Genomic DNA, 56,269 nt, shown 5'->3' on the forward strand with positions numbered 1-56,269 from the left:
TATTCTGTACGTTGCGGCCATATTCCGATAAAATCAAATGGCTACGCGTAGTATTATAATCAAAATTCATGTACAAGATAATTTAATGGATAAATCTTCCGGCGATACGAATTATGAAATAACCAGAGGAGATGAGGTTATGAATTCACCGAAATGTCTATTGCCGGACTTTCGTTATTTATGTTTCAAATATAATTAAATTTACGATTTAAGGGTTACGATTTTAGATTTTTTTTGGAAATGAATGCTCAGTAGTGCTTTTGAATTTTCAGCCCTGCTATCACTTCAAGTCCTCACTCGTTCCTCACTCCGGGCTTTTCGTTCTATCAGGTTTATTTAAGATAAAACTGTGCTTCTTGGTATCGTTTATAATCGGATTTGCTTCAATGACGGCTTCTCATTTCTCCGTGTCTTCCGTGTTTCCGTGGCCAAAAAACTTATCAATTACAAAGATTTCTCCACTTCGGTCGAAACGACGTCCCATTTTTCCGTGTCTTCCGTGTTTCCGTGGCAAAAAATTACATCTCATCACTATTTTTCGGATAATCGAAGAAAACCAGATCTCCTGTCCCTTTACTAACTATCCTCCAAGAATCATAAGGAAAGGAAATTAATACCATTCCAGCGGTTGGAATGTTATAAATATCTGCATTACTTAATTCGTTGGCTAAGTCTGTAAAACCAGGATTATGTCCAAACATAATTACAGTATCGGCCGCATCGTCAAAACCGTTAATAACTTTCAATAGCGTAATGGTATTCGCTTCGTAGATAGATTCTTCATATTTAATTTCGTTAACCTGGTAAGCTTCTGCAAAAAACTTAGCTGTAGATTTTGCCCTCTTTGCCGGACTACTCACAATTAAATCGAAATTGAAACCCCTGTTTATCAAGCGTTCTGCCATTTCGGGCGCATTTTCTTTACCACGTTTATTTAACGGTCGATCGAAATCTTTTAAATCCAGATTCCCCCAATCCGATTTACCGTGACGAACCAATAGTAAGTGCTTAGCCATTTAGTTTTTCGTTAATTTTATTTACAATCGTTTCAGGATTAATTAAATCCATACAACTTTGAACACCGCATAGGCAAGGTTTGTTTCCATAAATAGAATTCGGTCGGGCTGGATGATCGATTTGAATGCAATCACTCTCTGCTTGTCCATAACCTAAGAAACCTGCATAAGGATGTGTTGGACCCCAAACAGAAACTACCGGAACGCCAACTAAAGAAGCCATGTGCATACCTGAAGAATCCATGCTTAACATTAAATCAAGATTTGATATAATGGAAAGTTCTTCAGTTAAATTAAAACTTTCAATTAAATTATGGGTGTTTGAATAAGCTTTTGCCCATTTTTCAGCAATTGCCTGTTCCGTTTTTCCACCACCAAAAATAAAAAGCTCGTAACCTAATTTATTTAACGAAGACACTACGACTTCCATTTTCTCTAATGGATAAACTTTATAAATATGCTGTGCAAAAGGGGAGATGCCGATTTTTTTAATGCTATTCCCAAATAAACTTTCCGCTTTCGAAGGAATTTCTTGTGGAGCTTTATAAATCTGGTGGCTCAGTTTAATATCAAAACCCAAGTGCCGAAATACATCAGCATAACGCTCTACAGTTTGGCGTAAAGGCTTAAATACTTTATTTTCCGAACGTGTTAATGCTTTTTTTTCAGCTCTGCCTTTGTCTATTCTTTTGATTTTCGTTCCTGTTATGCGAAAGAAAGTTGAAATTGCTCTGCTGCGTAAATTATCGTGTAAATCTGCAATTGCGGTAGGTTTATATTTTCGGAGTTCTTGATAAAGCTTGTACAATCCATCGATGCCTTTATGGGTAGTTTTTGGTTTAATGGCATGGAAAGTCAGGTTTTCAATTCCATTAAAAAATGGCTCAAAAGCTTCACGGCTAACCATTATTATTTCTACGGATGGATTTTGTACAGAAAATTCTTTTAAAACAGATGCCACCATTGCCACATCGCCCATAGCCGAAAAACGTAAAACGATAATTTTGCTCGCTTTAATCATTATTCTTTTTAACTAATAGCTGATAGACTTTTAATGTTTTAGTCACTTTGTCTTGATATAAAAAATACACTGCATTAGATTTTCTTATGATTTGAGGGCAAAGCTGTTTAGTATAATCGATCTTTGTGTTAGACGTTATACCTTTAAAATTTATGTCGTAATAATGCATTCGGGTTGCTAAGTCAATATTTCCTTGTGGAAAACCTTCCTTAAAAGTTGGTGATTTTGAAGTCGCTACAACAATCGATTTAAAAGTATTAAATGTTGAATCATTTGAATTAATAAAAAAATTATCATAATCTTTGAAAGCATCCAAAGAATCAATACTAAAGTTCAAACCACCAATCTCGATTGGATTTAAGTAAATTTGACTATCGCTTATTTTAGGAAAAAAAGGTATTTCAGGATATTCATCAGTCTCTATTTCTAAACTGTTACTGGTTTGGCAACTGCTAAAAATTAAGATTAAAGGGGTGATCCAGAGAACCGATTTTTTAATCATATCACAAGATTTTTATGCTTTATTATACAGCACCGGGTTTAAACTCGGGTCGTTGTACATTTTCATTTGCTTATATACTTTCATATATTTTTTACCAGCCTCAATATCTGCTAACAGTTCATTAATACTGGTTGATAAATCTTCGCGTTGCGATAGTAGAACATTTAGTTTGGTTCTGCATAAATCGCGGTGTTCGGCTGATGCGGTTTCTCTTTCAGCCTCTTCCTGCATGTGGTAAATTTTTAAAGCCAAAATCGAAAGCCTGTCTATTGCCCACGCCGGACTCTCCGTATTGATTTTTGCATCAACTGTTGCTGAAATGCCTTGATAGAGATTTAGGAAATAACCATCTATAAATTCAACCATATCCGTACGAACCTGGTTTTGAGCATCGATGCGTCTTTTCCAGCTTAATCCCTCAACCGGGTCGATTTGTGGATTACGAACCACATCTTCCATATGCCATTGCGCCGTATCAATCCAATTCTTGATGTAAAAAAGGTGTTCTAAACTTTCGGCATCGTATGGGTTTTCAACCGGATGGTCGATATCATCAAATTTGTGGTAATCTGTAATTACCTGGTTAAATATGCGGTTGGCAATTTCACTTATCATGGTGACAAAGTTAGGTTTTTTTACCACAGATTTTCACAGATGAACACAGATTAAGGTTTACAAATATCCTAACAGAATATCTGTGTTAATCCTGTTCATCTGTGGTTAATTATATAAATCAAAATGTAATCTGCGTATCTGCGGCTAACCATTTTTAGTCTTAAAATATTCCGTAATCTCTTCCAATGAAAAGGCATTTAGACATTTATCAGCGCTTAAACCACCTTTTCTGGCTACTAAAATACCGTAACGCATATCATGGAAACCCTCTGTTCTATGTGCATCTGGATTTATCGAAAGCAAGACACCTTTTTCTAGAGCATAGCGGTGCCAACGCCAGTCTAAATCTAAACGAAGCGGGTTTGCATTAACTTCTATAACCACCTTGTTAGCAGCACAAGCATCAATAATTTTTTTATAATCAATGGGGTAACCTGCACGGCTTAATAATAAACGCCCAGTTGGATGACCAAGGATAGTTGTGTAAGGATTTTCAATGGCTTTTAATAAGCGGGCAGTTGCCTTGGCTTCATCCATGCGTAAATTGCTGTGCACAGAAGCGACAACGAAATCGAAAGTTCTGAGTATTTCATCGCTATAATCCAAAGAACCATCACTTAAAATATCACTTTCTATTCCTTTAAAAATTTTAAATGGTGCTAATTTTCTGTTCAATTCATCAATTTCCTGATGTTGCCCAAAAACCCTTTGTTCATTCAAACCTTTGGCATAAACTGCCGTCTTTGAGTGGTCGCAAATGCCAAAATACTGTAAGTTCAATGTATCTTTACAATAAAGAGCCATCTGCTCGAGAGTATGAACGCCATCGCTCCAGGTTGAGTGGTTGTGCAAACTTCCTTTCAAATCATTATAAACAATCAACTTTGGAAGTTTATTTTCTTTAGCTAATTCAATTTCATTAAAGCCTTCACGAAGTTCGGGTTCAATAAATGATAGCCCGGCTTTACTATAAATAGCTTCTTCGTTTGAAAAAGGACCATCGCCAGCTAACTTTAAAACTTTTTCAACATGTTCGGTATTTCCAGTAAGCTTGAAATATTCCAAGTAGAAATCTGCTTTATCAACTACATAAATTTTAATTTTTAATCCGGCTGTATTTGTGGTAATAAATGCATCTTCACCGGCAATTAGTGAAAGTGGTTCGAAAAACTCCAAATTCGTTTGCACTTCTTCAATGTTTTCAGCACCGATTACAAATTCGAGTTCATCAATAATCTCACAAGCACGGCGAAATTGACCAGCAAATCCTATTAGTGAGTGATTGTCGACTTTAATTAGCCATCCAGAAATTTGTGTATGTAGCGTGTTGGCATAGCCCTCAACTTGTGCGTAGAGAAATCTTCCATTTGCAGCAAGTTTAAATTCGATAGCATTTTTAATTTCTTCCTGGGTTTTTAAGCCGAAACCTTTTGCTTCAATTAAACGATTTTCGTTACACGCGTAATAAAGTTCGCCAATACTTTCTATACCAAGCGTTCGCCAAATAATTAATATTTTCTTCGGCCCAATTCCTTTTATGCCTAGCATTTCGACAACACCCTCTGGCGTTTGACTAATGATGTCGTTTAGTTCTTTGAGTTCGCCGGTTTGTAATAGCTCAATAATTTTAGCCGCCAGACTTTTACCAATACCTTCAATTTTATCGATTTCCTCAACAGGTTTATCTTTTAACGAAAATGGCAATTTATCAACCTTAAAATAGGCATTTGCCACCGATTTAATTTTGAAAGGATTTTCTTCGTGCAATTCCATTAACTGCGATAAAAAACGTAATGTGCGGGCAATGGTTTTATTTTCCATAAGTTGTAAAATTTGGAAACAATGAATTGAAACTAGAGGGAGGTGGAAGATGTAAAATGGATGAGTTAAGATGGATGAGGCTCTTATTCCATCATCCATCTTGCATTTTCCATAAAAACCTACTTTATTACGGCCTCAAACGGCATTCTTGCTTGAATTCCAGAACTTTCAATAACCTTTTTCATTTGTTGATAAAGGAAATAATTATCACCTAATTCTTGTTTTGTATAGTAAGTTTTAATTCTATCTGTACCTTCATCCATCAACGATTTTAACGGATCTACAACATCAGGATACTCCACCACTTTATATTCTTTGATTTTTGCTTTTTTAGCAGCGGCTTTAATGGCATCGTTAAAACTTCCGATTCTGTCGGCTAAACCAATTTGAACAGCATCGGTTCCAATCCAAACGTGGCCACCACCAATGCTATCAATATAAGCTTTGCTTTTCTTTCTGCCATCTGCAACACGACTTACGAAGCCACTGTAAATTCTGTTTAATTCATTTTGGATAATAAATCTTTCTCCAGCTGTCATCGGGCGGTTCGTTGCCATGATATCGGCATACTTTCCGGTTTTTACACCATCAAATGTAATCCCAAGTTTGTTGGTCATCAAATTTTGAAAATTTGGAATAATACCAAATACACCGATTGAACCTGTTATGGTATTTGGCTGAACGAAAATACTATCAGCGGCGCAACCAATATAATAACCGCCTGATGCTGCAACATCACCAAAAGAAGCAATTACTGGTTTTTCTTTTTTAGTGAGGACAATCTCTCTCCAAATCACATCCGAAGCCAAAGCACTTCCTCCTGGAGAATTCACACGAATTACTACCGCTTTAATATCATCATCTAAACGGGCTTTACGAATGGCCCTAGAAATACGCTCAGAACCAATTTGGTTATCATTACCTTCGCCGCCACTAATTTCGCCATTGGCATAAATTACGGCTACTTTATCTTTACCAGAACCAGATTCAGTATTATTTTTAGCATAATCATTAATCGAAACCGTTCTAACATTTTCTCCTCTGGTGCGGCCAGATAAACCTTTCAATTCCTCCAAAATTTGATCTTTATATTTTAAGGCATCAATCATTTTGAAGTTTACTGCATCTTGCGGCTGTTGAACTCTATAATCATCAGCAATATTATAAAGGCTATCTTTTTGAATATCTCTACTTTTAGCAATATCAGTTAAAAAAGTGTTGTACAATCCGCCAACGTAAGCAGTAACTTGTTTGCGATTATAATCGCTCATTTTATCTAAAATAAAAGGCTCTACAGCACTTTTATAATTACCAACACGAATAACCTGCATTTCTACACCAACTTTTTCCAGCGTTCCTTTAAAGAAAGTAAGTTCGGAGCTGAAGCCCTTAAATTCCAATGCGCCCTCTGGGTTTAAGTAGACTTTATCTGCTGCCGATGCCAAGTAATAAGCACCTTGAGTATAAACTTCGCTATAGGCAATAATTTTTTTATGCGATTTTTTAAAATCAATTAATGCATTTCTAACCTCACGCATGGTGGCAAAACCTGCATTCGGACTGCTCACACTTAAGTAAACACATTTGATGTTATCATCTGTTTTTGCTCTTTGAATAGATTTTAAAAGATCGTTTAAGCCGATGCCGTCTTTTTCTTCGCCTCCAATAATAGGGAGGTTACCAAAAGGGTTTTTAGGAGTTCTCTCAGTGATAGCTTGGTCTAGATTTAAAAATAAAACCGAATTGTTCGATACGGTAATAGTTTTATCACTATCAATAGAAGAAATTGCACCAACAATGATCACAAAGGTGATAATGAAAATAATAACCGTTGAAAGGAAAAACCCTAACATTGAGGCAAATAGATACTTGAAAAAATCTTTCATTTAAATGTTAATTTTGTGGCGTAAAGATATAAAAATACATGACGCTTAATATGGCTTTAGAGTACCAAACTGCTTATTTGTTACTAGGTGGAAATTTGGGGGATAGGGAAGAAAATTTGCGACAAGCGATTGAATTAATTGCCAATAATATTGGCGAACTTGAAGCGATTTCTTCTGTTTATGAAACTGCCGCATGGGGCAAAACCAATCAACCCTCGTTTTTAAACCAAGCCGCAGCCATTAAAACTAATTTGCCAGCCATCGAAGTTTTAAATAAAGGATTAGAAATCGAAGCGTTATTAGGCCGAATCAGAAAAGATAAATGGGGTGAGAGGTTAATTGATATTGATTTGGTTTTGTACGGAAGTGAAATCATCGATATTGAGCATCAACTACAGGTGCCGCATCCGCAAATGCAAAACCGAAAATTCGTGATGGCACCTTTGGCCGAAATTGCACCAAACGTACTACATCCTGTTTTAGGCATAACTATATCGGAAATTCTCAAAAATATTTCAGATGAATTAGAGGTTAAGAAATTGTAAATACCTAGCTTTGCGCTATGCAAGATAATCATGATGATCATCCCTTAGATTTATCATATCTTACAGAAATGGTTGGTCATAATCCAGAGTTTATGATCGAAGTTTTTGATACATTTATTGAACAAACTCCTTTCTATTTGGCTGAATTGGAAGATGCTTTATCAAGCGAAAACTGGGATAAGGTTGGCAATTGTGCTCACAAAATTAAGCCCACTTTCAGTTATGTGGGCAGAAATGATGTGAAAGATTTTATTCAATCCATAGAGCATAATGCTCGAAACCAAATTGCAGTAGAGCAGATTCCTGCAGATATAGAGCATTTAAAGGTGTTTTTGGTGCAAATTTATGCCCAATTGGAATTGGCTAAAAAAGAAATTCAATCAAAATCATAGATTAATTTTTTTGAAAAGCTTCGTTCGGTTTTAGTGGGTTAATGCAGTCCTGCGCTATATCTTTTTTGTAGTGGGGTAAATAATAGTCATCCCGATTAATATTCGCTAGATGGATTATTCATCGGATGAGTAAAATACGGAAAACAAAAAAGTATATCGCTGCAATCAGGTTTATTTACCTTAATCCCTGCAACTATTTCAAAACCTGACTATCGCTGCCGGCAATTCCTCTAAAATGCACTATCGATAGGGTAATATAAAGTACCAATACAAAAGGGATTGCGGCAAATTGTAAAACTGCAATCAAAATAGCCGATAAAATCAGGAAGATAAATTTAATTTTATTCTTTGCCCAGCTTAAATCACTAAATTTTAAAGAGAATATTTTAATCTCACTTACCAATAAGAAACTTGTTATTGCTGTGGTTGCAACAAGTAGGATGGTAGAACCAATAACTTGTGGATAATCAGCTGCTATAAAAGGTAACGAACAAATAAATAAAGTGTTCATTGGTGTATTCAGGCCAATAAAATCCTCGGTTTGCCTTTCATCATTATTAAATTTTGCTAGGCGTAAGGCAGAAAATACAGTGATGAAAAAGCCTAAATATGGTAAATAAGCTGAAGTGTAATCACTTACTTTTAAAAGCTGAAACATAATAACTCCCGGCAGGAAACCAAAGCTTACCATATCTGCCAAAGAATCTAAATCTTTACCAATAGCCGATTTCACATTTAATAAACGGGCTACCATTCCATCAAAAAAATCAAAAATGCCTGAAAGAATTACGAAATATGCTGCAGTTTGTAAATCGCCTCTAAATGCAAAAACGATTCCGATACAACCAGAAAATAGGTTTGCACAGGTAATCGCATTAGGGATATGCCTTTTCATGTTTATGGAGTTGAAAGTATAAAGTTAAAAGTTTAAAGCTTCAGTGTTCCGATTTGAGAACTTTTAACTTTAAACCTTTAACTTTTAACACTCTACTAGCTGTTCATCGAAATTAAAAATTCTTCGTTGCTTTTTGTGCCTTTTATTTGTGCTTGTACAAATTCCATCGCTTCCTGGCTGTTCATATCTGCCAAGTGGTTACGTAAAATCCAAACGCGTTGTAAAATATCTCTATCTAATAATAAATCATCTCTACGAGTGCTCGATGCAGTAATATCGATAGCTGGGAAGATTCGTTTATTTGATAATTTACGGTCTAATTGTAACTCCATGTTACCTGTACCTTTAAATTCTTCGAAGATAACCTCATCCATTTTAGAACCTGTATCAGTTAAAGCGGTTGCTAAGATGGTTAACGAGCCACCATTTTCGATGTTACGGGCCGCACCAAAGAAACGTTTTGGTTTATGTAATGCATTTGCATCAACACCACCCGATAAAATTTTACCAGATGCGGGGGCAGTTGTATTGTAAGCACGAGCTAAACGTGTAATCGAATCTAAAAGAATTACCACATCATGTCCGCTTTCTACCAAACGCTTCGATTTCTCTAAAACGATATTGGCAATTTTTACGTGGCGTTCTGCTGGTTCATCAAAAGTAGAAGCAATAACCTCAGCTCTTACGCTACGAGCCATATCTGTAACCTCTTCCGGACGCTCATCAATTAAAAGGATAATTAAATAAACCTCTGGATGATTTTTGGCAATTGCGTTGGCAACTTCTTTAAGTAAATTGGTTTTACCGGTTTTAGGTTGTGCAACAATTAAACCACGTTGTCCTTTACCAATTGGTGTAAACAAATCCATAATACGGGTAGAGTAATTACTGTTATCCGTAAATAAATTTAATTTTTCGGTAGGGAAAAGTGGGGTTAGATAATCAAAGGGAACACGGTCGCGAACCTCAGCAGGGATTCTGCCGTTAATGGTTTCTACACGAACCAGTGGAAAATATTTTTCGCCCTCTTTTGGTGGGCGGATACTACCTTTTACGGTATCGCCCGTTTTTAAACCAAAAAGTTTGATTTGAGACTGTGATACATAAATATCATCAGGGGAAGTTAAATAGTTGTAATCTGCAGAACGCAAGAAACCGTAACCATCAGGCATAATTTCTAAAACACCCTCATTTGTAATTACATTATCGAAATCTAAATTTGAGTAACTGTTCTCATTTTTATGATGATTGCCACCACCAGGTTGTTTCTGTTGACGATTATCTTCGCGTTGGGGTTTTTCTTGCTTTTCTCTTTGCTCTTGTTTTTGTCTTGGAGCTGCGGGAATAACTTCCGCCGATTCTTCAATTAAAGCAGAGATTGGTTTGCTGCCACCATCCTCTGATTCAACAATTCTGTCGGGTTGTTTTTCAGTTTGTTGTTGGTGTTGAGGTTCATCAAATAGCGTAACAGAATCTCTTCTTCTTTCTACCGGAGCAACAGGTTCATCTTTACTTAATCTGGCTCTTTTTTTAACCGGTTTTTCTGTAGTGGAAGCTGGTGCAGCCGATGCCACAACCTTTGGCGCTTTAGCTGCTTTGGTTTTAGCAACTGGTGTTTCCGTAACTTCTGCTTCTACAGGTTCATCCTGACTATACGGGTCGGCGCCTGCTTTAGCAGCATTTATAATTTCTTGTTGGTGTAATAGTACTTCAACAAGGTCAATTTTTCTTAGGGATTCGGCACCTTCAATGCCATAAGATTTTGCAAGTTCACGTAATTCTGGTGTGAGCTTATCATTTAATTCTGTTTTGCTAAACATTCTAAATATATATGTTTCAAGAAATTTTTCATTTTTTTATAACGGATGTTTCCTGTTATAAATTTCCACAGGCCTAAAAATTTGTGTTAGCGTAAGCCCGACGGTTTCATTGTGTATAATTCTTAAGGCTATAAAACTGAAATGAGTTTGGTTATTTGATATACTCAAAATGTTTCATAAATGTTTACGAGCTGAATAAAAACGATAATTCGTTTTTAAAAAATGGTAACAAAAAACAAGTCTTGATAAAATTTTTCTGGGATATTCAGATAAACGGTTGAGAAATTATGTTGCAATTGTATGTATTTGAAACGTAATCTGCAAGAAAAAGTTTAAAATGTTTATAAAAACTTTAATGTGAGGATTATTTCTTTTTCCTGAAAACTTAAAAAACCTCATATTTGCAGCAAAAAAGCCCTTATATGACTAAGCAACAACTTTTTGAGCAGATACAAAAAAAGCGTTCGTTTTTATGTGTTGGATTAGATTCTTCATTGGATAAAATTCCAAAGCACTTGCTAAAGTACGAAAATCCTATTTTGGAATTCAATAAACAGATTATTGATGCTACTAAAGATTTGTGTGTTGCCTATAAACCAAATACAGCTTTTTATGAGTGTTATGGTAAAAAAGGTTGGGAAACTTTAATTGAAACCTGGAAATATATTCCAACAGATATTTTTTCTATTGCTGATGCCAAGCGTGGCGATATTGGAAACACATCTGCAATGTATGCAGAAACTTTTTTCAATGAACAGTCGTCCGAAATGAGTTTTGATTCTGTTACTGTAGCGCCTTACATGGGTAGCGATTCGGTTACGCCGTTTTTAACTTTTAAAGATAAATGGGTCATTCTGCTGGCACTCACTTCAAATTCTGGTCATTCAGATTTTCAGTTACAAGAAATTGGAGAGGACAGATTATTCGAAAAAGTATTAAAGACTTCGCAACAATGGGCAAGTGATGAACAAATGATGTATGTAGTGGGTGCAACCCGTGGTTCTGCCTTTGCCGATGTGCGTAAGTTAGCTCCCAATCATTTTCTTTTAGTTCCGGGTGTTGGTGCACAGGGCGGCGATTTACAGGAGGTTTGCAAATATGGTTTAAATTCACAGTGTGGATTGTTAATTAATTCTTCACGTGGAATTATTTATGCAAGCCAGGGAGAAGATTTTGCTGAAAGGGCTAGGGAAGAGGCTTTGAAATTGCAAAAAGAAATGGAACAGATTTTAGCAACAGCTGAATTAATTTGATATCATATTTATTATTGCCACGGAAGCACTGAATACACGGAAAAATAAATTACAATTTTCATGAAAATCTGTATTTCCGTAATGAATCCTTTTTTTCTTTGCGTAAAGCTTAGCGCTCTTTGCGGTTAAACTACCTAAATATGAAATCCAAAATAGATTTAAAACTCATCCTTGCTTTAACTGGTGTAGCCTTAATTTGGGGAACAACCTATTTGGGTATTCGAATTGCCGTAGAAAGCATTCCAGCCTGGTATGTTACAGCAATTCGTCAAACAATTGCCTCTTTAATTATTTTAGTAATTTTAATTAAACAAAGGGAACTGAAATGGATTGGCTGGAGCAGTTTCAAGCGGCAAATATTGCTTTCTATATTAATGGTGGTTATTGCAAACGGCATGACAACTGTAGCCGAAAAAACAATTCCAAGCGGATTAACCTCTTTGATTAATGCAACTTCTCCATTATTGGTTTTTCTTGGTTGTGTATTTCTTGGGATTCAAAAACCAAGCTTGAAAGGTTTTATTGGTGTTTTTATCGGTTTCCTGGGTATTGTTTTTATTTTCAGAGATGGAATAAGTGATTTAATGGAACCTAATTATCGCAACGGAATTTTATCTCTGGTTATTGCGGTTTCTGGCTGGACCATAGGAACAATTTATTCTAAAAAACACAGCGGAAAACCTCAATACATTTTCTTAAATCTCTTCTATCAGTTCGTGTTTTCTGCGGTTGTTCAATTTGGTTTAGCTTTAATTTTTTCTGGTAAGGCTGATGTAAGTTCATGGAAAACCGAGAGTATACTTGCAGCAGTTTACCTGGCTATATTCGGTTCTGTTTTAGGTTATTTCTGTTACCATTATGCACTTAAAAAAGTTTCCGCATCGGAAGTATCTATTCTTACCTATTTCAATACAGTTATTGCTATATTTTTGGGATGGCTGGTATTAAACGAACATGTTGATATTGATTTAATTGTAGCAACAATATTGATTATAGCGGGGGTTTTTATTACCAATTATAGGAAGAAAGCAGAAATTGGTTAAAATTCTTGCGCAATTGTTCATTAAAAATTTACTGAAAGTTTTATACTTTGACGAATTTATACAATTAATAATCAATCATATTATAACTTACCTTAAAAGTAATATCACGAATCCGATTTATGCTTTTTTGGTTTTAGAATAGCCACCTCGCAGTGACAACCGCTATTATAATTGTGCTGTTTATCACTTGAACTCCAATTAATAATTATTCTCAAGAAGCAAAAAAATTACAACAAAACTTTTAGGAATATTTATTTATCTTCAAGAATGAATTTTCCAGAAGATTTTCTTCATTACGTTTGGCAATTTCGGTCATTTGAGAATAGTGATCTAAAAACTGCCAATGGAGAAAATTTAAAAATTATTCATCAGGGTTTCCTGAATAAAAATGCCGGACCTGATTTTAATAATTCCAAAATACAAATAGGCGATACGGTTTGGGCAGGCAATGTCGAAATCCATATTAAATCATCAGATTGGTTAAAACACAATCATCAAATCGATACAAGCTACGAGAACGTAATTCTTCATGTAGTTTACGAAAATGATGTAGAAATTAAAAGAATAGATGGCTCGGTTGTACCAGTTCTGGAACTTAAAAATCGAATTGCTAATGAGTTGATTGAGAAATACGAAAATCTATTTTTAACACTTACTGATTTCCCATGTATTGCTCAAATTAAATGGGTAGATAAACTTATTATTGATTCATTTCTATCCAGAACTTTGATAGAAAGGTTTGAGCAAAAAACACAGTTGTAATACAAAGCCTAAATGAATTAAATGGGAATTGGGATGAAACTTTCTATCGTTTCATGGCTCGGAATTTTGGTTTTAAGGTAAATGCTTTGCCTTTCGAGCTTTTTGCAAAGGCAGTTCCACAGCAAATTTATGGTAAACACAAAGATAATCCATTACAAATTGTGGCACTGGTTTTCGGTGCAACAGGTTTTCTGAACGATCAGTTTGAAGAAGAATATCCATCAAGATTAAAACAAGAATTTCAATTTCTACAAAAGAAATATAATATCAAACCCATTGAGGTTTCCATTTGGAAATTTATGCGGATGCGCCCTCAGAACTTTCCAACCTTACGTTTAGCACAATTCGCTGCATTAATCATAAAAGCGAATCATCTATTTTCTAAAGTGATGGAAATAAGTGGTGTTACGGAACTTCGTGGATTGTTTGAAAATTTGCCGGTAAACGATTACTGGAAAACACACTATCATTTTAAAAAAGAAGCAGACGGTGTTAGCACACAAATTGGAAGAACATCAGTCGACAATATTTTATTGAACACAATTGCCTTATTTTTATTTGCTTACGGTAAACATACGGGAACGCAATTTTACATCAGCAGGGCGATAAAATTATTGGAAAGCTTACCCGCAGAACTAAATGCAATAACTGATAAATTTTCTTCAGCAGGTTTGGTTATGGATAACGCATTTGCATCGCAAGGAATATTACAACTGAAAAAACAATATTGCGACCAGAAAAAATGCCTATCTTGTGGTATAGGAATAAAGATTTTGAAACAGGCTTAATTCCTTTACCATTTACCAAACTTTCTACTTTTAAATCAGTTTAACCTATATGGAATTCCCACACGAACTTAAAGAGTTGTACCCTGGTAAAATTATCGAGGTTAGAGGTAATGCTGATGCTTTAACAGTGATTTTGAATGCAGATGTTGATATTGAAAAATTCAAAAATGATCTGAAGAAGAAGTATTTTGGTTTGGAGGAACAGCAGACGCTGTTTATTAAGCATGAAAACAGACAGGATTTTGAGAAATTAATTTTAGAATAATTCAATTTTAGGATTAGACTTTTAACCAGATATTATTGCTAAATTAGATTTGATTAACGATTAACTATTTCGCTTTCTTTGATTTGTATTAAAATTAAGATTTAAATAAGCCTAAAATGTTTCAGAGAATTATCACTTATTTTGAGCAACAGAGTTTTGGGGTTTCTACCTATTTGGCAAACAAGTTGAATATGAGTACGGCGAAGGTTCGTTTGTTTTTTATTTATTCATCTTTTCTGGCTGTTGGTTTCCCGATACTATTTTATTTTCTGGCAGCAGTTGTTCTGGATATCAGAACTTATATGAAAAAAATGAGGTTAAGAATATGGGAGTAATTTTAAGTTCTATGTTTTAAGTTGTACGTTTTAAGTTAATAAAACTTATCGTTTGAACCCTACAACTAATCCTCTCTTAGAATTTCTGCAATTTCATTAAAGCCTTTCTCTGCGGCTAAATCTGCAGGAAGTTTTCCGCCCTCCATGCGTAAACTTACTTCTGCGCCATGCTCCAGCAACAAAATAATTAACTCAATGTTTCCCAATTGTGCTGCGGTGTGTAAAGGCGCCAAGCCTGCTTTCTGACAAACATTTGGGTAGGCGCCATTATCTAAAAGCATTTTGGTAATGCTAATATTATTTGCAGCTACTGCCGAATGGATGGGAAATACATTAAATCCATTTTTTGATGCCAGGTTTACTTCGGCACCTTTTAGTACTAAAAATCTGGCTAGCTCTTCATGCCCGAAATAGCAGGCCAATCCCAGTGGTGTAAAACCATCTTCAGAGAATTGATTTATACCATCAGGATTTTGGAAAATGAGTAATGTAGCGGTATCAAATTTACCTACAGCGCAGGCCTCAAACAAAGTCAAATCATCTGTGAATTCTGAAATTAAATTGGCAATATCCTGCTTTTTGTAATAACAGGCCAGTAATAACGGAGAGATATTATGAGAAGTATCAGTATTTGCTAATTTCGGATTTTGGATCAAAATTTCCTTTACACCTTGTAAATTTCCTGCTTCAATCTGTTCTTCGAGCTGCGCTATACTCATACTTTTGATTTTATTTCAAATAATCGATTTAAATTAACAAAAAATTAATAGTCTTAAGAAATTTTTACTGAAATATATAGATTATAGAGGAATTTATCTAGGACATGAGTTTAGAATAACTTATCGCCTTAGGTATATAAATCAGGAGATATTTTTTAATTCGCAATAGTCATCCGATTAATATCGCAATTTGGCAGCTGTTCATTGGGCCATTATCGAAAAAAAAATCCCGTTTAACCTCTCCAGGTAAAACGGGATAAACCTAAAACAAAATCCGTTTCATTTTGACAAAACGTACAACTTGTGTGTTGTTAAAATAATAGACGAATTTTTCTGTTTAAGGTTTAATGCATGCTTGATAATTTTATTTAATTTGATGTAGCATGTAAAACTCGTAACAGATATTTTATATTTGCTCTTTATATTTACTATAATAGAAAATGGCGGTAAGGGGAAACCAGTTTAAGACCAACACATTCAGAGAAAAAGGTGCCGAAAATGCATCGGGCAGGCCATCTTCGGGTCGCCAGCCGAAAGAAAAAAGAGAATATTTACCAAGCTTCGACTTGCAGGATGGACGTGCAATAAAAATTGTAGGTCTGTTTTTTGTTATACTTTCACTTTACTTTTTAATTGCCTTTACTTCATATTTATTTACCTGGCAAGATGACCAGAGCTATGTAATAGATGCCAATGGCGGTTGGGGCAATTTGTTTAAAACCACTGAAGAACTTAAAGATTCAGGCGTAACTATTCCGGTTGTACAAAACTGGTTAGGCAAATTTGGGGCTTTGTTATCGCATCAGTTTATTTACGAATGGTTCGGTATTGCTTCATTCTTATTTGTTTTGGCATTTTTTATTATCGGATACCGATTATTATTCAAAGTTAAAATCCTTTCTATTTCTAAAACTTTAGGTTACAGTTTTTTCTTTTTGCTATTTATTTCTTTAACCTTAGGTTTTGCACACAGTTTTTGGTCAGAATCACCGCACTACGTAGAGGGCGAATTTGGTTATTGGAGCAACAAATTATTGGCTGCACAAATTGGTGCTGCCGGTGTTGCTGGATTAATTGCTTTTGCAGGATTAACAATTTTAATCATTGCTTATAACATCGATTTTAAATTTCCAGAGCGCAAGGAAAAAGAAGTTTATCTGGATAATGAAACGCCTGACTACGTAAATGAGGTTCGAGAGAAATTTTCGCAAAAGAGAGAAGTTAAAGAGCCATCTGAACCGATTGAATTTCCTGTACGTGATAAACCACCAGTAAACAACGAGCGCAGACAGCAGAACGTTGTTATTCAGCCGAGCCGTTATGAAGGAAAAGAAGAAGAGGATGATGTAATTGCTCCTGTAACGCTATCGCCATTGGCTACAAATTTACCTTTGGCAACTTCAGCGGCAGCATCGGCAATGCCACTAACTGTTGAGCCAACTATCGAGGAAGTAGAAAAAGAGCCTGCTTTTACCATTCAAAAAACAGAGGAAGAGAAAAAATCAGAAGATCTGGTAGAACAGTTTGGTAACTACGACGAAAAGCTGGATTTAGCGGGTTACAAATATCCAACAATTGATTTATTAGAGAATTACGGTACCAATAAGATCTCGGTAAATGCAGAAGAATTAGAAGCTAACAAAAATAAAATTGTAGAAACCCTTAATCACTACAATATTGAAATCGATAAAATTAAGGCTACTATTGGTCCGACGGTTACGCTTTATGAAATTATTCCAGCACCTGGGGTAAGAATTTCGAAAATTAAAAACCTGGAAGATGATATTGCGCTTTCCTTAGCGGCTTTGGGTATTCGTATTATAGCGCCAATGCCCGGGAAGGGGACAATTGGTATCGAGGTTCCCAATCAACACCCTGAAATGGTACCAATGCGTAGCATTTTAAATACCGAAAAATGGACTCAAAATACAATGGATTTGCCTATTGCCTTGGGTAAAACCATTAGTAATGAAGTTTTTATTGCTGATTTGGCTAAAATGCCCCATTTATTGGTGGCGGGTGCAACTGGTCAGGGTAAATCAGTTGGTATTAATGCGATTTTGGTTTCCCTGTTATTTAAAAAGCATCCGGCTCAATTAAAATTTGTACTGGTCGATCCTAAAAAGGTGGAGTTAACTTTATTTAACAGGATTGAGCGCCACTTTTTAGCAAAGCTTCCAGGCGAGGCCGATGCAATTATTACCGATACAAAAAAAGTTGTGAATACGCTTAACTCGTTGTGTATCGAGATGGATCAACGTTACGATTTATTAAAAGATGCGCAGGTTAGGAACTTGAAAGAGTATAACGATAAATTTATCAAGCGCAAGCTTAACCCAAACAACGGACATAGATTTTTACCTTTCATTGTATTGGTGGTGGATGAGTTTGCCGATTTGATGATGACAGCAGGTAAGGAAGTAGAAGCACCCATTGCTCGTTTAGCACAGTTGGCTCGAGCCATCGGAATTCACTTGGTTTTAGCTACACAGCGTCCATCAGTAAACATTATTACCGGTACAATTAAAGCCAATTTCCCTGCAAGGTTAGCTTTTAGGGTTTTATCAAAAATCGACTCAAGAACGATTTTGGATAGCGGAGGTGCCGACCAGCTGATCGGTCGCGGAGATATGCTTTTATCTACAGGGAGCGACTTAATCAGGCTACAGTGTGCTTTCGTTGATACACCAGAGGTAGATAGAATTTCTGAATATATTGGCAACCAACGAGGGTATTCTGATGCTTATCAATTGCCTGAGTATGTAGATGAAGCAGGAGAGGGAAGTAAAGCAGATTTCGACCCAAATGAGCGTGATAAGTTTTTTGAAGATGCTGCCAGACTGATTGTTATGCATCAACAAGGTTCTACTTCCTTAATACAACGAAAATTGAAATTGGGTTACAACCGGGCAGGTAGAATTATAGATCAGTTAGAGGCTGCGGGAATCGTTGGACCATTTGAAGGAAGTAAGGCCCGTGAAGTTTTATATCCTGATGAATATTCTTTGGAACAATTCTTGAATAGCATGAACGACAAGAATTAGATTAAACTAATAAGTAAAAATCTACTCTATCGTTTCAAAAGAATATTAAAATACACAAGATGAAAAAATTAATTTCAGCATTAATGGTTGTGGTTGCATTTACAACATCAACCTATGCTCAAACTGATGCGAAAGCTAAAGCAATTTTAGCCGATGTAAGTAAAAAATATAAGTCGTATAATATTGTTAAAACCGATTTTACTTTCACTTTAGATAATCCGAAAGCAAAGGTTAAAGAAACCCAACAAGGTACTTTGTATGTAAAAGCCAACTCGAATAAATACAAAGTGGCCATGACCAATCAAGAATTATTTAGTGATGGCAAAAGCCAATGGACTTATCTAAAAAAAGATAAAGAAGTTCAGGTAAGTAATGTAGATAATAGTGGTGATGCCATTAATCCGGCCAAAATTTTCACCGTGTATGAAAAAGGTTTCAAATACATTTACACGGGAGAACAAAAGGTGGGTGCCAAAACTTATCAAATGATAGATTTAACACCAGTTGATGCAAAAAAATCAATCTTTAAAGTGCGTTTAAGTATTGATAAAGCGGCTAAACAAATTGCAAACGTTGTTTTATTTGATAAAAACGGAAACAAGTACACTTACAACGTGAAAACATTTTCACCTAATGTAAATGTACCAGAAACAACTTTCGCATTCGATGCCAAAAAATATCCTGGTGTTGAAGTGGTAGATTTAAGATAATTCTCTTCTCCGCTTTGCGGGATAAGATTTTAAAAGGTTCGGTTATAAACAGCTGAACCTTTTTTGTTTAGGGTTTATTTGATTTTGCCACGGAAACACTGAATTCATGGAAGGTATGTTGCCGTCATGTCGAGCGAAGCCGAGAAATCTTTGTAATTAATTTAGTGTTTGCCACTGAATTTACGTAAGGTATGCTATCGTCATTTCGGGCGAAGCCAAAAACCACGAAATGCTCACCGAAGCAAAAATCTTTGAAGTTTGTATGTAGTACAGCAATTTTAAAAGTTCTCTCCATTACGCTGCGCTTCAGTCGGGATGACGGATATAGTTCAATATTGGTAAACCTTTGTATTTTAAAATTCGTTTTTGGTAAAAAGATTATTTGAATGCTGTATAGATTTCTCTAAGTTTGTTCCAATGTCGTTGCCGCTAACAAACCATACCTTAGAGAAATTAGAGCAATTGCTTTTTGCGATGGGTTTTAAGGTTCGTTACGAAAAAGGGAATTTTAAAACAGGTTCTTGTTTGCTAGAGCATAATAAAATCATCGTGGTAAATAAATTCTCTAACTTAGAGGGCAAAATAGCTGCTTTAGTTACTTTGGTTAAACAAACCAATCCTGATGAGAATGTTCTGGATGACAAGCAGCGACAATTTTTTCACTCTTTACAACAAACCAAGTTATTTTAATGAAGATACAAACTGCAGACAGCGTTAGAAAGGAAAGTTTTTTAAGATGAGGGTTACTTTTTTAGGCACTGGTACATCACAAGGCGTTCCTGTAATTGCATGTAACTGCGAAGTTTGTACATCTACTGATCAGCATAACAACAGGTTGCGAACATCTATCTTAATTGAAACTGATGATAAAACCATTGTTATAGATAGCGGACCCGATTTTCGTTATCAGCTATTGCGGGAAAAAGTTAAGGATTTGGATGCTGTTTTATTTACCCACGAGCATAAAGACCACATCGCCGGACTGGATGATATTCGGCCATTTAATTATTTGCTACATAAGGTGATTGATGTTTATGCCACGGAACGGGTTCAAACCGCTTTAAAGCGAGAATTCTATTATATTTTTGCTGAAACCAAATATCATGGTCTGCCACAAATTAATTTACATACCATCACCAATGGCGAGGATTTTAAAATAGGCGAGAATACCATTGTCCCATTTGAAGTGATGCATCATTTGTTACCGATTACAGGTTATCGAATAGGCGATTTTACTTATATTACCGATGCCAAAACCATTTCAGATCCCAGTTTCGAGCGCATTAAAGGAACTAAAATATTGGTTATAAATGCTTTGCAAAAGGAACCGCATATTTCACATTTTACGTTACAGGAAGCCATTGTGTTTGCAGAAAAGGTTGGTGCAGCAACCACTTACCTTACACACATCAGCCACAATTTAGGTTTGCATGAAGCTGTAGAAAAACATTTGCCATCAAATATCAGGCTGGCTTATGACGGATTAAAAATTGAATTGTAAATCGCTGTTTCTTAAATCCAAAATTAAATTATATTTGCACTCCACTTACCCAGGTGGCGAAATTGGTAGACGCACCAGCTTGAGGGGCTGGCGCCCTTAAGGGTGTGGGAGTTCGAATCTCCTCTTGGGTACTTAAAGAAAATTTCATTAATTTTTAAAGCCCTGTTCATTTATGAACAGGGCTTTTTTTATTTTTAAAATGATACCAAAAATAAAGCTGATCCAAGAGTTGACTCATTAAGTAAAAATGAGAATATTATGAATTGCGTTCAGCATAACTACAGCCCAAGCTTTAAATTACAAAGGTAAGCTTACTTACATAATAGTTCATTAGTAATGAGAGATTTAAGGCAGAAATGAAGTTTGGAGGCTACAAGAAATAGCAACTTAAATCAAACTCTTCCCAAGCCATATTTTATTTACAAAAGTGATCAACAAATGGTGAGAAACTATGCGATCTTTTCAGGATTGTATTGGATTTAATTTTTTTTATTTATCAAAGGTTCTATGATAATCAAGTATTCTAATTAACAATGCTTCTAAAGATTGCCTGAAATATTTTTACCACACTATAGTTTTACAGCGGCAGGGTAAACCAAAATGTAGAGCCTTCGCCGATTGTACTTTCCACACCGATTTTACCTCCATGTCGTTCGATTATTTCTGTACAGATGGAAAGACCAAGACCAAGCCCGGTGTAGCTGCTGGATGATTTGTCGGCCTGCCAGTAGCGGTCAAAAAGCTTTGGGATTTGCTGCTGTGAAATGCCAGGACCAAAATCCCTGACCGATATTTTGGCAAACTGTTCTACTTTCTCTACGTTCAGATTGATCTTTTTTGACTCTGGTGCGTATTTAACCGCATTGTTGACAAGATTGACCAAAACCTGTTCTATGCGGTGTTCATCTGCAAATATCTTTAGGTGTTTTTCTCCCGTAACGATTAACTCGTGACTGCCTTCAATGCGAACATGGTTGCAACAGGTTTCAAGAATCTGTGGGATATCGAACCAGTTCTTCTGAAGTTCGAGTCTGCCTCCGGAATGCTTGCTCATATTGAGCAAATCCTCAACCAAAATATTCACTTTTGCCATCGACATGCTTGCACCCTCTATCAGCTGCTTTACTTTAGGATTTTCGAGTTGTGATTTAATGCGCTCTAGCAATTGGAGGTTAGCCTTTAATACTGTAATAGGTGTTTTAAGTTCATGGGCTGCAACTGATAGAAAATCATCCCTTCTTTGCTCATACGCCTTTCGTTGGGTGATATCTAGCGTAACGCCAACCATCCTTACCGGATTATTCTGGGAGTCGTAGCGTGGGCTGCCAGAGGCATGGATCCAGCGTTGTTCACCTGTAGCGAGCTGGATTTGGTACTCTGCTTCGTAGATACCTTTGTTTGCAATGGCATCAGTAATTGCCTTTTCAACGGTATCCCTATATTGTGGAAGGATGGCTTCCATAAGATCTGGGAAATTAAATTCTTCCGCAATGTTTCTCCCGAAGTTCAGTTTGCAGCGGTCACTGCATTCCATTTTACCTGTCGACAATTCTAAGTCATAAGAACCTAAATTCGCTGCTCCGAGTGCGACTGAAAGCCTGTCGGATATATCTTGAGAGGTGTGGATGGCCTTTACTTGCAGTGTTACCTCTCCCGCAACGATCATGATCGAATGGGTGAACCCTTTTTTATCCTTGATGGGCTTGTAGATAAAATTAAAAAAGCAGTCCTCCAGTTTGCCATCCCGTTTAAGTACCACTTTTTCACCGGTGCCATAAGCAAATTTTCCTGTGCTATATACGTTGTGAAGAATTTCGGAAAAAGGCTGTCCTTTAAGTTCCGGAAGCGCTTCATCCAATGGTTTTTCGAGGATAGCTCCGGTTTTTCCCCATAATCTAAGAAGTTCTGGATTGGCTGAAATGATGGATAATTCGGGGCCTGAAAGTAGTCCGATGGCGACAGGAGCATCGAAGAAAAGTTCCAATGCCCGCTTTTCGCTGTATGCCAAAGCGATATTGCGTTTTTTTAGCTCTATGTTTAGCGAACTGAGTTCGATGTTTTCCTTGTTACCTAATATTCCTGCTGCCGTAAGTATTTGGTTCGCGGCATTTAGCTCCTCATTTGTTACGGTATATTCTTCATTGAGCTGTGCAAGCTCCTCATTGGTAGCCTGGTATTCTTCATTTACCTGAGCAAGTTCTTCATTGGTGGTTTGCAATTTCTCGGAGAGCATTTGCAATTGTTCATTGGAAGCGTTAAGTTCTTCGTTTGCGGCGTTGAGTTCTTCATTGGTAGCGTGGTATTCTTCAGTAATTACCTGAAGTTCTTCATTTGCCGCATTAAGCTCTTCATTCGTGGCCTGGTATTCTTCATTGATTGCCTGTAGCTGCTCATAGGCCTGTTGTTCGCCAAGTTCTTTTTCGCGGGCAAGCTGAATAGCATGAATCCGGTCGGATACTTCGGTTGCCGTATGAAGGATACAGATGATTTTGCCAGAATTATCCTTAATTGGGCGGTAGCTAAAGTCAAAGTAATAGGTTTTTATCTGGCCATCAACATTTAGTTGGGCAGGAATATCCTTCGCCTTATAGATTTGTCCCGTTTGATAGGCATCCTTTAATGTTTGGAAAAAAGGCTGTCCTTTTAATTCCTCAAATGCCTGCTCAAATGGCATGCCTTGTACAGATTTGTCCTTTCGAAAAATATCAAGCATACCCTGATTGATGGCCTCGATCCTTAGATCTGCTCCGGTGTAGATGGCTGTTGCATCATTCGAAAGCAGCAGGATGTCGAGTAGGGCAGTATTACCCAGGGAATTTACAAAATCTGTCATTAATGGCGGTAATGGGAACTGGTAATATTATCCCTTAAACAAAAATAAAAAAAGCAATGAAATATATGCATTATATTGATCGAATGTTTAGAGCTATGGGTTGATTTATTCTGGAATGTATTTGTATCAATATCTATTGAAATTAATTGATTTGATTATTCCACTTCTATATTTTAATGAAGAATTTATGGTACAATTATATTCTTTGATTCGCTGCCCCCAAGCATTTTGGCGATTTGTTGCGAAAGGTATTCAATATCGAAAGGTTTTGGAATAAATACTGTTTCCGGGCAAGCCGTGATTACTTTTTTAATATCCTCATGGGCCGATACCATGATAACGGGGATATTTGTGGAATCTTTGCTAGCTTTTAGCCTTTGGCATACGTCAATTCCATTTCCATCAGGCAACATTACATCGAGTAGGTAGAGATCTGGAAACTCATCAGATTTTTGCATGAATTCGCCAACCGTTGCAAATCCTGTAATCGCATAATCTTCTCCTTCGAGGATTAGTGAATAAAGGTCTCTCAGGTCGTCGTTATCTTCAAGTATAAATATCTTCTTTGACATGGCTTAGCTATATTTTGATGAACAAGCGCCTGGTTCTTATGTTTGAAAAATGTGTAATAAGGCTATAGATTTTAAAGTTATAGTAAGCTCTTTGCAGAACTCACTAACATCTTTTGTAAAATCCACCGGTGAGTGCTGCTGCCGCACATTCAAATATAGATTGATTATAGCAACTGGAGAATTGAGAGAAATGTTATTTTGCCCACTTTGGAAGGATCAAATAACCTTCTTCTGAAGTTCCGATAGCTTCAAATTTATGATCAGTAAAGAAATGCCCAACTAATGCAGCAGTTATTGCATCGATCTCATCGTGGCTAAGCATTCCATTGCTGAAATCTCCTCTTAAACCAAAATGCTTTAATCCATTAATTAACTGAGGTAAATCTTTTTGTTTTCTAGGCAGGCCTAGAATATCTTGTGCAGCGCCAGGGAAACCTTCTATTACTGTGTAACCTAAAGATCTGAAAATTTGAGCAAGCTCGATACCCCTTAAAGTTAACTGCTGCATACTTTTAATGAGCGGGGGATAAGATCTTATACCTCTTTTAGACATGATTCTTTCACAGGTTCTGGTTATTCCAAAGGTTGCCCTGCCTGGGTCATCATCAAAAACAGATAATCTTCCGAATGGGAGCGAAAGGGGAGAGTCAATTGAAACAATAGTTGGATTTACTGAAATAGTTTTGCTGATCAGATCCTCATTGGTAAACAATTTTGAGGTGCTGGCCAAATTGCCACGTAGTGCGCACCAGCCTGAAGCTTTTTTCTCATTACCTGTAAGGTCAATCCCCACCGAATGGAGGGATTTTCCTGCTGTAAAATCAGTAAAACTGAATGGCAATTCTTTATCGTAGTCAAAGTCCGTCATCATATCACCTCCTTAAACCCTGTTCACAAATTTGTTGAGTTCAAGGCATAATTTCAGCCGTTCAACTATATCATCAAAATTATCTTTTTTGAGGAAATAGGAATCGGCATTATATTTTCTTACAAAAAAACCCTTCATCTTTAAGAATTTGGCAGCAGGGTTTTCGCCATCAAAACCAATAGGTACTTTTTGCAAACTTTCCTGAGCTATAATACCATCAGGGAATGCTGCGTTTAATTTTGGCTCCTCAGCTATTTCCAGCCATTGCTCCAAGTTGTAATCTATTTCCTGGCGTATTTTTTTTAGTTTATCTGGATTTGGTTGGAAACTACCTGCACCAAAACAGCATTTGCCTGGATCGAGCATTACATAATAAACTGCATTTCCACTTTTTCTTCCGCCACTACTGATAACCGCATACAAATAAGTTTTGTAAGGGGATTTATCTTTCGTAAACCTGAGGTCTCTATTTAAACGTGGAATGCAATCTTTAGCCAGCAGATGAGAAGATGCGATTGACGGGTCGAACTCGCTGATGGAATGAATGAGATCTTGAGTGAATGCTTCAAAATTTTTATAAACTTCGCGATATTCATCCCGATTATCATCAAACCATTCTTTGTTATTGTTTTTCTTCAGTCCTTTAAGAAAAGTGAAGGTTATTTTTTTTAGCATATTTCAAATTAACGTTTACCGTCCGGTTTGCTGCTCAATTTTTTTATTGCCAAGAGTATCTTTTTTTCCTGACTGTTCTCGTCATTTTGTGAGAGGATATCTTTGATGATACTTGTTCTTTCCTCTTCGTCCAGAGATTTGAATTTTGTAAGAATTTCAGCATCCTTGAAACACTCAATGATATCATGTTCATCGGTAAGCTTGTTGTCAGAGTCCTTTTGCATGGTAACCACTACTGTATCACCACCTTTTTTATTGATTGCTTTTCTGATATCGGCATTCACTGACATATACATATCCAACCCTTTACGTGGTGCTAAATTCATGTTCTTAAATTCATAACCGTCAATTGTACCAGAAACCTTGATGTATCCCCACTTGCCCTTAATATCTTTAGAATCTGGGATAATGATGTTATAGGTCCATGCACCATGATTTGGGATATAATTTAGCGTCAGTTCTTTGTTTTCTAATAATTCTTTCATAAACCTTTAAGTTTTAAAAAAATGAGTTAAAATTCTCTAGCCATTTTTTAATAGTGCTGCTGTTTGGTTCCTGATAAATGCTTCCTTGTCTTTTTTTACTTCTACAAGCATTGCTTTTCTTTCTAATGGCAACGTAAAATATTTATCAGCCCATATATTGATTTCGATCATTACGGGAAGCAGATCGACCCCTTTCTGGGTTAGTTTATATAAGACCTTGGCTTTGCTCTCCGGGTGGTCTTGTTTGGAGATTAAACCATTTGTTTCTAGCATCAGTAGTCGTGAAGCAAGAATATTGGTTGCTATCTTTTCATCCGATTTGAGGAAGTCGCCGTAAGTACATTGTTTAGCAAACATGAGATCTCTAATAATAAGTAATGACCATTTATCTCCCCAAATGTCTAGTGAGCTGCTAATAGGGCAATCAGACCTTTTTTTTGTATCCATCGTAAATAAATTTATTAAAATCACTTGCAAATTGAAAGTTGTTAATATATTTGCACTTGCAAAATGCAAGCAAATTTACGTAATTAAATTATATATGCAATGAAAACAACAGGAAATACAGTATTTATCAGCGGCGGCAGTGCCGGTATTGGTTTGGCAATTGCCAAAAAATTAAGTGCTGCTGGTAATAAAATAATCATTAATGGCCGTGATGAAACACGTCTTCAAAATGCATTAAAAGAATTGGATCATGCAATAGCCATTCAGGGCGATTTATCGATAGCAGCAGACAGAATTCGCATTGCTGAAAACCTGAAAGTAAACCATCCAGAGGTTAACATCATCATCAATAATGCAGGTGCCGCCTTTATGAATGATTTAAGCGATAGCAAAAATAACGCTGCTGACAAAGCATATCAGGAAATGAATACCAATTACATCAGTGTGATTGATTTTACTGCATTAACTTTGCCTCTGCTTTTACAACAGGCGGAAGCAGCAATTGTAAACGTTTCTTCTATCGCTGTATTCAGATCGAATAAATATCTCCCAACCTATTCGGCAAGTAAATCGGCATTGCATAGCTATACGCAGGGATTACGGGATACATTTTCAGAGAACAATAATTTACATATTTACGAACTTTACCCGCCTTTGGTAAATACTGATTTTTCTGCAGAAATTGGTGGTGCAAATGGAATTTCACCATCAGAAGTAGCAGATGAACTGTTCGTTGCATTGGAAAAAAATCAATTTGAAGTTCCAGTTGGGGATACAAAGAAAATCCACGAATTAATTGTTCCAATTACAGAAAATGTTCCGCATTAATTTTAAGAAGTAATGTATTTAAAGGGAAAAACAATACTCATCACAGGAGGTGGTTCGGGTATAGGACTAGAAGCAGCAAAGCAATTTTTAGAAATCGGCGTCAAGGTTATCATTACGGGCAGAAATCAGGACAAATTAAATGCTGCAAAGAAATTATACCCCAATTTAATCGCTATACAAAGTGATGCAGGAAATGAAGCAGATGCCAAATTACTTTTTGACAAAGTTAGAGATTTAGGCGGCATTGATATACTGTATAATAATGCAGGAGTTGGCATTCCGCCAATTAATTTAGGGATGCCAAATGACAAACATCTTAAAGGTGCCATTTATGAAATGGAGGTCAATTATTTTGGCGTCATCCGCCTGAACAATCTCTTTATGGAAATGCTTAAATCAAAAGAAGAAGCAGCCATCATTAATACAACTTCTATCCTGAGTATTGTCCCATCGATGATAGAGGCTACTTATTCGGCATCAAAATCTGCATTGGCCTTCTACACAAAGTCCTTAAGAGGACATTTACAAATTTTGAACAGTAATGTAAAGGTTTTTGAATTGCTACCGCCACTGGTAGATACGGAAATGGTTGCAGACCGCGATGATAAAAAAATAAGTCCCGAGAAATTAGTAAAAGAACTGATTAGGGGATTAGAGAAAAACCAATATACCATTCGCGTAGGCGATACAAAGCTGATCAATGTATTAAACCGACTTTTTCCTAAATTGACATTTAGACTAATCAATCCAAAGAAATCAGATTCAGCATTAAAATCATAATCATCAGAATGAAAGCATATACAATTAGTAAATACGGAAAAAAAGAAACGTTGCACCTTAACGATGTGCCGGTTCCTCAGCTAAAAGATAACGATGTGTTGATAGAGGTTCATGCAGCTGGGCTAAATCTACTGGATGCTAAAATAAAATCTGGGGAGTTTAAACGGATTTTACCTTACAGGCTACCGCTGATTTTGGGGCATGATGTGGCAGGTGTGGTAACCAAGATTGGAAAAAATGTAAAAAAATTCAAGCTGGGCGATGAAGTGTATTCAAGACCTGCAGATTTTCAGATTGGTACATTTGCAGAATTTATTGCTGTACATGAAAATGATGTTGCCTATAAACCCAAAAATTTAACAATGGAAGAAGCAGCATCCGTTCCATTGGTTGCATTGACTGCCTGGCAGGCGCTGGTAGAAAAGGCAAATCTTAAAAAAGGGCAAAAAGTTTTCATTCAGGCAGGTTCGGGTGGTGTAGGCACCATTGCCATTCAATTGGCGAAACATTTGGGTGCTACAGTTGCTACCACGGCTAGCGAGAAAAGTTTTCCTTTACTTAAAACTCTTGGTGCAGAAGTGCTGATTGATTATAAAACTCAGGATTTTGAGGATGTACTAAATGATTATGATGCCGTATTAAATAGTCAGGACACGAAAACACTTGAGAAATCAATCCATATCTTAAAAGCCGGAGGAAAAGCAATATCTATTTCAGGTCCGCCGACACCAGAATTTGCCAAAGAAGCTGGGGTATCTTGGTTTGTTAAAATAATTCTAACCTTTCTCAGTAGCAATATCCGCAAGAAATCAAAAAAACAAAATGTTAATTATGCTTTTTTATTTATGAGGGCAGATGGTGAGCAATTAAGTAAAATCACTGCGCTTATAGAGGCGGGTGCGATAAAACCAATTGTGGATAAGGTTTATCCTTTTGAGCAAATCAACGAAGCATTGGCTTATGTGGAAAGCGGACGTGCTAAAGGAAAAGTAGTTGTGAAAGTGAAGTAGAGCTATAGGCTTTTTACACTAGAGTTTTGGAGAATTGTATATTTCAAGAATTTCGCCTGTAAAAATAATCCGAATCACGTGCTATCGAAAACCTTAGTTCAGCATTGCTCATAACTATTACATCTCGCAATTTTTGATTTGATATATTCTGATCAAGGTGATTTAATAGCGTATTATCTTGTTTTTTGATACCTTATTACATGATTTTATTTTTTTTCTAATCCTCAACTTACAGTCTTGATAAAGAAAAAATAGAGCTTTAATGTTCATACTATTCTTACAAATTTGTGCCATACTTCAACATAGCCTTGCAACCCGGTAAGGCTTTTTATTTTTAGATTCCATTTTAAATAAATTCTAAACGATTTATCTCTGAAACATATTTTTGAATGTTGGGTTTAAAAGTTAGTTTTGTAATATTAACCAAATATATTTTATGAGCAATATATCTGATCCAAAACCCAACAAAAGGGTAGATAGGGTAGAAAATGAGCATAAGAAAATTAATGAGCCCTACAGTTCAACCACGAAACGAAAATTTGAAGGTTGGCCAATTCTGTGGATTTTAATTGCACTGTTAATGGTGTTCTTAATTCTCTGGTATACAGGAACTACTAAAGATATTTTAAAGTGGATTGATGGAAGATAGCTTGAACAAGCTTTTATCATACCAGATTTTAGGAGTTTATTCTGAATGTTAATCTACTAATGAGCGTTAATTTAGAGTTTAATTTGTGTGCTTAAAATTTATCATCGTCGCTTGGAATTTGCTCAGCCGAGAAATAACAATATAACATAAGACCAAAAGATAATAAGTAAAATGCTGCAGTAATAATTAGGAATGTGCTCATCATGTTGATTATTTGGTTAGTGTAATTATAGCATTAAGTTATCGTAAATATTATAGTGGAAACGCCAATTTATATTTAAAATTATTAACAACAGTAAAATTTATGTTGAAAACTGTGTATTTAGTTTTATTGTTCTGTAAAATTTAACTTCATCTGCAACCGATTTTGGTATTGATGATTTACAAGGGTTACGGATCAATATTAATGCTTTTAGTAAGAGACTATACTTATCTAATTCGTTTTATGGATTGATTATCTGTCTCAATTGCCCCCTTATTATGACCTTTTTAGCAATATCATATTTTAGATATTCGATTAATTTTATTTCATCATTAAAAAAGATCGATTATGATGGCACAGCCAATATGGTTTTATAAATCTAAATGCATAGCCACATCAATTTAATTCTGAAGAGTAATATCAATGAGAAACGAAAAATTAAATCTTTTGCAACCATTTGTTGGCAATTGGGTTACAAATGGGCAAACTGCTGATGATAAAAATATTGTGGGTACAGATATATATAAATGGATTGATGGTGGTTTTTTTATGGTACATAATGTTGATATTCAAATAGGAAATGAACATATCAGCTCGGTCGAAATAATACATTATGATAATCTGGAAGATGTTTTTCGGACACAATCTTTTGGCAGTGATGGATTGATATCAATATCCACAATAAAAATATATGATGACATCATTCTCATATTTGCAGATCATCAGCGGTTTCAAGGCAAATTTTTGAAAAATAAAATCGTTGGTATTTGGGAACATCGCGTTAAGGATGAATGGCAGCATTTGATGAACATTCAATTAACTAAACAATGATGCCTATTAGGAAGTAATGGATATATTCAAATTAAATTTATCTTCTACTTCCTGGTAAAATGATTATAGATTCATCGTTTTACAAGAAAATAGGGTAAATAAAAGAAAAGGTTGTTTTATGATTTTGAAGACATTAATTAAAACAGGAAGCATTAAGATAATTCGGATCAGGTGTGAATAATAATCAAACTTAAAATAAATATGAAAATTGCAGTAATTATTATCCGCGTATTATTGGGAGGCATGTACATTTTTGCTTCAGTACCCGTGCTTTTTAACATTCCAATGGGAGAAATGCCTAAAATGACCGCCGACCAAACTACATTTATGTCGGGAATTATGGTGGCGAAGTACTTATTTCCTTTAATTAAAGGAACCGAATTGGTGGCAGGTTTAATGCTATTGGTAGGTAGAACTGCACCATTGGCTACCATCATTATTTTTCCAATCACACTCAATATATTCCTCTACCATGCATTTCTAGGTCCTAAAGAGTTGCCAATGGTCGGTGTAATGTTGTTATTTAATTTATTTTTATTTTATGCGTATCGCCAAAAATATTTGCCTATCATTTCTAAATAAAATTTTGGGATAAAAAAACTTTCTCATACTTTTTTGCTTTATTTATTGTTTCACTATACAAGATGATTATCTATCTTTAAAAACTAACTAGAAATAAAAATATGAGAAAGTTCCCATTCTTAATGCTACTTTTTGTAGCTGTATCATTTTCAGCATTGGCACAAAACAAAGATGCAATTGTTGGTAAATGGCTCAATCCATCAGGCGAAGGACAAATTGAGATCTATAAAAAAGGCGATAAATATTATGGCAAATTAGCTTGGATTAAAGAGCCTAATTTAAATGGAAAACCAAAATTAGATGCTAAAAATCCCGATGCTTCTTTGCAAAAAAGACCTCTGTTAAACTTAGAGATTTTAAAAGATTTTGTTTATGAAGATGGAAAATGGACTGACGGAACAATATATGATCCGAAAAGTGGTAAAAATTACAGTTGCAATATGACTTTGAAAGGGAACGATGTTTTAAACGTTAGAGGTTATGTTGGAATTTCATTACTCGGCCGATCGGAAACATTTAGAAGAGTTAAATAAATAATGATGAAAAAAATAATATGGTGCCTTTTAATGGCACCTTTTTTTTGCGCCGCACAATCGTACTCTTTAAAACCGTTAAACGAAAATACTAAAACCAGTATTCGTGGTTTAAGTGTTTTGAGCGATAAAATTATCTGGGCAAGTGGAAGCAATGGATCAGTAGGGAAAAGTACTGATGGTGGTGTGCACTGGCAATGGCTAAAACCAAAGGGATACGAAAAACTCGATTTTAGAGATATTGAAGCTTTTAATGAACAGCAAGCCATTATTGTTAATGCTGGTTCGCCAGCTTATGTTTTGAAAACAACTGATGGCGGCTTAAATTGGACTGAACATTATAAAAACGTCGATTCGGCCATTTTTTTAGATGGGTTGGATTTTTGGGATAAAAAAAGGGGCATCATATTTGGCGATCCAATAAATAACAAAATGCAATTGCTAAAAACTATTGATGCCGGTAAAACCTGGATTGATATTTCATCAAACCTAAAACTTGCGTTGGCAAATGGCGAAGCTGGTTTTGCTGCAAGTGGAACCACTATTAAAACACTAGACGGCGGTAAAGTTTGGATTTCAACTGGCGGTATGGCTTCAAATATTTATTACTCTGCAGATTATGGCCAAAACTGGAGTGTTTTTAAATGTCCAATTTGGCAAGGCGAACAAACTATAGGTCCGTTTTCAATGGATTTTTTTGATGCAAAAACTGGTGTGGTTGTAGGTGGAAATTATGTACAGGATAAGCAAAACACCAATAATGTGCTATTAACCTATGATGGAGGCCAAACCTGGCAAAAACCTATAGTGCCGGTTTCAGGTTATCGCTCTGGAGTTACCTATATTAATGCTAAAACGCTTGTAGCAACAGGTACATCAGGAACTGATTTATCTATTGATGGTGGTAAAAACTGGAAGCATATTTCAGATCAAAGTTTCAATGCAGTTCAAAAGGCTAAAAAAGGTAATGCCATAATTTTAGCTGGAGAAAAGGGTTCTATTTATCAATTAAGCCTAAATTAAATTAATGTTAATTTGTAACAGAAGCACCAATCTTCGTTCTAAATATTAAAATAAAATTTCTGATTGGTCACATTTAAGTACGATAATTTTGTTTCTTTGCTTTATCTAAATTTCAAAAACAAAAGCTTATCTGTGATAAAACTTACAATCAAAGATTTCTAATTCTACAATCAATTTTGTAATATTAGAATTTTATAATACAGATTAGGAAACAGGCAAAATGGCTTTTTACAAACATTATTCATTCGATCTTTGGTTAACGTTGATTAAATCAAATCCAACGTTTAAACTCGAAAGAACCAAATACTTTCATGCAAAATTTAATGGTAAGCAAAAAAGTATCGATGAAATTGGGGTTATTTTTCGTCAGGTAGATTTAATGGTAAATGCCATAAACGAAAAAACCGGTAAAAATGTTGATGCTGATGAAATGTACCTCATGGTAATTAGCATGATCAATGATTTCAGCTTTGAATTTCAGGAGCTGGATTTAGATAAACTTTACAGCGATATGGAGGAATTGCTTTTTGAGCATATGCCTTTAGTTTATTGTGAAAATTGTCTTCCTGTACTATCCCAAATAAAAGAAGGCAATCTAAGTTCTACCAATATATTAAGCAATACTGGTTTCATCAAAGGAAAAACATTAAGAAAAGTACTTAATCACTTACAAATTGATCAATTTATCGATTTTCAATTGTATTCTGATGAAGTAAGAATGTCGAAACCAAACCCTAAATTTTTTGAGTTGATGTTAAACACGATCGATCAGAAAAAGCATCCCGAATTAACTTTAAATAACATTATTCATGTTGGGGATAATCCACATGCTGATATTCGTGGCGCCAATGCATTGGGTATAAAAAGTATGTTGATTAACTCCAACCAACAATCTATCTTAACACTACTTTCATGATACCTTATACCTATTCACTTCATAAAATAGAAAGCACAGCCAATTTTGGTTTCAATCCTGATCATTACAGCCGATTTAAATTTGGCGATAATCTCATTGCGAAATCATTTGGAAAGGATTTAGCAGATGGTTTCATTAAATATTATCTGGCTGATAACTTGATCACAGATCAAATTGTAGTCATTTCAAGTCCTTATAGTTTTATTCCTACCGCAACTTTTGCAATGAAAAACTATTTTGTTTCTCAATTAAATCGTTGGTTAGTAGAAAATGGTGGCTTGCAGGTACAAGAAACCAAAGTACACAGAACAGTTACTTACAAAGAGGATTATGGCGAACTAAGTGCCGAAGAGCGTTTGAGTCTTATTGGTAACGATTCATTTCATATTGATAAGGAATTTTTAATGGGAAAAACCTTATTATTTCTCGATGATATAAAGATAACAGGTAGCCATGAACGAATGATTCTGAAAATGGCGAAAGAATATGGTTTGTCAAATGAAATGCACATGTTGTATTTTGCCGAGCTGGTAAATAAAAACATTCATCCAAACGTAGAGAATTTCTTAAATTACCACCAGATCAAATCAATTTTCGATTTAGAGGAAATTATTGATGGCGGTGATTTTTGTTTCAATACCAGGATCGTGAAATACATCCTCAATACTGCTACAGAAAGTTTTACTATCTTCCTCGAAAGTAGAACGAGTGAATTTATAAATGAACTTTATGATTTAGCATTGGGAAACGGCTATCACAGCATAGAAGCTTATGCTGAAAATTTACTTCAAATAAAAGATTATATAAAAAATAACAACTATAAATTAATTTAAGATATGGCTATTAACTTGCAAAAAGGGCAGAGAGAAAATATTGATGCTCCTAAATTTACAATAGGTTTAGGCTGGGATACAAACAGCTCTTCTACTGGTGCTGCATTTGATTTAGATGCTTCAATTTTTATTTTAAATGATCAGAAAAAACTGGTTTCTGATGAGAATTTTGTTTTTTACAACAATCTGGTGTCTCCTGATGGAGCGGTGGAACATACAGGCGATAATTTAACAGGAGATGGCTACGGTGATGACGAGCAAATTAAAGTTGATTTAACCAAAATTGATCCTAGAGTAAGCGAAATTTGCGTGGTGGTTACCATTCATGAAGCTGAAGCCAGAAGACAAAACTTTGGTCAGGTTAGAAACTCATTTGTAAGAATATTCGATGCAACAACTAATGAGGTGATTTTAAAATATGAATTAGAAGAAGATTTCTCAATAGAAACTGCAGTTGAATTTGGTAGGATTTACAAACGTGAAGGCAAGTGGAAATTTGAAGCAGTGGGAATGGGCATGAAAGGTGGTTTACAAGATTATTTAAACAAATATCAATAAAATTATGGCAATCAATCTTCAAAAAGGACAGCGAATCAATTTAGAAAAAACTAACGGAAGCAAGCTGCAGAATGTTTGTGTAGGTATTAATTGGGGCGCTATTGAAAAGAAAGGAATGTTCGGTTTTGGTTCATCCAAAGAAGCTGTAGATTTAGATGCCAGTTGTGCTTTGTATAACGAAAATAAACAACTTTTAGAGGTGGTTTACTTCGGTAACTTAAAATCGAAAAACGGATCTGTAAAGCATAGTGGCGATGATTTAACCGGCGATATGGGTGGCGATGATGGTTTGGATAATGAAGTAATTACTTTGGATCTTGCTCAATTGGATGCCGGCGTTAGTTACGTTGCTTTTGTGTTGAATAGTTTTAGAGGGCATGATTTTGGAACCATTCCATTTGCCTCTATCCGTATTTATGAAGGCACAAGCAAACGTGTGAATGAAGTTTTTGCAAAATACGATATTGCTAATGATGCGGCATTTAAAGGTTCTGTATCAATGGTAATGGGCGTTTTCTATAAGAAAAATGGCGAATGGAAATTCAACGCCATTGGAGAGCCAACAAGAGATAGAAAATTAGAAGAAACTGTAAAAACGGTAACCCAAAACTATTTATAGTTTACCGATAAAAATTAAACTATGGAAACCAACCCTAATGCTCCGCTGCCAAATTTAACGCCAGTAAAACTGGATAAAGATGGCAATGTAAACCTCGAAGTAATTACCACCGAAGAAACTGCAAAATACAAAGAGATTGCGAAATCCTTAGAACCATCGGATGTAAACTCCATTTTAAATTATGGAAGTGAAGCACAAAATTCGATGGAAAAATACAGTAACGATTTCCTGGCATCTGTTAGAACTTACAATAGTGGCGAAGTTGGCGGACTAATCAACGAACTGCTTACCGAACTGAACTATATTGATGTTTCTGAATTGGAACAAAGTGGTTTTAAAAGTTTCATCTCACGCATTCCATTTTTAAAAAACCTGGTTGTAGATGTTAAAAAACTGTTCCAGAAATACGATGTGGTGGTAAATAATATCGATAAGATAACCAACAAAATCAAAGCCGGGCGACTAAACTCCATTAAAGATAACACTGCATTACAAACCATGTTCGATAGCAATGTTAGCTACATCAAACAAATGGAAGATTTGATTATTTCTGGTCAGCTAAAATACAACGAACTGCAACTTAAACTTGCAGAAATGGAAGGAAGACCTGCAGATTATCAAGATTATGAAATTTCCGATTTAAGAGATTTTACGAGCCGATTGGATAAGCGTTTGGCTGATATGAAGATTGTTCGTTTCATTATGTTGCAATCTTTGGCCCAAATTAGAGTGGTGCAAAACAACAATACCTCTATTGCCGAAAAAGCACAATCAATTGTTTCTACAACCATCCCGGTCTGGAAAAATCAATTAACCATTGCTGTTGCATTACAAAGGCAAAAAGCCAATGTAGAAATGCAGAAAAAAGTATCTGATACAACCAATACCATTTTGCAGAAAAATGCCGAAATGTTAAAGCAAAATAGTATCGATGTTGCTAAAGAAAACGAAAAAACTGTTGTTTCTTTGGAGACTTTAAAGATGACAACCTCTTCATTAATTGAAACATTAAACGAAGTAAAACAAATTCATGAAGCTGGCGCACAAAGTAGAAAAGTGCTCGATGGCGAATTGAAAACCTTAGAAGCAGAGTTGAAAAAGAACGTTACGCGGGTGAGCTAAACTAAACTATGGATGAATACCGATTAAATATTTTAAAAAAATCAAGCGCAGAGATCAACCGTTTACAGTTGCTCTCTGTGTTTTTTGATGATGAAATTATTTATAAAATATATTTAAGAACACAGGTTATTCATCAGCTTTTTACCAATAATGAAGATCTGGAAATAGAAAAACTCGATCTGTTTCACCTACAATTTACCGATAGTGTTATTGCCTTACTCCGTAAAATTAAAAAGAGTAATGAGAAGAATGTTGCTTTAATCTACGATGAAATCGATTTGAATGAAGCATTGATTGATAAAATGTCTGGATCATTTGATGATAAAAACAAGTTCAATCAAGAAAAACAAAAGCAATCGCTAAAAATTAATCAATCGCTTAGAAGACTTTATAATAATCTTTCTGATTTAAGTACTGATTTTCCCTTCTCAAAAAATATTAGCGTTTTCAGTGCCAAATACGCAAATGATTATTACTTTGATTTAACAGCCGAGCAGTTATCGCAATTAATCGATTATCAAGGCAAGAATGTTTATTCGAATGCTTATGCCATTATCGAAAAGAAATTAATGGGCAGGCTGTGCAAATTTGATTTTAGAACTGAATTTTATTTAGGCTTAAAATCAGGCGAGCTGATTATAGAAGTTTATAAGTTTTTAGATAGCAAGACCTATTATTTATTCTTCCCTAGCCGAAATCTCTTTCTGCTCTGCGATTTATCGGTTTTTAATGATCTTGATACTTCCAACAATCTGTCGGAAAGGGAAAGGATTGTTCAGGAACTGGAATATAAAAATGATAAACTGAAAAGCAATGCTGGAGTATTGAAAACATCCATGTCAAAAGATGTACAAGATTTATTAGAAAGCAGCTACCAGAAAATATCTGATATCAGCTTTCTAAATCATCTGAATTATTTCGATGTTCAATCGAATATTTTAAAAGAAATGCTTCGTACAGATCTTTTTTAACCTTCTATCTAGTTAAAATTGAAAGTTTACGCTTAAATAAATCAATGGTTCTTTCCCAGGCCAATTTTGCTGCGGCTTCATTGTATCTGGTTGGAGAAGTATTGTTGTTAAAGGCGTGGTTCACTCCATCGTAGATATAAATCTTATAATCAATCTTATTTTCCTTTAACGCTTGCTCATATGCAGGAATTCCTGCGTTTATGCGCTCATCTAAACCACCATAATGCAGCATCAAGCTGGATTTAATTTTTGGTACATCAGCGGCATTGGCTTGCGCACCGTAATAAGCAACTGCTGCTTGCAATTTAGGGTCGTTTACCGCCAGTTTATTGGCCATACCACCGCCCCAACAAAATCCAACACAACCCACCTTGCCATTTCCATCTTTTCTGTTGCGCAAATAGTCCAAAGCTTTCAAATAATTTTGCAGATTTTTTTCTGGATCAAGTTTTCCAATTAATTCACGGCCTTTATCCTCATCAGTTGGTGTTCCGCCTAATGGCGAAAGGGCATCAACACCTAATGCCAAAAAACCTTCAGCAGCAATGCGTTTAGTTACGTCGATAATGTGTGGGTTTAAACCACGATTTTCATGAATAACCAATACACAGCCCAACTTCTTTTTACCTTTAGGTTTGGCTAAAACCGCTTTCATTTCGCCATCTGCCCCAGCGTAGGTAATATTTTCTACTTCAATTTCATCGCTAATAAAATCGGCTGCAGCAGCATAATTATTTTCTAACATTGGTAAAATTGTCATGGCTAAAGCTGTACTGCCAGCTAGAATGGCTAGCTTTTTCATGAAATCTTTTCTGCTTACCTGGCTGTGGGTATATTCATCGTAAAGGGTAATAATTTTCTGATCCATTTGGGTTGATTTTGTGAATACAAGATAGCCAAGCCTTATGATATTTGATAGCTTTATTGCTAAAAGTTACAATACATCGCTTCCCACCGTTTAATCAATTCTACCCTGTGTTTTACATATCTGGGTGTTAAAAAGGTATTCGACCAATCGTCATATTGATCATAAAAAAATTTTAAAAAATAAATATGAAAAGTAATTCCCAGGTAGGGGATAGCCATTATTTCATCTTTAGTTAATGTTCTTATTTCTTGGTAAGCTTTTAGAAAAATATTAAAATCTGCCTCTGCCTGCTCTTTGCTTATTCGATTGTTTAACTGATGAAAGAAAAAGTGGTTTAAAAACGACATTAAATCATTAATTAAATATCCTTCGCCCCCGAAATCAAAATCGAAAAATGTGATCTTTCCATCCTGATCAAAATGGAAATTTTTTGGAAAAAAATCGTAATGACAATAACCATAGGCAAAATTTGATGTCGCAAAGGATGAAAATTTGTCCATAACCTTTTTTGCGATTTCACTCAGATACTCATACTCCTCAGGCATGTCGCCGAAATGTGGTTTTAAGGTTTCTAAGGGATGTAGTAATGTGGTTTCAAAATCGAATATGTGTCTCTTATGCTTAAGCTTTAGGTTTATTGTTATTTCATGTAGCTTGCCGATTCCTTTTCCTAATGCGATTAAATTTTCTGTATTTAAATCCAGTATTACATTGCCTTCAGCATAAGAAAATAGTATGCCATTTCTTATGCCTTCTATTGCATTAAATTGTTGAATTTGATTTCCAGATCTATCTCTTATAGGATAAGAAACAGAATTCCCGTTGGTTTTTAAGATATTTAATAATTCAACTTCAGCTTCAATTTCATTTGATTTGCGATGGGAATCACGATAAATTTTAAAGATATAACGATCTGTATCATTCTTTAAAAGGTATGTATCACTTACATTTCGAATCAATAATCTGCATGTAGTATTTTGCTGGAGTTGATAAGTATCAATAAGATATTTATTTAAAGCAGTTGAGGATAACGTGGAATACTGAGCTGGGAAAATTGAATTCATTGCTGCCGAATTAAAACCAACCAAATATAAATGATTCAATATAGCATCACTGCATAAAATTAGAGTACCTTGTAACTTTTGAACGTGTTGTTCTAATTAACATTGAATTATTGTCGAAAATATTCGATTGCCTTATTGATAGTTATATCGAAGATAAGGTTGGTATTGCAGAAAACTTTCTGAGTATTTCTCTTGCTGCTCATTTAAAAGATAATTTAAACCATCTTTTTCAAAACAATGAACTCTTAAATGCCGGCATTGGCAACAGCAAAATCGCCACACAAAATAAATTGGTGAGGAGTGATGTGATTTATTGGTTGGATAGAAAGCATAATAATCAATACGAAAATGAGTTTTTCGATTTGATGGATGAATTTGTAATTCACCTCAATAGCACTTGCTATACCGGAATTACAGGTTACGAATTTCATTATACGCTTTATCAACCTGGAACATTTTACAAAAAACACATCGATCAGTTCCAAAATAACGGAAGCCGACAATATTCATTGATTATGTATTTAAATACAGATTGGAAATTTGAGGATGGTGGTGAACTCTGTATTTATCAAAATGATTTGCCACAAAATATCTCTCCAAATAATGGCAAAGGTGTATTTTTTAGAAGTGCCGATTTGGCTCACGAAGTTTTAGTAACCAATAAACAGCGAATGAGTATTACCGGATGGTTAAAAATAGGCTAATAAAAGCGCCTTCAGTTTTCCAGAAAGCGCTTATGATTTAATTTTCTTCTGTATATTTTTTGAAATTATTTAAAATCGATTGCCAGCCACCTCGCTGCATTTCAATTGGATTTTGATTCTCTGGATCGAAGGTTTCAATCACTTTGGTTTTACCATCCGTTTCCTCGAAAGTAATTTTTACTTGTCTGCCATCTTCCAAACCATACTTAATTAGCTTGTGGTCTTCTACGTTACTGTAAATCCCTTCAAAATCAAAACCGAAGCTACCATCTTTTGCTTCCATTCTGGTTTTAAATTTTCCATTTGTTTTTAGATCGTTTTCAGCATAGGGTGCATGCCAATCGCTAGCGGCAAAAGTCCATTTTGTAATGTGCTCTGGTGCCGCCCAATATTGCCAAACTTTTTCAACTGGAGCATTTATTATTGCTTCTACTGTTATTGTTTCCATTTCTTAAGGTTTAAATTGTTAATGTAAATTTATAAGAAGTATTCACAATCTGGCAAGGGCGTATGCGACAAATAGGAGGTGTAATTTCCATTACTCGAATTTTACTTTCGTAACAAATCGAAAACAAAAGCGTAATTAAAGTTTCTATACTTACATTGGAGGCTAGTTAAACGTTTTACCAAATATGTTATGAGAAAATTTTTAGTCCTGCTTTTAGTTGGCTATACAGCTGCGTTTGCACAACAACGATCAGCACCAGCTTATCCTTTAATTACACACGATCCTTATTTTAGCATTTGGTCATCATCAGATTCTTTAAATAAAAGTACCACCAAACATTGGACAGGCGCTAACCAATCGCTTACCGGGATGATTAGTGTAGATGGTAAAATTTATAATTTCCTTGGTCAATCAGAAAAAGTTTACCATTCTATTTTATCTACCGCTGATGAAAAACCAGTAGAATTAAATTACACCGAAGATAAACCAGCTGATGGTTGGTTCAATGTTAATTTTAACGATAATAATTGGAGAAAAGGCAGTGGACCAATAGGAAGTGAAAAATCGCAGGTGCAAACGTTGTGGAAAAAGGATGAGGTTTGGACACGTAGAAATTTTGACCTAAAAAATATATCGAACCATAAACTCTTTTTAAAAATTAGGCATGACGATAATGCAATAGCCTATTTGAATGGTACAGAAATTTATAATGTGCCAAAGTTGGAAGGTAAGTTTGTTTACATCCCAATCAATAAAAACTTACTTAAACCAGGCAAAAACACACTCGCTATTTATGCAAAAAATACTGGAGGACCATCATTCTTGGATTATGGTTTGGTAGAAGAACCTACAAGGGCGAATGCTGTAAAAATTGAAGAAGCAGTGCAAAAAAGTTTGAAATTTAATCCCACTCAAACCATTTATACTTTTCAGTGTGGTAAAGTAGATTTAACATTAACATTCACTTCTCCACTCTTGATGGATGATTTGGATCTTCTTTCCAGACCTGTTTCTTACATCGCTACCAAAGTTAAATCCAATGATGGACAACCACATGAGGTTAAATTGTATTATGGCGCATCAACCAATATTGCAACACACAATGCATTTCAAAAGGTAGAAGCAAAGAAATACGCAACTGCTAAACTTTCTATATTAAAAGCCGGAACAATTGAACAGCCTTTGTTGAAGCGGGCAGGTGATGATGTAAGGATTGATTGGGGTTATATGTATGTAGCAGCACCCAACGTATATAAAAGTGTTCAAAATATTTCGACCATTAATGATGCATTGAATACATTCTTAACCGGAAAACAAATCAATCAGGATGTTATGAGTGGTGAACAACTGGTTCTAAATACGATTATCCCTTTAGGAAAAGTTGGCGCTACTGAAAAAGAAAATTACGTAATGCTAGGTTACGATGATGTTTATTCGTTGCAATATTTTAATACCAATTTAAGGCCCTGGTGGAATACAAGTGGAAAGGAAACGATTGAGAATCAAATGCAACTGGATAGCGATCAATATGCTGTGGTATCGCAAAAGTGCGAAGCCTTTGATAAAAAATTATATGACGATGCAGTTAAAAGTGGAGGAGAAAAATATGCACAATTATGTATTTTGGCATACAGACAGGCCGTTTCTGCACACAAATTAGTTAAAAGCCCAGAAGGGGAATTGTTATTCTTATCAAAAGAAAATTTTAGTAATGGCTCAATTGGTACTGTAGATATTACCTATCCATCTGCACCTTTGTTTTTGATTTATAATCCCGAATTGCTCAAGGGCATGATGAATGGTATATTTTACTTTAGCGAAAGCGGTAAATGGACCAAGCCTTATTCTGCTCATGATTTGGGGACTTATCCTTTAGCAAACGGGCAGACTTACGGAGAAGATATGCCCATTGAAGAATCGGGAAACATGTTAATTTTAATGGCCGCCATCGCTAAAACCGAAGGCAATGCCAATTACGCCAGAAAGCATTGGAAAACGCTGAGCGTTTGGGCAGCATACCTTAGCAAAGAGGGCTTGGATCCTGCGAAACAATTATCAACTGATGATTTTGCTGGTCACCTGGCCAGAAACGCAAACTTATCGGTTAAAGCTGTTGTTGCCTTGGGTGGATATGGCATGTTGGCAAATATGCTTGGAGAAGTGGCAACAGGCAAAAAATATACTGAAATGGCAAAAGAAATGGCTCAGAAGTGGATGGTTTTGGCCGATGCTGGTGACCATTATGCTTTAACATTTAATGATAAAAACACCTGGAGCCAGAAATATAATCTGGTTTGGGATAAAGTATTGAATCTTGGTTTGTTCCCGCAATCGGTTTACGATAAAGAAATTAAATTCTACTTAACTAAACAAACAAAATATGGTTTACCATTGGATAGTCGTAAAACATATACCAAATCTGATTGGATTACCTGGACAGCCACTTTAGCATCAAACAGAAAGGATTTTGAAGACATAGTTGAGCCAGTACATACCTATGCGATTGAAACGCCAGACCGGGTACCGATGAGCGATTGGCATGAAACAAAAGATGCACGCAGGCAGAATTTTACTGCCAGAAGTGTAATTGGTGGATTTTTTATAAAAATGTTTGAGGATAAACTGAAAGGGAAAAATTAATACGTGATGAATGTTCATAGAGAAAAATTCTGCTATTTTATTAGGTAGGAACCATGTTCTCTCATCTTATTCTAATTAAGTGTTAATTAATTAAAAACAATTTATTAAATAGCTGGTTAATTAATTGGTTTCTAAATATTTGATTTGGATAAGGTTAGAATAAAATTAAAGTGATGGGAAAATCTGTGTTTGTGCTAGAGGATGATGAAGGAATTAGAGATGTGATTATTCTTTTGTTAGAAGAAGAGAATTATGATGTTAAAGGTTTTGCAAGTGTTGAGGATTTTAATCTAAATGCTAAAAACCTTCAACCAGATCTTTTTCTTCTTGATGTGATGTTACCAGATGGAAGTGGGATGGATGTATGTGGTGTTCTAAAAAAGTCTGAAAACACTAAAAATATTCCAGTATTAATGATGAGCGCACACGCAAAGATTGCCGAGATTAATAAAAGTTGTAATGCACAGGGTTTTATCGCCAAACCATTTGATATTTATGATTTATTAAAGAAAGTTGATTCTCAATTAAATCTTCCATCATAATTATTTTTAAGAAAACCAGTACGCATAAATCGACGTATATATATTTAAATTCGGTATTGAATTTATTTAATAAACCTTAAACCACAAGAAATGACACATTCAACCATTGCAGCAATACTTGGCGGACCAGAATTAATTATTTTGGGAGTTGCCATCCTTTTATTATTTGGAGGCAAAAAAATTCCAGAATTAATGAGAGGTTTGGGAAAAGGTATTAAAGAATTTAAAAACGGACAAGAAGGTACTGATGAGCCAAAGGTTCAAAAGGAAGTCTAAAATATATTTACCCTGAATTACATTCATCTACCTAAAAACTTAAAGCTTCAGATTACTTCTGAAGCTTTTTTATTATAAGCGAATTTTTATCTACACAATGAATTGATTTTCAAGGCTTATAGATTACTTGCAATAAAATTAACTTTTAGATTACATAGAAAATATTCACTAAAGCTATTTTTGACCTGTTCTTGAAAAAATTAACACAAGAGCCAAATGTTAAAAAAAAATGAAATATCTAGTTAAAGAAATAAGTGAAGGAAATTGCGACATCACTTTATTGCCAGAGAATTTAAACGATAGGAAACTTTTAATTGAAGCGACAAAAAATTTACCAGAGAATTATCAAGAAAATATTCAATTTCATTATGAGCATGCATTAAAAAATGAAGTTCATGATCAAGCTGCTTTCATATCTTTAAACGAATCAGAAAGTAATTACCCAAAAAGAGTAAATGTGAATTATCAGATTATATAATCAAAATGTACTAAGGCCTTCAAAAATTGAAGGCTTTTTTTATGATTCAAGATTATGAATTGGATAAGTTATAAAAAGAATTTTTAACTATTTCGTTAAAACAATTACAGGTAAATACATCAAATTTTATGGAAATAAAAAAGCCATCATTACTGATGGCTTAAGTTTCGATTTGTTTATTGTACTCGGGGCGGGAATCGAACCCGCACGCCTTTGAAAGCACAGGATTTTAAGTCCTGCGTGTCTACCAGTTCCACCACCCGAGCATTAGTCAAGCCCGATAAATCGAGATGATTAATGTCTTAAAATAAATGCCTTCCGGTAGGAAAGGCATTTAGAGCGAAAGACGAGATTCGAACTCGCGACCCCGACCTTGGCAAGGTCGTGCTCTACCAACTGAGCTACTTTCGCATTAATAATACAATCGCTGTATTCCCTTTGGGGTTGCAAATATAGAAATATATATTTCTGATTCAAAAAATATTAAACTTTTTTTCGAATTTAAGTTGATTTTATACAACCATTGTCAAATTTATACCAAATAAAAAAAGCCATCATTTCTGCTGGCTTTAGTTTCGATTTTTTTGAAGTACTCGGGGCGGGAATATAATCGACCTGTTAACTAATTGATTTCTAATTACTAATAAGCACCATGTTGCAACATTGTTGTAAATGTTGTTAATTTCTATTCTCTTTTAACTCATGCAGGACTTTAACATGCTCTTCTAACAGCATGATGTATTTTGCCTGCGTTTCTATCACTACATTTCTTAACTCTGCATTGCCCATGGATTCATAGGGAACGGCTGGATCATTCACCATATGCTCCAACTTTTCTGTATTTAAAATGGGAAAGTATTTGCTGAAGTCAAACCTGATTGACTTACCAATTGCAAGCACATATTTCATCTCCATTTCTGGTTCTTTCAGAATCTTACTTAGTTGAACACGACTGATCCCGATGTCCTCAGCAGTGCTGATAATGGTTTTGCCTGATTTAGCAAACTCCTTTTTTACTACATCGTCAACTTTAATTTTCATTTATGCAAACTTATTTATGTATTTGATAATATTTATTTGCAAAATAGTTTGCACAAGTGTAAACAAGTTTGCATATTTGTTTCAAAGTTTGCAAAAACGATAACTTTTTGCAATCACCTTTAAGTGTGAAAATGGAAGACCAGTTAATTATCAAGAAGAATATCCAGGAGAATTTGAGATACGGAGACTTGACGAAAATCAAGGATGCAGTATTTAAGAACAAGAATAAGCTTGTTAGCGTTTCGCATGTCCGCAATGTTTTGAACCCAGAAATGAGCCGTTGGGATGATGATGTGATAGAAGAGGGCCAAGTGATAGCAATTAAAAATCAACAATCATTGATAAGTGCTAGAAGTAAAGTTCTATGAATACAACGATGTACCCAGCTGGCCTGAACGATTTGAGTTTTGAGCTTTATAAAAGAACTGAGCAGATTTATGCTTTGCATAATGGAGGCTCACTGCCTTATTCTCAGTTCCCGCTTCCGTTGCTTCAGCTAATTGATAGGATAATCGACGAAAGACCAAAAGCTAAGAAAGCGCTTGACTTAATTAACCTTGTTGATCCGGATGAGCGTCGTATAAAGTTTATCAGTTGCAACATGGCAAACTTTGATTTTACTGCAGATGTTTCTGCATGCCTTTCAAGGTTTACAACTGAATATGTTCCATGCAATTTTCGCGGTGGAGCATGCCCGGTTGAGGGTGATCTATGCCAAGGCATCGATGCTCCCAATGGTAAACTCTCTTTAAGAGATTTGAAAATTATGTCGATGATCAGAAACGGTCTTTACGACAAAGAAATATCTGATGCCCTATTTATTGCGCCGGATACACTTAAAACTACAAAGCGAAACATTCAGCGAAAGCTAGGAGTAGAGCGAAAAGCTAGTATAGCCAATATTGCTGCTAGTTTACAGATTTGCTAATTTTTTAAAACTATGATAATCGCACAATTAATGTCAGGTGGAGCTGGCGATGTGCAAGCCAAGTTCCTCTTTGAGGGTGGAAAAGAACTTTCTACCGAAAATTTTAAATCAACTGAACAAGTACAGTTCAAAGTGAACGTACTCAACAGAGACCATCTGGTAGGATTGCTGGAAAAATGGTTGTTGCAACGGAGTCATGCATTGGGAAACTCGGTAAACCGGGAATACCCATTGTATCTACTCAAGATAATTAAATGTTATCGCCTTGCTTCATTTACTGGATTTACGAAGGTGATCCGCCAGCATAAAGCTGAATTTCAAAAATGTGTACCAAGTGTCGAAAGACCCACCTACAAGCATTATGAAAAGGAAATTAAGCCCTGGTTAGATTACTGTTTAGCTTAACAAAGGCGGTTAGTTCTTTATTCCGCAATGCAAAACGGACAATTGCATTGCCTGCTTGAAACGTATCGCCGTACGGGATGAAAGCAAAAAGTCTCCAAAAGTTTTGGGTGGAGACTTTTTAAAACATTGGGGATCACTACCCGCTAAGTTCTTTAATAGCCAAATCGTGGATGGCGCAATTAACTATCAATTATGCCTTGCCTCGCACTCCTTTTTTGGATGCGGGGTTGAGGCAGTGAGAGCGTTAATTTAAGTTGTGGGTGGTGTTGGGATGCACCCCCACTTCTTTAACTGATAAAAACTAAAACTATAATATATGGCCCTAAATACAACTGCTATCGAACAAGCATATAAAGTTCTTCAGGAAATTAAAAGTGAAGTACTTCCTGATCTCGCAATTCCATCATGGCCGATGGATATGGCTAAATTATCTGATGAGGACAGAATTGACCCGCCCCTCAATGAGGTAATGGGTTTCGATCGAAAAGCTGACAATGGTTGGGAAAATCTGTTCTTTTTGGTTAAAAAACCATCTCCAGAGTTAATCACGCTTTTCACTCAGTTGAAACCTAAAGTGCCAAATACCGGCTTCGCCAAAGTTTATGCGCAAAATGATCAATACTGGATACTGGGATGGTTTTAGCAAACTTCCAAATACCAGCAGCCCGACACCTAACAAGGTTCGGGCTTGAGGTGGTGAGAGCGTTAATTTAGATTCCGGGGTTGAGCGAAAGCTCCCCCGGTTCTAGTTGGCCAACAAACTAAACCGCTAAAATATGAGACTACTTATCTACCCTGAGCATCCCATCCTAAATGCAATTGGACTAATCATTATGTTGGTTGGTATATTATTTCTTTCAATTAAAATGGCAAAATGAGTATAGACAATTCGAAAAAAGTATCAGATGAGCAAATCATAAAATATCTGGCGAAGGGATTTACACAACCTGACATTTCTGAAAAATTAAAGTCTCTCGGTATCAAACCTAATAGTTTGAGTTACATCGAGAAAACTTTAAATAGAATAAGAACCAGGTACAAAGCCAATACGATGTTTCACTTAGCTTTAATTCTTTCAAAATCCCAACCTTCAAAATTTTAACCTTATGAGCCTAACCAATGATCAACTATTGACTAGATATCTCCAAGTTATCGAAGATATCGAATGGCTTTTGGTATTAAGAGCTGCACCAGGTCACGCAAAAACAGCTTTAATAAGTCAAGTCGGTTCAACGTATGCTCAGAAGATTTGCAATCATTTCTGGTTATTCACGGAAGATGAACTGAAATCTATCAAAGTCACTAACCAAATCAAAATCAATAAAATCATCTCTGAGGTAGATATAAATCAAATTTTATGAAACAGAACGCTCCTAAACAAAAAGACATTTCCTGGGCTCGGTTTTTTGCCTATGCCATTATCATTTCAGCTTTTATTATCTGGATTTTTATGGTAATGGATTCATTTTATCAAACAGCTCTTCAGTATCAAAATAGATAATTCTTAATAGATCCCAATTATGAATTCAAGATTTGAAATTGAACAGGCAATTATTGCCGCCATCATTTACAACGATGCTTACGCCACTGTGGCATCAATCCTCCAGATAAAGAATTTTTCGACCATTAATTATCAGAAAATTTATGCTGCAGCAGGAAAACTTTATCCACTTACACCCATCGATTTAATAACGATTCACCTCCAGCTGAAGAAAGAAGATCCGGACACCGCTGCTGATATTACGCAACAGATGTACAGCGCCGGTAAATATATGATCGGGTTGCATTTGCGCCACTGGTGTTTGATCCTGCTTCAGATGGATATTACCGACAACTTCGAACGAGAGTTGATTCTTTGGCGAGACATCCGTATCCAGGAACGTGAAAAGGTTGAAGCTGAAGTGCTCACCGAAATGCTTGAAATGATTCGAATCCCCCAACTTGATGTATTAGAATTCATTGAAACAGCCATTAAATACTTTGACATGCAGGACATGTCGTGGGAATATAAATCAGCCAAAGAGTTTAATGAGCACATAGGAGCGAAGGCTGCAAGGATCCGGCGAATGATCGCCCTCGATACCGCATTATCTGCAGCTGCAAAAATTGCAGATTGTGATCTCGATATCAAGCAAACTTGTAACAAGTTTTTGAGCGCCATCAATACCATGATCATAACTAACCGGGCGAAGCCTGAATTTTTAAAAGCAGCAGAACTACTATAGGATTTAATGGGATTTAACGAGTTTTTCAATAAGAGTAAGTCTGAAGTCAGTACCGCCTCAACCGAGGATATCCAAGCTGAGCTACAGAAGAGACAAGGCCCAGAGAATTTATTTCCATTAGATATTTTTCATCCGAACATTAAACCATTTATAAACGAATTGCATACCAAATACGACATACCTAGAGCCTACGTTGGCCTTTCAATGTTAGTTGCCTACAGCACTGCCATTGGTACGGCGTATTCGGTGACGCGTAACGGTTCCGACCGGATGACGCTATGCATTTGGGGTTGTATGAATGGTATATCATCTTCAGGAAAAAGTTTTGCGCTCGATATGTGCCTGAAACCCTTAAATGATGTGCAGAATGATTTTGATGAACAGTGGAGCCAGGACACGAGTGGCATCACCGACGAGCGGCGCCAGGGCTTGAAGTTAAGCACGGTAATTTATCGGGATGCGCATATTCCAACGCTGATCCGTTACATCATGCCCGTTAACCCAAAAGGTGTACTCAAGGAAAGCGATGAGATCCTCGAATGGATCAACGGGTTAAATTCCCTGGGGAAAAAAGAGAGCACCGATGAGCAGTTCTGGCTTAGTGCCTGGAATGGCCGGAAGTATTCTGCAGTCCGAGCGGCAAATAATAAAATTAATATTCCAAAGATTTTTACCAATGTGATCGGCGGTATTCAGCCGAAATTACTTTATAAGTTATTCAAAAATGAGCGTGGTGATTCCGGTTTCATCTTCAGGGTGCTCTTTGCATCTCCAGAGCAATTCAAAATTGCAAGACCGGTACCAGGTTACGATATACCACATGAATACAAAGGCATTCATGATCAGGTGCTGAAAAGGTTATACAACGAATTACCAGTTAATGATGGTTATGATGATCCTAAAATTTGCGCTGTAACTAAAGAAGCAACAAACCTGATGGTTAAATGGGAGGATGAAAAGGTCGATAAAATCAATGCTATAAAGGATGTAAACGAAATGAATATTCATTCGGGTATCCTGGGTAAAATGAAAGAGTATGCCTATCGCTTTGCTGGCATTCTCGCCATCACCGATTTTGCCTATAACATGAAGCACCTGGACTATTTTCCGAGTGAGTTAAAAATTACTGCAGATTTGATGCGCAGGGCTTTAAGAGCTGCTGATTACTTCTATAAATCTGCAGTTGATATCTATGAAATCGTAGATAATTCAGTAACTGCTCCAATGGATATCATGGTAATGGCCAATCTCTTCAAAACAGGCAGTAGCATTAGCCGAATGGCTGAAGTACTGCTGAAGGATAAAAACAAAAAAAGCACCATGCACCGTCAATTGCAGAAAGCAATCAAAGAATATCCAAAGGTTTTCGGTGCTGATAATAACAAGAATTAATTATGAATAAGTTTTATGTAATGACCAAATCCGGGACTACGCCCCCAAAATACGTGCACCATCATATGGATACTGCAATTATCGAGGCTACACGATTACACAATTTATTAAATGATGAAGTAGTCATTTTAGAAATAGTGGGTGTGATCAAAAAAGTTGAAGTTCCGGTTACTGAGCTCAAAAGTGTACTTACAGTAAAGCCTGGTTACGAAAATGATGATTTACCTTTTTAATCTCTGATATGGATAACATCATCGAAAAACTTCAGGTACAGCTGGAGACAGCAAATCGCAAAATTCATGCCTTACAATCGGCTTTGGATAAAGAGAAAGAAGCGCACTTGCAAACACAGGCAAAGCTTCCACGTATCGAGCGTGGTTTAAATAAAGCGAATCAATTCATTTATGATATGAAGATTGCTTTGGCTAACGCTGATAATACCTATCAAGGATCAGCTGATTTATTTAGCAGTATTCTGGCTCCTGCATTCCCTACCAAAAGTGCTCAAACTTTGGCTGAGCTATACAACGCACAAAAGAGTTATAGCCAAATGGCAGGAATGGTTTTAGGCGATACCACAAAGAAAAGCACCATGCATAGAATGGTTCAAGATGCGATGAAATCTCATCCTGAATTATTCATAAAAAGATAATTACTAAGAGCGGAACGGAACGAAATGAGAAAAAACCTTTCAAACAACACAAAAACAGGTATTTACGGCGGTTTTAGCCGTTCCAAACCGTACCGCACACCCCGTTTAAACCTATTTAAAGCGGGTGTTTGCGTTCCGCTTAAATCCACGCGCTCCGTTCCTGTGAGCGCAACGATAACACTATTGATAATCAAAGCATTAAGAATGTCTTTGGAACGAAAAGGAACGCTTTTAAGGCTTGTAAAACATTGATTCATAGCCTTATGTAAAGGTTTTTGATAAAAAACAGCGTTCCGCTAATAAAAATTAAAATGGAAAGAAATCAAGTAGTTGAAATTTCAAAATTATCCGCAGGAGATATCTTCTATAAAGTGGGTGGCGATAAAAACAAAACTTTTGCTTTTATCAATGCCGGAGCTACACTAAACAACTTTATAGTTTGCCCTTCAGAATTCTACAATAACCGTTTTCAAAACCAACGATCAGAAAAAATAACCGAGGATATCAAGGTGGTATTCTTAAGATCAATTAAATAAATCAATACAAAAAAGAGTGAGAGGCTTTTTACTACTAGTGGTCCTGGCGATAATAGTTATCGCGGCCAGCTGCTAATTAAAACAAAAATTAAAACTAAAAACAAAAAAAATGGACAACAAGAATTTCTCAGATGCTGTAGATCAATTAGGTGATCTATACGAATTAGCAAAGGATCAAATGTTAAGATTGGATGTATCGCCAACGCAAGCCAATGATCAGCAAAACCTTTTCTTCACCATTCAGCGAATGCGTGATCTAGCGGCAGCTACAATGCAGGAATGTAATTTATTAACGAATCGATTAGAATCAAATCAAAGTGTTGGAGTTACATTAATTAACCAGGAATACAATCGGGTGCTGAATGAGAAGCAGCTAACACCTGAGCATGATCAGAAGTATGTTCATGGTGAACTTCCAGAAGCGGCAATTTCATATTTACTTTCCGGAACTTTTGAAGATGGACCGAATATGCCAAGCAATTGGCCATTCGATTCGGCAAGTTTCAAACCTACACCTGGCGACAGACTGAGAGAACTTTCTAAAGCTGGAGCTTTCATTGTTTCGGAAATTAACCGCATTGATTTCTCGAAAATTAACTATACAATTTCAAACCATTAAGCAAAATTTTATGATATCGTTTTTCGAAGCCAACTTAAAATCAATTTCAGTACATCATACAGGCAATAAACTGTTAGAGGAATATTACAAATTATCAGATAAGCCTCTAGATGTTTCTGATGAATTGCTGAATAATATTTTAATGCAATTCTTTCTTAAGCCTTTTAATAAATCAAATGAGGTTTACAGATTTTTTCACCCGAGCAGTAATCTTCATCTGAACGAAGTTTATGAATTGGTCAGTGGGATTTTTGCAGACAATGAAGTTTTTCATCAGGAGTCGCAACAGCTAGCAAAGTTACTTTATGATGTCGCCAATCATCCTAAAATTAGATCTGGAGAATTTTATGTTGCGTTGTTTGAGAAAGTCCAGATAGAAGGTGAGCAGCTTGATGCCATTGGTATTTTTAAGTCTGAAACTAAAGAAACTTATTTGAGTATTGCGCCTGAATTGGATGGTTTTAAGATGAGTTACAACCAGGACGCAATCAGTGTGAACAGGCTGGATAAAGGATGTTTAATTTTCAATACAGAAAAATCCGAAGGATACAAAGTAGTGGTCTTTGATAATAATAAAACAAATGCTGCTGTTTATTGGAAAGATGAATTCCTCCAGTTATCCATCAGGAATGACAGCTATAATCAAACCACTAACTTCCTTAACCTTTTTAAAAATTTTGTTCTTCACAAAATTGATGATCAATTTGAAGTTAGCCAATTTGATAAGTCTGATCTTTTAAATCGTTCAATTAAATACTTTAAAGAAAAAGAGACTTTCGATAGAGAAGAATTTTCAGCTGAAGTAATAGCCAATGAGGTAGCCAAAGAATCATTTACAAATTACCAAATCAACTATGAGGAAGAATTCGAAAGCCCTATAGCCGATGTATTCGAAATTGCTGATTCCGCGGTAAAAAAAGCCACCGCCGGTTACAAACGAGTAACTAAGCTTGATAAGAATTTTCTGATCACTATCACCGGTAATAAAGAGCTGGTTGAAAAAGGTTTTGATGAAGACAAAAGCATGAACTACTACAAACTTTATTTCAGGGAGGAAGCATAATGTTTATCGCATACACAAACACTAACATCAGTTCCCAAATAAGTTTGGACGATGACTCCACTGATCCAGAGGTAAATATCACGATTAACGGATCTGATGACATTGAGTCGTCTCATTACTTTCAAAATTTAACTCAGTTTGATGAGTTTATCGATTCTGCAGTTTTATGCGTAATAGATTAGCCAAAAAAATTGGTGCAGTTGAACGATAAAGTTTTTTTGAAAGATCGGATTGATAACCGCACTTCAGACTTTGTGTGCTACGATTGTGGCGAACCTTTCAAAACCGAGAGGCAGAAACACATTGACAACGTTATTATGGTACACGAGTCTGAGTGCGGTTTATGCCAAAAAATCATTTCAGTAATCCATATAGTGCATTATAACAATTTGAAATTTTATTAAAGCATTCGGTGTAATTTTAAAAAAGCCCATAAGGCACAGGCCTCTTTGGTATTTTTGAAAAATCTAAAGGGACTTTTGACATATTAACTGGTTTTCTAAGTGTAACTGGCTTGTCAATTTCCTTTAGTCTTTCAATTTCTTTCTGGAAATGACCAGCATCAGCACGCCTTCCCTCAGCAGCGGCCTTTGTCCTTTCTCTCTCCATTTGGTTTATAGCCTCAGCTCTTTGTCCACTATTTTGATTCTTACCGTTGCCAAACGGAGAATTCACTGAATTGATTTCATTTGAAGTCTTTACTGCTTCCGGCGAGACAGAGTTCTTTCCTGCTCTTGTACTGGGATTTCCTCCTGATCCATTAGGGCCACTATTATTTCTTTCCGAACTGGATCCGCCAGCAGGAGTTCTTCCTGAGTGACCAGCAGGTTCCCTTCCTTGCGAATAGCATAAATTAGTGAAAATTAATAAGCTAAAAAATAGTATGAGATTCTTCATTGCGAGTAATTTAAATTTCTAAACTAATTTAAAATTTATAGTTAGTAATTAAAAGGGTTATAAAAATTAAATTCACCATATTAAACTTTAATTTCTTTAAATTTTGTATATAATGTATAAGCATTAATCGTTAAAATTACAGTCATATTAAAAGTTCTAGGTACTATAACTTTTTGTCTTCGTATAGACTATAAAGAACTTCAAATTATTTTTGAATTATTTCAAAGACATGAAGAAAATCTTTAGAGACGAGCTCCGGGATATCATCAATAATCTTTGTCGTTATCTCTAATTTTAATAAGTCTTCACTATCTTTTTTAATATCGTTTAGCCTGTATAGTCAATCATGGTTTATTTAATTTATTAATAATAAATTTATTAAATTTGCAATACCCAAAACGCCAAACACATTTCTCTAAACGCTCTAAATGGTATTCTTGCACCGGGTAACAATTAAATCTTATTTGAAAAAATATATGGCTCATTACGTTAGGGTTGAGCCTTACTTTATTTTAAGTGATACAAATCGTTTTGGTGGCTTTCTGGTCAACAGCTTAAAGCATAAAAGGCACATTAAGGAAAACGATCTGATCATTAACCTTACTGGCGAGACACTCACTGTTTCCATAGGTGAATATTACGAGCGCAACTATGGGATCCTAATTTCCAAAACCCATCAGGCCAGGTTCAATAAATTTTTGTTTGATGATTTTAACGATCGAATGTTTGATTATGTGCTTCCTCGACTAACTGGAAAAAAAGGGGATATCCGTAAAGCACTTTTAAGCTTCCGAGATAAATATTCCATATCTGAAGATGAATTGGGATTCACTACGTTAAAAAAACAATATGAAAGAATGTTGATGTATTCAATTCGTGAAAAAACTGCCTAAAATTCACAACTTTCACTCATGAAAATGTCACGTATCTTTTTAGCCGATTTTAAGCCCGAAATTCTAGTTTTCTGCTGTCGTTTATAGGCTCCTAATCATTGCCGAACTTCGGTATATGATAAGCAACTTTCCAACTCCGAAAAATTATAATCTAGGTGGATTATTAAATTTCCAATTTGCACCTGCTGAAGCTTTCAATGTATTTTCAGGGGTTTTTAATGGGCGAATCTTGTTTCCTTTAGTTCTAAATGCAGGATTTGATTGGTTTAAAGGCTATTCAACTGTTTATACACTTGGTTTTACCGAAACCACAAAGACCAGTGAGCAT

General features: G+C 35.7%; 64 protein-coding genes, 3 tRNA genes and 1 pseudogene (2 of these 68 only partly in view). 45 read left to right on the forward strand and 23 right to left on the reverse strand.

The genetic code is table 11. The features are described 5' to 3' along the window. The 7 genes from LUA91_RS00235 to sppA form a co-directional block, all read right to left on the reverse strand. Positions 1-70: the beginning of a DUF4290 domain-containing protein gene (locus tag LUA91_RS00235; protein ID WP_231423946.1), read on the reverse strand. It extends 617 nt beyond the left edge of the window; the window shows 70 of its 687 coding nt (coding positions 1-70); its start codon is at positions 68-70; its stop codon lies off the left edge, out of view. Positions 71-518: 448 nt separating this feature from the next. Further along, on the reverse strand, positions 519-1,016 hold the full coding sequence (locus tag LUA91_RS00240) for a histidine phosphatase family protein (RefSeq protein WP_231423947.1): 498 nt from the start codon (positions 1,014-1,016) through the stop codon (positions 519-521). Further along, positions 1,009-2,037, reverse strand: coding sequence for a glycosyltransferase family 9 protein (locus tag LUA91_RS00245; RefSeq protein ID WP_231423948.1), 1,029 nt, complete (start codon positions 2,035-2,037; stop codon positions 1,009-1,011). Before LUA91_RS00245 ends, LUA91_RS00240 begins: the two co-directional genes overlap by 8 nt. Beyond that, complete coding sequence (locus LUA91_RS00250; RefSeq protein WP_231423949.1) at positions 2,030-2,539, reverse strand: hypothetical protein; 510 nt, start codon at positions 2,537-2,539, stop codon at positions 2,030-2,032. The genes LUA91_RS00245 and LUA91_RS00250 overlap by 8 nt, the downstream gene beginning before the upstream one ends. Before the next feature lie 12 nt (positions 2,540-2,551). Next, a complete protein-coding gene (locus LUA91_RS00255; protein ID WP_231423950.1) occupies positions 2,552-3,154 on the reverse strand; it encodes a DUF4254 domain-containing protein in 603 nt (200 codons plus the stop codon). Positions 3,155-3,298: 144 nt separating this feature from the next. Then, positions 3,299-4,975 carry a DNA polymerase/3'-5' exonuclease PolX gene (locus LUA91_RS00260; RefSeq protein WP_231423951.1) on the reverse strand — a complete coding sequence of 559 codons (1,677 nt, stop codon included), beginning with the start codon at positions 4,973-4,975 and terminating at the stop codon, positions 3,299-3,301. Between the two features lie 119 nt (positions 4,976-5,094). Then, a complete protein-coding gene (gene sppA, locus LUA91_RS00265) occupies positions 5,095-6,861 on the reverse strand; it encodes a signal peptide peptidase SppA (protein ID WP_231423952.1) in 1,767 nt (588 codons plus the stop codon). Positions 6,862-6,899: 38 nt separating this feature from the next. Between sppA and folK the strand changes: the two genes are divergently transcribed. Beyond that, entirely contained in the window at positions 6,900-7,406 is a 507-nt protein-coding gene (folK, locus tag LUA91_RS00270; RefSeq protein WP_231423953.1) for a 2-amino-4-hydroxy-6-hydroxymethyldihydropteridine diphosphokinase, read from the forward strand. 17 nt (positions 7,407-7,423) lie between these two features. Further along, the gene (locus tag LUA91_RS00275; RefSeq protein ID WP_231423954.1) at positions 7,424-7,798 is read left to right on the forward strand and encodes an Hpt domain-containing protein; all 375 of its coding nucleotides are present in this window, start codon (positions 7,424-7,426) and stop codon (positions 7,796-7,798) included. 193 nt (positions 7,799-7,991) lie between these two features. Here the strand turns inward: LUA91_RS00275 and pssA are convergent, their stop codons facing one another. After that, on the reverse strand, positions 7,992-8,693 hold the full coding sequence (gene pssA / locus LUA91_RS00280) for a CDP-diacylglycerol--serine O-phosphatidyltransferase (protein ID WP_231423955.1): 702 nt from the start codon (positions 8,691-8,693) through the stop codon (positions 7,992-7,994). 95 nt (positions 8,694-8,788) lie between these two features. Beyond that, entirely contained in the window at positions 8,789-10,513 is a 1,725-nt protein-coding gene (gene rho, locus LUA91_RS00285) for a transcription termination factor Rho (RefSeq protein WP_231423956.1), read from the reverse strand. 422 nt (positions 10,514-10,935) lie between these two features. On the opposite strand from rho, the gene pyrF reads away from it, so the two are divergent. From pyrF to LUA91_RS00310, 5 genes and pseudogenes are all read left to right on the forward strand, one after another. Then, positions 10,936-11,766 (forward strand): orotidine-5'-phosphate decarboxylase, encoded by an 831-nt coding sequence (gene pyrF, locus LUA91_RS00290; RefSeq protein ID WP_231423957.1) that lies wholly within the window; start codon positions 10,936-10,938, stop codon positions 11,764-11,766. Positions 11,767-11,906: 140 nt separating this feature from the next. After that, positions 11,907-12,809 (forward strand): DMT family transporter, encoded by a 903-nt coding sequence (locus LUA91_RS00295; protein WP_231423958.1) that lies wholly within the window; start codon positions 11,907-11,909, stop codon positions 12,807-12,809. 267 nt (positions 12,810-13,076) lie between these two features. Then, positions 13,077-14,359 (forward strand): annotated as a pseudogene (locus LUA91_RS00300) (DUF2851 family protein). A gap of 49 nt (positions 14,360-14,408) precedes the next feature. Then, positions 14,409-14,624, forward strand: a complete 216-nt coding sequence (locus LUA91_RS00305) for a hypothetical protein (RefSeq protein ID WP_231423959.1) — start codon at positions 14,409-14,411, stop codon at positions 14,622-14,624. A gap of 116 nt (positions 14,625-14,740) precedes the next feature. After that, positions 14,741-14,959, forward strand: coding sequence for a PspC family transcriptional regulator (locus LUA91_RS00310; RefSeq protein WP_010601800.1), 219 nt, complete (start codon positions 14,741-14,743; stop codon positions 14,957-14,959). Positions 14,960-15,024: 65 nt separating this feature from the next. Here the strand turns inward: LUA91_RS00310 and LUA91_RS00315 are convergent, their stop codons facing one another. Further along, a complete protein-coding gene (locus LUA91_RS00315; protein WP_231423960.1) occupies positions 15,025-15,678 on the reverse strand; it encodes an ankyrin repeat domain-containing protein in 654 nt (217 codons plus the stop codon). Positions 15,679-16,118: 440 nt separating this feature from the next. Between LUA91_RS00315 and LUA91_RS00320 the strand changes: the two genes are divergently transcribed. The 5 genes from LUA91_RS00320 to LUA91_RS00340 all read left to right on the forward strand — a co-directional run bounded on the left by LUA91_RS00320 (position 16,119) and on the right by LUA91_RS00340 (position 21,064). Next, positions 16,119-18,722, forward strand: coding sequence for a DNA translocase FtsK (locus tag LUA91_RS00320; protein ID WP_231423961.1), 2,604 nt, complete (start codon positions 16,119-16,121; stop codon positions 18,720-18,722). A 59-nt stretch (positions 18,723-18,781) separates the two neighbouring features. Beyond that, positions 18,782-19,432, forward strand: a complete 651-nt coding sequence (locus LUA91_RS00325; protein WP_231423962.1) for an outer membrane lipoprotein carrier protein LolA — start codon at positions 18,782-18,784, stop codon at positions 19,430-19,432. Positions 19,433-19,798: 366 nt separating this feature from the next. After that, entirely contained in the window at positions 19,799-20,122 is a 324-nt protein-coding gene (locus LUA91_RS00330) for a hypothetical protein (protein ID WP_316795633.1), read from the forward strand. 46 nt (positions 20,123-20,168) lie between these two features. Beyond that, positions 20,169-20,933, forward strand: a complete 765-nt coding sequence (locus LUA91_RS00335; RefSeq protein WP_231423963.1) for an MBL fold metallo-hydrolase — start codon at positions 20,169-20,171, stop codon at positions 20,931-20,933. A 47-nt stretch (positions 20,934-20,980) separates the two neighbouring features. Further along, a tRNA-Leu gene (locus tag LUA91_RS00340) sits at positions 20,981-21,064 on the forward strand. A gap of 446 nt (positions 21,065-21,510) precedes the next feature. Here LUA91_RS00340 and LUA91_RS00345 read toward each other — a convergent pair. From LUA91_RS00345 to LUA91_RS00370, 6 genes are all read right to left on the reverse strand, one after another. Continuing rightward, positions 21,511-23,766 carry an ATP-binding protein gene (locus LUA91_RS00345; protein ID WP_231423964.1) on the reverse strand — a complete coding sequence of 752 codons (2,256 nt, stop codon included), beginning with the start codon at positions 23,764-23,766 and terminating at the stop codon, positions 21,511-21,513. 185 nt (positions 23,767-23,951) lie between these two features. After that, on the reverse strand, positions 23,952-24,338 hold the full coding sequence (locus LUA91_RS00350; RefSeq protein WP_231423965.1) for a response regulator transcription factor: 387 nt from the start codon (positions 24,336-24,338) through the stop codon (positions 23,952-23,954). Positions 24,339-24,531: 193 nt separating this feature from the next. Beyond that, positions 24,532-25,209: a DUF429 domain-containing protein gene (locus tag LUA91_RS00355; protein ID WP_231423966.1), complete on the reverse strand. Its 678-nt coding sequence runs from the start codon at positions 25,207-25,209 to the stop codon at positions 24,532-24,534. Positions 25,210-25,218: 9 nt separating this feature from the next. Further along, entirely contained in the window at positions 25,219-25,881 is a 663-nt protein-coding gene (locus LUA91_RS00360) for a DUF2461 domain-containing protein (RefSeq protein WP_231423967.1), read from the reverse strand. Positions 25,882-25,889: 8 nt separating this feature from the next. After that, positions 25,890-26,366, reverse strand: a complete 477-nt coding sequence (locus LUA91_RS00365; RefSeq protein WP_231423968.1) for a DUF1905 domain-containing protein — start codon at positions 26,364-26,366, stop codon at positions 25,890-25,892. A 36-nt stretch (positions 26,367-26,402) separates the two neighbouring features. Then, positions 26,403-26,813: a helix-turn-helix domain-containing protein gene (locus LUA91_RS00370; protein ID WP_231423969.1), complete on the reverse strand. Its 411-nt coding sequence runs from the start codon at positions 26,811-26,813 to the stop codon at positions 26,403-26,405. A 99-nt stretch (positions 26,814-26,912) separates the two neighbouring features. Between LUA91_RS00370 and LUA91_RS00375 the strand changes: the two genes are divergently transcribed. From LUA91_RS00375 to LUA91_RS00440, 14 genes are all read left to right on the forward strand, one after another. Further along, positions 26,913-27,641, forward strand: a complete 729-nt coding sequence (locus tag LUA91_RS00375; protein ID WP_231423970.1) for an SDR family oxidoreductase — start codon at positions 26,913-26,915, stop codon at positions 27,639-27,641. Positions 27,642-27,653: 12 nt separating this feature from the next. Beyond that, positions 27,654-28,421 carry an SDR family oxidoreductase gene (locus LUA91_RS00380; protein WP_231423971.1) on the forward strand — a complete coding sequence of 256 codons (768 nt, stop codon included), beginning with the start codon at positions 27,654-27,656 and terminating at the stop codon, positions 28,419-28,421. Between the two features lie 8 nt (positions 28,422-28,429). Continuing rightward, positions 28,430-29,431 carry an NADP-dependent oxidoreductase gene (locus tag LUA91_RS00385; protein ID WP_231423972.1) on the forward strand — a complete coding sequence of 334 codons (1,002 nt, stop codon included), beginning with the start codon at positions 28,430-28,432 and terminating at the stop codon, positions 29,429-29,431. Between the two features lie 436 nt (positions 29,432-29,867). After that, complete coding sequence (locus LUA91_RS00390) at positions 29,868-30,080, forward strand: hypothetical protein (RefSeq protein ID WP_231423973.1); 213 nt, start codon at positions 29,868-29,870, stop codon at positions 30,078-30,080. A 625-nt stretch (positions 30,081-30,705) separates the two neighbouring features. Beyond that, the gene (locus tag LUA91_RS00395; protein ID WP_231423974.1) at positions 30,706-31,113 is read left to right on the forward strand and encodes a hypothetical protein; all 408 of its coding nucleotides are present in this window, start codon (positions 30,706-30,708) and stop codon (positions 31,111-31,113) included. A gap of 201 nt (positions 31,114-31,314) precedes the next feature. Further along, the gene (locus LUA91_RS00400; RefSeq protein ID WP_231423975.1) at positions 31,315-31,695 is read left to right on the forward strand and encodes a DoxX family membrane protein; all 381 of its coding nucleotides are present in this window, start codon (positions 31,315-31,317) and stop codon (positions 31,693-31,695) included. 101 nt (positions 31,696-31,796) lie between these two features. Beyond that, complete coding sequence (locus LUA91_RS00405) at positions 31,797-32,228, forward strand: DUF2147 domain-containing protein (RefSeq protein ID WP_231423976.1); 432 nt, start codon at positions 31,797-31,799, stop codon at positions 32,226-32,228. A gap of 6 nt (positions 32,229-32,234) precedes the next feature. Beyond that, positions 32,235-33,251 (forward strand): YCF48-related protein, encoded by a 1,017-nt coding sequence (locus tag LUA91_RS00410; protein WP_231423977.1) that lies wholly within the window; start codon positions 32,235-32,237, stop codon positions 33,249-33,251. Between the two features lie 220 nt (positions 33,252-33,471). Continuing rightward, positions 33,472-34,167: an HAD family hydrolase gene (locus tag LUA91_RS00415; RefSeq protein WP_231423978.1), complete on the forward strand. Its 696-nt coding sequence runs from the start codon at positions 33,472-33,474 to the stop codon at positions 34,165-34,167. After that, positions 34,164-35,000 carry a phosphoribosyltransferase family protein gene (locus LUA91_RS00420; RefSeq protein WP_231423979.1) on the forward strand — a complete coding sequence of 279 codons (837 nt, stop codon included), beginning with the start codon at positions 34,164-34,166 and terminating at the stop codon, positions 34,998-35,000. Before LUA91_RS00415 ends, LUA91_RS00420 begins: the two co-directional genes overlap by 4 nt. A 3-nt stretch (positions 35,001-35,003) precedes the next feature. Then, entirely contained in the window at positions 35,004-35,558 is a 555-nt protein-coding gene (locus LUA91_RS00425; RefSeq protein WP_231423980.1) for a TerD family protein, read from the forward strand. Between the two features lie 4 nt (positions 35,559-35,562). Then, positions 35,563-36,177: a TerD family protein gene (locus LUA91_RS00430; RefSeq protein ID WP_231423981.1), complete on the forward strand. Its 615-nt coding sequence runs from the start codon at positions 35,563-35,565 to the stop codon at positions 36,175-36,177. Positions 36,178-36,198: 21 nt separating this feature from the next. Continuing rightward, positions 36,199-37,299, forward strand: a complete 1,101-nt coding sequence (locus tag LUA91_RS00435; RefSeq protein ID WP_231423982.1) for a toxic anion resistance protein — start codon at positions 36,199-36,201, stop codon at positions 37,297-37,299. A gap of 8 nt (positions 37,300-37,307) precedes the next feature. Beyond that, positions 37,308-38,270, forward strand: coding sequence for a hypothetical protein (locus tag LUA91_RS00440; protein ID WP_231423983.1), 963 nt, complete (start codon positions 37,308-37,310; stop codon positions 38,268-38,270). Between the two features lie 4 nt (positions 38,271-38,274). Here the strand turns inward: LUA91_RS00440 and LUA91_RS00445 are convergent, their stop codons facing one another. Together LUA91_RS00445 and LUA91_RS00450 are read right to left on the reverse strand one after the other, a co-directional pair. Then, entirely contained in the window at positions 38,275-39,138 is an 864-nt protein-coding gene (locus LUA91_RS00445; protein ID WP_231423984.1) for a dienelactone hydrolase family protein, read from the reverse strand. Between the two features lie 59 nt (positions 39,139-39,197). After that, a complete protein-coding gene (locus LUA91_RS00450) occupies positions 39,198-40,202 on the reverse strand; it encodes a phosphotransferase (RefSeq protein ID WP_231423985.1) in 1,005 nt (334 codons plus the stop codon). Positions 40,203-40,312: 110 nt separating this feature from the next. On the opposite strand from LUA91_RS00450, the gene LUA91_RS00455 reads away from it, so the two are divergent. Continuing rightward, the gene (locus LUA91_RS00455; protein WP_231423986.1) at positions 40,313-40,906 is read left to right on the forward strand and encodes a 2OG-Fe(II) oxygenase; all 594 of its coding nucleotides are present in this window, start codon (positions 40,313-40,315) and stop codon (positions 40,904-40,906) included. A 37-nt stretch (positions 40,907-40,943) separates the two neighbouring features. On the opposite strand, the gene LUA91_RS00460 is transcribed toward LUA91_RS00455, so the two are convergent. Continuing rightward, the gene (locus tag LUA91_RS00460; protein ID WP_231423987.1) at positions 40,944-41,354 is read right to left on the reverse strand and encodes an SRPBCC family protein; all 411 of its coding nucleotides are present in this window, start codon (positions 41,352-41,354) and stop codon (positions 40,944-40,946) included. Positions 41,355-41,543: 189 nt separating this feature from the next. Between LUA91_RS00460 and LUA91_RS00465 the strand changes: the two genes are divergently transcribed. The 4 genes from LUA91_RS00465 to LUA91_RS00480 all read left to right on the forward strand — a co-directional run bounded on the left by LUA91_RS00465 (position 41,544) and on the right by LUA91_RS00480 (position 45,290). After that, entirely contained in the window at positions 41,544-43,994 is a 2,451-nt protein-coding gene (locus tag LUA91_RS00465; protein ID WP_231423988.1) for a glutaminase family protein, read from the forward strand. A gap of 173 nt (positions 43,995-44,167) precedes the next feature. Continuing rightward, positions 44,168-44,536, forward strand: coding sequence for a PleD family two-component system response regulator (locus tag LUA91_RS00470; protein ID WP_231423989.1), 369 nt, complete (start codon positions 44,168-44,170; stop codon positions 44,534-44,536). A 90-nt stretch (positions 44,537-44,626) separates the two neighbouring features. Continuing rightward, positions 44,627-44,812: a twin-arginine translocase TatA/TatE family subunit gene (locus tag LUA91_RS00475; RefSeq protein WP_231423990.1), complete on the forward strand. Its 186-nt coding sequence runs from the start codon at positions 44,627-44,629 to the stop codon at positions 44,810-44,812. 229 nt (positions 44,813-45,041) lie between these two features. Then, on the forward strand, positions 45,042-45,290 hold the full coding sequence (locus tag LUA91_RS00480) for a hypothetical protein (protein WP_231423991.1): 249 nt from the start codon (positions 45,042-45,044) through the stop codon (positions 45,288-45,290). A gap of 182 nt (positions 45,291-45,472) precedes the next feature. Here the strand turns inward: LUA91_RS00480 and LUA91_RS00485 are convergent. From LUA91_RS00485 to LUA91_RS00495, 3 genes are all read right to left on the reverse strand, one after another. Further along, positions 45,473-45,556, reverse strand: a tRNA-Leu gene (locus tag LUA91_RS00485). 72 nt (positions 45,557-45,628) lie between these two features. Then, positions 45,629-45,701 (reverse strand) — tRNA-Gly (locus LUA91_RS00490). 267 nt (positions 45,702-45,968) lie between these two features. Continuing rightward, a complete protein-coding gene (locus tag LUA91_RS00495; protein ID WP_231423992.1) occupies positions 45,969-46,331 on the reverse strand; it encodes a hypothetical protein in 363 nt (120 codons plus the stop codon). A gap of 364 nt (positions 46,332-46,695) precedes the next feature. Between LUA91_RS00495 and LUA91_RS00500 the strand changes: the two genes are divergently transcribed. The 12 genes from LUA91_RS00500 to LUA91_RS00555 all read left to right on the forward strand — a co-directional run bounded on the left by LUA91_RS00500 (position 46,696) and on the right by LUA91_RS00555 (position 54,151). Beyond that, entirely contained in the window at positions 46,696-47,259 is a 564-nt protein-coding gene (locus tag LUA91_RS00500) for a helix-turn-helix transcriptional regulator (RefSeq protein ID WP_231423993.1), read from the forward strand. Between the two features lie 12 nt (positions 47,260-47,271). Then, positions 47,272-47,664: a hypothetical protein gene (locus LUA91_RS00505; protein WP_231423994.1), complete on the forward strand. Its 393-nt coding sequence runs from the start codon at positions 47,272-47,274 to the stop codon at positions 47,662-47,664. A gap of 316 nt (positions 47,665-47,980) precedes the next feature. Next, positions 47,981-48,307 (forward strand): hypothetical protein, encoded by a 327-nt coding sequence (locus tag LUA91_RS00510; RefSeq protein WP_231423995.1) that lies wholly within the window; start codon positions 47,981-47,983, stop codon positions 48,305-48,307. Positions 48,308-48,538: 231 nt separating this feature from the next. Continuing rightward, entirely contained in the window at positions 48,539-48,766 is a 228-nt protein-coding gene (locus LUA91_RS00515) for a hypothetical protein (RefSeq protein WP_231423996.1), read from the forward strand. A gap of 4 nt (positions 48,767-48,770) precedes the next feature. Continuing rightward, positions 48,771-49,025 carry a hypothetical protein gene (locus tag LUA91_RS00520; RefSeq protein ID WP_231423997.1) on the forward strand — a complete coding sequence of 85 codons (255 nt, stop codon included), beginning with the start codon at positions 48,771-48,773 and terminating at the stop codon, positions 49,023-49,025. 159 nt (positions 49,026-49,184) lie between these two features. After that, positions 49,185-49,889, forward strand: coding sequence for a DnaB-like helicase N-terminal domain-containing protein (locus LUA91_RS00525; protein ID WP_231423998.1), 705 nt, complete (start codon positions 49,185-49,187; stop codon positions 49,887-49,889). Positions 49,890-49,895: 6 nt separating this feature from the next. After that, a complete protein-coding gene (locus LUA91_RS00530) occupies positions 49,896-51,281 on the forward strand; it encodes a DUF3987 domain-containing protein (protein WP_231423999.1) in 1,386 nt (461 codons plus the stop codon). Positions 51,282-51,283: 2 nt separating this feature from the next. Beyond that, positions 51,284-51,514: a hypothetical protein gene (locus LUA91_RS00535; protein WP_231424000.1), complete on the forward strand. Its 231-nt coding sequence runs from the start codon at positions 51,284-51,286 to the stop codon at positions 51,512-51,514. 8 nt (positions 51,515-51,522) lie between these two features. Continuing rightward, positions 51,523-51,933 carry a hypothetical protein gene (locus LUA91_RS00540; protein WP_231424001.1) on the forward strand — a complete coding sequence of 137 codons (411 nt, stop codon included), beginning with the start codon at positions 51,523-51,525 and terminating at the stop codon, positions 51,931-51,933. Between the two features lie 311 nt (positions 51,934-52,244). Next, positions 52,245-52,469: a hypothetical protein gene (locus tag LUA91_RS00545; protein WP_231424002.1), complete on the forward strand. Its 225-nt coding sequence runs from the start codon at positions 52,245-52,247 to the stop codon at positions 52,467-52,469. A gap of 109 nt (positions 52,470-52,578) precedes the next feature. Beyond that, positions 52,579-53,088, forward strand: coding sequence for a hypothetical protein (locus tag LUA91_RS00550; RefSeq protein WP_231424003.1), 510 nt, complete (start codon positions 52,579-52,581; stop codon positions 53,086-53,088). 10 nt (positions 53,089-53,098) lie between these two features. Beyond that, positions 53,099-54,151: a nucleoid-associated protein gene (locus tag LUA91_RS00555; RefSeq protein ID WP_231424004.1), complete on the forward strand. Its 1,053-nt coding sequence runs from the start codon at positions 53,099-53,101 to the stop codon at positions 54,149-54,151. A 420-nt stretch (positions 54,152-54,571) separates the two neighbouring features. Here the strand turns inward: LUA91_RS00555 and LUA91_RS00560 are convergent, their stop codons facing one another. Then, a complete protein-coding gene (locus LUA91_RS00560; protein WP_231424005.1) occupies positions 54,572-55,048 on the reverse strand; it encodes a hypothetical protein in 477 nt (158 codons plus the stop codon). 476 nt (positions 55,049-55,524) lie between these two features. Between LUA91_RS00560 and LUA91_RS00565 the strand changes: the two genes are divergently transcribed. Together LUA91_RS00565 and LUA91_RS00570 are read left to right on the forward strand one after the other, a co-directional pair. After that, positions 55,525-55,941 carry a hypothetical protein gene (locus LUA91_RS00565; protein WP_231424006.1) on the forward strand — a complete coding sequence of 139 codons (417 nt, stop codon included), beginning with the start codon at positions 55,525-55,527 and terminating at the stop codon, positions 55,939-55,941. Positions 55,942-56,056: 115 nt separating this feature from the next. Beyond that, a protein-coding gene (locus tag LUA91_RS00570) for a hypothetical protein (RefSeq protein WP_231424007.1) crosses the window boundary here: on the forward strand, positions 56,057-56,269 show its beginning. Its footprint extends 261 nt past the window's final position; the window shows 213 of its 474 coding nt (coding positions 1-213); it begins with the start codon at positions 56,057-56,059; the stop codon falls past the right edge of the window.

Origin of the sequence: Pedobacter sp. Leaf250 (genome assembly GCF_920984735.1) — a bacterium.
Taxonomy (GTDB): Bacteria; Bacteroidota; Bacteroidia; order Sphingobacteriales; family Sphingobacteriaceae; genus Pedobacter.

What these genes read in the sequence shown, in the direction of transcription:
- LUA91_RS00365 (WP_231423968.1), bottom strand. Translation starts at nt 26,366, where the DNA reads ATGAAAGAATTATTAGAAAACAAAGAACTGACGCTAAATTATATCCCA.
- LUA91_RS00515 (WP_231423996.1), top strand. Translation starts at nt 48,539, where the DNA reads ATGAGTATAGACAATTCGAAAAAAGTATCAGATGAGCAAATCATAAAA.
- LUA91_RS00475 (WP_231423990.1), top strand. Translation starts at nt 44,627, where the DNA reads ATGACACATTCAACCATTGCAGCAATACTTGGCGGACCAGAATTAATT.
- LUA91_RS00430 (WP_231423981.1), top strand. Translation starts at nt 35,563, where the DNA reads ATGGCAATCAATCTTCAAAAAGGACAGCGAATCAATTTAGAAAAAACT.
- LUA91_RS00395 (WP_231423974.1), top strand. Translation starts at nt 30,706, where the DNA reads ATGAGAAACGAAAAATTAAATCTTTTGCAACCATTTGTTGGCAATTGG.
- LUA91_RS00320 (WP_231423961.1), top strand. Translation starts at nt 16,119, where the DNA reads ATGGCGGTAAGGGGAAACCAGTTTAAGACCAACACATTCAGAGAAAAA.
- LUA91_RS00465 (WP_231423988.1), top strand. Translation starts at nt 41,544, where the DNA reads ATGAGAAAATTTTTAGTCCTGCTTTTAGTTGGCTATACAGCTGCGTTT.
- LUA91_RS00520 (WP_231423997.1), top strand. Translation starts at nt 48,771, where the DNA reads ATGAGCCTAACCAATGATCAACTATTGACTAGATATCTCCAAGTTATC.
- folK (WP_231423953.1), top strand. Translation starts at nt 6,900, where the DNA reads ATGACGCTTAATATGGCTTTAGAGTACCAAACTGCTTATTTGTTACTA.
- sppA (WP_231423952.1), bottom strand. Translation starts at nt 6,861, where the DNA reads ATGAAAGATTTTTTCAAGTATCTATTTGCCTCAATGTTAGGGTTTTTC.
- LUA91_RS00355 (WP_231423966.1), bottom strand. Translation starts at nt 25,209, where the DNA reads ATGATGACGGACTTTGACTACGATAAAGAATTGCCATTCAGTTTTACT.
- LUA91_RS00420 (WP_231423979.1), top strand. Translation starts at nt 34,164, where the DNA reads ATGATACCTTATACCTATTCACTTCATAAAATAGAAAGCACAGCCAAT.
- LUA91_RS00360 (WP_231423967.1), bottom strand. Translation starts at nt 25,881, where the DNA reads ATGCTAAAAAAAATAACCTTCACTTTTCTTAAAGGACTGAAGAAAAAC.
- LUA91_RS00255 (WP_231423950.1), bottom strand. Translation starts at nt 3,154, where the DNA reads ATGATAAGTGAAATTGCCAACCGCATATTTAACCAGGTAATTACAGAT.
- LUA91_RS00405 (WP_231423976.1), top strand. Translation starts at nt 31,797, where the DNA reads ATGAGAAAGTTCCCATTCTTAATGCTACTTTTTGTAGCTGTATCATTT.
- pyrF (WP_231423957.1), top strand. Translation starts at nt 10,936, where the DNA reads ATGACTAAGCAACAACTTTTTGAGCAGATACAAAAAAAGCGTTCGTTT.
- LUA91_RS00480 (WP_231423991.1), top strand. Translation starts at nt 45,042, where the DNA reads ATGAAATATCTAGTTAAAGAAATAAGTGAAGGAAATTGCGACATCACT.
- LUA91_RS00530 (WP_231423999.1), top strand. Translation starts at nt 49,896, where the DNA reads ATGGGATTTAACGAGTTTTTCAATAAGAGTAAGTCTGAAGTCAGTACC.
- LUA91_RS00505 (WP_231423994.1), top strand. Translation starts at nt 47,272, where the DNA reads ATGATAATCGCACAATTAATGTCAGGTGGAGCTGGCGATGTGCAAGCC.
- LUA91_RS00375 (WP_231423970.1), top strand. Translation starts at nt 26,913, where the DNA reads ATGAAAACAACAGGAAATACAGTATTTATCAGCGGCGGCAGTGCCGGT.
- LUA91_RS00240 (WP_231423947.1), bottom strand. Translation starts at nt 1,016, where the DNA reads ATGGCTAAGCACTTACTATTGGTTCGTCACGGTAAATCGGATTGGGGG.
- LUA91_RS00425 (WP_231423980.1), top strand. Translation starts at nt 35,004, where the DNA reads ATGGCTATTAACTTGCAAAAAGGGCAGAGAGAAAATATTGATGCTCCT.
- LUA91_RS00450 (WP_231423985.1), bottom strand. Translation starts at nt 40,202, where the DNA reads ATGAATTCAATTTTCCCAGCTCAGTATTCCACGTTATCCTCAACTGCT.
- LUA91_RS00250 (WP_231423949.1), bottom strand. Translation starts at nt 2,539, where the DNA reads ATGATTAAAAAATCGGTTCTCTGGATCACCCCTTTAATCTTAATTTTT.
- LUA91_RS00350 (WP_231423965.1), bottom strand. Translation starts at nt 24,338, where the DNA reads ATGTCAAAGAAGATATTTATACTTGAAGATAACGACGACCTGAGAGAC.
- LUA91_RS00310 (WP_010601800.1), top strand. Translation starts at nt 14,741, where the DNA reads ATGTTTCAGAGAATTATCACTTATTTTGAGCAACAGAGTTTTGGGGTT.
- LUA91_RS00390 (WP_231423973.1), top strand. Translation starts at nt 29,868, where the DNA reads ATGAGCAATATATCTGATCCAAAACCCAACAAAAGGGTAGATAGGGTA.
- LUA91_RS00495 (WP_231423992.1), bottom strand. Translation starts at nt 46,331, where the DNA reads ATGAAAATTAAAGTTGACGATGTAGTAAAAAAGGAGTTTGCTAAATCA.
- LUA91_RS00470 (WP_231423989.1), top strand. Translation starts at nt 44,168, where the DNA reads ATGGGAAAATCTGTGTTTGTGCTAGAGGATGATGAAGGAATTAGAGAT.
- LUA91_RS00510 (WP_231423995.1), top strand. Translation starts at nt 47,981, where the DNA reads ATGGCCCTAAATACAACTGCTATCGAACAAGCATATAAAGTTCTTCAG.
- LUA91_RS00440 (WP_231423983.1), top strand. Translation starts at nt 37,308, where the DNA reads ATGGATGAATACCGATTAAATATTTTAAAAAAATCAAGCGCAGAGATC.
- LUA91_RS00260 (WP_231423951.1), bottom strand. Translation starts at nt 4,975, where the DNA reads ATGGAAAATAAAACCATTGCCCGCACATTACGTTTTTTATCGCAGTTA.
- LUA91_RS00245 (WP_231423948.1), bottom strand. Translation starts at nt 2,037, where the DNA reads ATGATTAAAGCGAGCAAAATTATCGTTTTACGTTTTTCGGCTATGGGC.
- LUA91_RS00275 (WP_231423954.1), top strand. Translation starts at nt 7,424, where the DNA reads ATGCAAGATAATCATGATGATCATCCCTTAGATTTATCATATCTTACA.
- LUA91_RS00445 (WP_231423984.1), bottom strand. Translation starts at nt 39,138, where the DNA reads ATGGATCAGAAAATTATTACCCTTTACGATGAATATACCCACAGCCAG.
- pssA (WP_231423955.1), bottom strand. Translation starts at nt 8,693, where the DNA reads ATGAAAAGGCATATCCCTAATGCGATTACCTGTGCAAACCTATTTTCT.
- rho (WP_231423956.1), bottom strand. Translation starts at nt 10,513, where the DNA reads ATGTTTAGCAAAACAGAATTAAATGATAAGCTCACACCAGAATTACGT.
- LUA91_RS00560 (WP_231424005.1), bottom strand. Translation starts at nt 55,048, where the DNA reads ATGAAGAATCTCATACTATTTTTTAGCTTATTAATTTTCACTAATTTA.
- LUA91_RS00345 (WP_231423964.1), bottom strand. Translation starts at nt 23,766, where the DNA reads ATGACAGATTTTGTAAATTCCCTGGGTAATACTGCCCTACTCGACATC.
- LUA91_RS00325 (WP_231423962.1), top strand. Translation starts at nt 18,782, where the DNA reads ATGAAAAAATTAATTTCAGCATTAATGGTTGTGGTTGCATTTACAACA.
- LUA91_RS00460 (WP_231423987.1), bottom strand. Translation starts at nt 41,354, where the DNA reads ATGGAAACAATAACAGTAGAAGCAATAATAAATGCTCCAGTTGAAAAA.
- LUA91_RS00535 (WP_231424000.1), top strand. Translation starts at nt 51,284, where the DNA reads ATGAATAAGTTTTATGTAATGACCAAATCCGGGACTACGCCCCCAAAA.
- LUA91_RS00295 (WP_231423958.1), top strand. Translation starts at nt 11,907, where the DNA reads ATGAAATCCAAAATAGATTTAAAACTCATCCTTGCTTTAACTGGTGTA.
- LUA91_RS00380 (WP_231423971.1), top strand. Translation starts at nt 27,654, where the DNA reads ATGTATTTAAAGGGAAAAACAATACTCATCACAGGAGGTGGTTCGGGT.
- LUA91_RS00565 (WP_231424006.1), top strand. Translation starts at nt 55,525, where the DNA reads ATGGCTCATTACGTTAGGGTTGAGCCTTACTTTATTTTAAGTGATACA.
- LUA91_RS00435 (WP_231423982.1), top strand. Translation starts at nt 36,199, where the DNA reads ATGGAAACCAACCCTAATGCTCCGCTGCCAAATTTAACGCCAGTAAAA.
- LUA91_RS00400 (WP_231423975.1), top strand. Translation starts at nt 31,315, where the DNA reads ATGAAAATTGCAGTAATTATTATCCGCGTATTATTGGGAGGCATGTAC.
- LUA91_RS00540 (WP_231424001.1), top strand. Translation starts at nt 51,523, where the DNA reads ATGGATAACATCATCGAAAAACTTCAGGTACAGCTGGAGACAGCAAAT.
- LUA91_RS00315 (WP_231423960.1), bottom strand. Translation starts at nt 15,678, where the DNA reads ATGAGTATAGCGCAGCTCGAAGAACAGATTGAAGCAGGAAATTTACAA.
- LUA91_RS00305 (WP_231423959.1), top strand. Translation starts at nt 14,409, where the DNA reads ATGGAATTCCCACACGAACTTAAAGAGTTGTACCCTGGTAAAATTATC.
- LUA91_RS00370 (WP_231423969.1), bottom strand. Translation starts at nt 26,813, where the DNA reads ATGGATACAAAAAAAAGGTCTGATTGCCCTATTAGCAGCTCACTAGAC.
- LUA91_RS00335 (WP_231423963.1), top strand. Translation starts at nt 20,169, where the DNA reads ATGAGGGTTACTTTTTTAGGCACTGGTACATCACAAGGCGTTCCTGTA.
- LUA91_RS00500 (WP_231423993.1), top strand. Translation starts at nt 46,696, where the DNA reads ATGAATACAACGATGTACCCAGCTGGCCTGAACGATTTGAGTTTTGAG.
- LUA91_RS00545 (WP_231424002.1), top strand. Translation starts at nt 52,245, where the DNA reads ATGGAAAGAAATCAAGTAGTTGAAATTTCAAAATTATCCGCAGGAGAT.
- LUA91_RS00415 (WP_231423978.1), top strand. Translation starts at nt 33,472, where the DNA reads ATGGCTTTTTACAAACATTATTCATTCGATCTTTGGTTAACGTTGATT.
- LUA91_RS00550 (WP_231424003.1), top strand. Translation starts at nt 52,579, where the DNA reads ATGGACAACAAGAATTTCTCAGATGCTGTAGATCAATTAGGTGATCTA.
- LUA91_RS00410 (WP_231423977.1), top strand. Translation starts at nt 32,235, where the DNA reads ATGAAAAAAATAATATGGTGCCTTTTAATGGCACCTTTTTTTTGCGCC.
- LUA91_RS00555 (WP_231424004.1), top strand. Translation starts at nt 53,099, where the DNA reads ATGATATCGTTTTTCGAAGCCAACTTAAAATCAATTTCAGTACATCAT.
- LUA91_RS00525 (WP_231423998.1), top strand. Translation starts at nt 49,185, where the DNA reads ATGAATTCAAGATTTGAAATTGAACAGGCAATTATTGCCGCCATCATT.
- LUA91_RS00385 (WP_231423972.1), top strand. Translation starts at nt 28,430, where the DNA reads ATGAAAGCATATACAATTAGTAAATACGGAAAAAAAGAAACGTTGCAC.